Genomic DNA, 56,297 nt, shown 5'->3' with positions numbered 1-56,297 from the left:
GCAAGTATCTCTGCTCACTACCAGGATGGTCGAAAATTGAGCAGCGCTGAACTGAAGCCTGTGCTGGACAATCTGCAAGCCGACAATGCCCGTGCCAGCGCAACGCTCCTGGGCCGGGCGTTTCTCGATCTGGGCTTGCACCGGTCGGCCACCAACGGAGTGGACCTTTCCCGTCTCGTGACAGACAGCCATCAGCGCAGCGGACTATGGCCGTTGAAGGGTTTCGAGAAACCGCTACACGGATTTACTCATCTGGTGACGGGTTACGATGCCGGCTTTTTCGGTTACCTCTGGGCGGATGTCCATGCGTGGGATCTGTTCAGTCGGTTCGAAGCTGGAGGCTTGCTGGATCAAGCTATCGGTCGAGCATTACTGGATGAGGTTCTCGCACCGTCCGCATCTCGACCGTTCATGCAAAATATCGAATCGTTCCTGGGCCGGCCGACGGATATGACACGATTTCTGAAATGGACGGGCCTGGCCTGATGGCGTTGCGGTGACCGGCGGCGCTGGTGCGCGTCGCAAGAAAACATTACTGTATATAAATACAGTCTAGATGGCGTCCATGATGATTCCTGCGTCGCAGAAAGGGCGTGGCACGGTCCTGCAACCCCACAACCGTTTTGGTTCGACCCGCACAGTGGTCGAGGACGATGGCTGGTATCAGGAAGTGCCACTCACCCAGGGCACCGAGGTGCGTGTAGAGCGGGCCAAGTCCGTCATCAGTCGCAATACTTCACCCGATCTGCCCTTTGACCGCTCGATCAATCCTTATCGTGGCTGCGAGCATGGCTGCATCTACTGCTATGCTCGCCCCTCCCATGCATACTGGGACCTTTCCCCAGGGCTGGATTTCGAGACCAAGCTGATTGCCAAGACCAATGCTGCCGAAGTGCTTGCGCAGCAGTTGAGCAAGCCGGGTTATGTCTGCGCACCGATCAACCTGGGCTCCAACACCGATCCTTACCAGCCAATCGAGCGCGAGCAGCAGCTGACTCGACGATTGCTGGAAGTCCTTTTGCGCTTTCGCCATCCGGTGACCATCGTCACCAAGGGCGCGCTGGTGTTGCGCGACCTCGACCTGCTGGCCGAGATGGCTAGCCAGCGTCTGGCGCGGGTGATGATCAGCCTCACAACCTTGGACAACGACCTCAAGCGGGTGCTCGAGCCTCGCGCGGCTTCACCCACTGCCAGGTTGCGGGCCATTCGTGTCTTGCGCGAAGCCGGGGTACCGGTGGGCGTGTTGTGTTCGCCGATGATTCCGATGATCAACGACAGTGAGCTGGAACACCTGCTGGAGGCTGCCAAGGAAGCGGGTGCTCAGAGTGCTGCCTACATGATGCTGCGCCTGCCGTTGGAGGTGGCGCCGTTGTTCGAGCAATGGTTGCAGGAACATTACCCGCAGCGGGCGACCCATGTGCTCAGCCTGATTCGCCAGAGCCGTGGCGGCGAACTTTACGACAGCCGCTTCGGTGCGCGGATGCGTGGTGAGGGGGTGTTTGCCGAGCTTCTGGCGCAGCGCTTTGCCAAGGCGATGAAGCGGCTAAACTTTGAGGGGCGAGAAGCGCAGGCATTGGATTGCTCGGCCTTTTGCCCGCCAGGTGGTCAGATGGCGTTGTTCTGACAGCAAGTGGCGCCTGCAGACATCCCTAGTACCACTCATTCAAGCAAATAATCTTAGTAATGGCGCTTGGCAGTTGATGCTTTTTTGCTATTATTCGGTTCCTGCCTTTTATATCTGGAACACCTGTTCTAGAGCCTCCGAATTAAGTTTCAGTTAAGTTTTCCCCGCTAGCGTAGGAATCCAGTCAGCCAAGACTGTGATTTATCGCCCGTGCGCGTCATCTAAATCTGCGCATAGCCAGAATCTTTCACCGGTAAAATGGATTTACCTACACACCGTCAAGAGGATGAAACATGCCCGTCAAGGACCCATCCAAGGTCGTTCCGCAAGCTCCCGCGGAGAGCGCCGATGCCGCCCTGAAGCACATCGTCGACGGCTTCCTGCGCTTTCACCATGACGTCTTCCCCGAGCAGCAAGAGCTGTTCAAGAAGCTCGCCACCGCGCAAACCCCGCGCGCCATGTTCATCACCTGTGCCGACTCGCGCATCGTTCCCGAGCTGATCACCCAGAGCTCGCCGGGCGACCTGTTCGTGACCCGTAACGTCGGTAACGTGGTACCGCCGTATGGCCAGATGAACGGTGGTGTTTCCAGCGCTATCGAATACGCCGTGCTGGCGCTGAAGGTGCACCACATCATCATCTGTGGTCACTCCGACTGTGGCGCCATGCGCGCTGTGCTGAACCCGCACTCGCTGGACAAGATGCCGACCGTCGGTGCCTGGCTGCGCCACGCCGAAGTGGCCCGCACCGTGGTCGAGAACAACTGCTCGTGCGGCAGCGAACACGAAAGCATGCAGGTTCTGACCAAGGAAAACGTCATCGCTCAGCTGCACCACTTGCGCACCCACCCTTCGGTGGCCTCGCGCCTGGCCGCTGGCCAGTTGTACATCCATGGCTGGGTCTACGACATCGAGACCAGCAAGATCGAAGCCTACGACGCCGCAAGCGACAGCTTCCTGCCCCTGGCCGCTGGCCAGCCGGTGCCTAGTGCCACTCCGAGAGGCCGCTACTAAGCGACCCGTCCACAGCTGAACCTTGAATAGCCGGCTGCACCCCATGGGGTGTGGCGCGGCCTTCGGCTGCCTTGAAAAAGCCCTGACTGCACTGCCGGCGATCGCGCTGGCGGCCCGCGCCTGCGCGTTCGTCAGGGGCCAAACGTGCTCACGGCCAGGGGAATGGCCGTGCGACAGAGAAAGGAGAACGATGGTGAACATGACACAGTTGAAAGCGGCCCTGCCGCGTGAGTTGTTGGCGTCGGTGGTAGTCTTCCTGGTCGCCCTGCCGTTGTGCATGGGGATTGCGATCGCCTCGGGCATGCCGCCGGCCAAGGGGCTGATCACCGGCATCATTGGCGGCATTGTGGTCGGCTTCCTGGCGGGTTCGCCGTTGCAGGTCAGCGGTCCGGCGGCTGGCCTGGCGGTGCTGGTTTTCGAGCTGGTCCGCCAACATGGCATGGCGATGCTCGGGCCTATCCTGCTGCTGGCGGGGATTCTGCAATTGCTGGCCGGGCGCTTGCGCCTGGGGTGCTGGTTCCGTGTCACGGCGCCAGCGGTGGTGTACGGTATGCTCGCCGGCATCGGGGTACTGATCGTGTTGTCGCAGGTGCATGTGATGTTCGACACGGCGCCGCAGCCGTCGGGTATGCAGAACCTGCTGGAGTTTCCCGCTACCGTGAGTGCTGCCCTGCCGCTGGAAAATGCAGGTTCCGGCTGGATCGCCGGTGCGCTAGGTCTAGGTACCATTGCCATCATGTGGGCCTGGGAGCGGTTGCGGCCGCAGCGGCTGAGGTTTGTTCCAGGTGCCTTGCTGGGCGTGGCGGCGATGACCGCTATCGCCATGTGGCTGGCGCTGCCGGTGAATCGTGTGGAGGTGCCAGCGGACTTGACCGAAGCCATCGACTGGATACGCCCCGATGACCTCATGAAACTGGCTGACCCGACATTGCTGGTTGCCGCCTTTGCACTGGCGTTTATCGCCAGTGCCGAAACCTTGTTGTCAGCCGCTGCGGTCGATCGCATGCACAGTGGCCAGCGCTCGGATTTTGACCGTGAGCTTTCGGCCCAGGGGGTCGGCAATATGCTCTGCGGACTGCTGGGAGCCTTGCCGATGACCGGCGTGATCGTTCGCAGTTCGGCCAACGTCCAGGCCGGGGCACAAACCCGGGCCTCGGCGATCCTGCATGGTTTGTGGTTACTGGCGTTCGTGGTGGTGCTGAGCACTGTACTGCAGCAGATTCCGGTGGCGAGCCTGGCAGGCGTGCTGGTCTACACCGGTATCAAACTGGTCGATTTCAAAGCGCTGCGAGGTTTGGGCCGCTACGGTCGGATGCCGATGTTCACCTATGTGGCGACAGCCATGGCGATTATCTTCACTGACCTTTTGACTGGCGTACTTCTGGGTTTCGCGCTGACATTGCTGAAGTTGGCATTCAAGGCGGCGCGCCTGAAGATCAGCCTTGTCCAGCTGGAGCCCCGTGGCCATATGGAGCTGCGCCTGAGCGGGGCGGCGACGTTCCTCAAGGTGCCAGCGTTGACCCAGGTGCTCGAAACCGTACCTGCCGGCACCACCTTGCATGTGCCGCTGGCCAACTTGACCTACATCGACCATTCATGCCTGGAACTGCTGGAGGATTGGAGCAAGACCAGCGGCTCCAGCCTGCGTATCGAACAGCGAGGGCTCAAGCGCAGGGTGGAAGGCCGTTTGCGTAGCGTTGCTGGCGCCTGAGGTCAGCGCTTGAGCTCGGTCAGCTTCGGTGCACCCGGCCATGTACCTGTCAGGTTCACGGTGCGGGTGCCGCCCAGCCACTCGCTGGCGGGCGTGTTCCACTTCAACATCAAGGGGGTATTCTCGCCGATGTTGATGAACTCCGCCGTTAGTACCATCTCGGTGGCGGTCAGGGGAATCCGGCCGAAGCTGGTCGAGCTCCCGCCAATCACGGTCCTGGATTCCTCGAACGGCCCTTCGGGGGTCTTGTACGACAATTTGACCTTGGTGGTGTAAGTGGTTAGGGACGTAGCCTTGCTATCAACCAGAAGGTTCAACACGCCCATTTTTCCGACCCATTTTGGGATCAGCACCCGGTTGCCAGCGTACGACGCAAAGTTAAAGGCGATAGGCAATGGGTCCGTTGCCAATTCACCGCTTTTGGCCGGAAGGGTATGCATCTCTACTTCACTGGAGTTGCTGGTGAATACGTAGCTTGCTTTGCCTTTGCCACTGATGCCTTCTTCTTTGAATAGGCGATTGAGACCGCTGGCGCTACCGGCTACGGTGAAGCTGGCTTTGCTTTTCTTGGCCGCCGCATTCAAGCCACTGCTTGCGTAGATTACCGATGTCACGACGCCAAAACCTTCGGTTATCCCGACGCTGGTTGCCATGTTCAATTTGCGTGCCTGGGCAAGCAGCCAATCGTACTGATCGTGCAGTACGGTGAGGTTGCTGATGGTGTGCTCACCAGCGATTGCGAACTCCGAGGTAATGGAGTTTTCCTTGTCGAAGGTCCATTCCAGGGCGGCATCAGGCCTGACCTCGGCTCCCGTGCTCGGATCAAAGATCACCCCTTCGACGCTCGCACTGACCTCATTGCGCGAGACACCCTCGGATTTGAATTCCCATTTGTGACTTTGCTGACTCTTGCTTATCTCAACGCCCGGCAGGCAATCGGCGACAAGCGTGAAGTCGCCGGTGTCGGGATCGACGATGCCCACTGCGCCCGGCTTGATGGAGGAATTAAGGCCCCAGTTGCCCCATATTGCGGGATAGTCTACTCGCAGCAGGTCCGTATAGATCCGGTTAATTCTGATCGTCATTGTCGTCACCTTGGAATGAAAAAGGCCGCCTTCAGGCGGCCGGATGACAGTAATGATCCAAGGTGGAGGGCAACAGCGGGACCGCTTTCCTTGGGCGGTTCGTCGACTCAGGCGCTGGCCTGGCCAAACTCTACGTTCAACTGGCGTGACAGGCACGGCCAGCGCTTCCAGGCTTCACCCGTCTGTGGGCTGCGGAGGGTTTCGCGATAGGCTTCCACCGATTCAGCGGCAAAGCTGTCGTCATCGAGCATCTCGTCCACCGAGTGATGCACCACTTCATCCAGCTGGTTGGCGAAGGTTTCGCCGATCAACTGGTGGGCAATCAGGTTGGCCACCGTGGTGTCGACCGGAATCAGTGGTTGCTGAAAGTGGCGGATGTACAGGTCGTTGACCTCCTCCACCAGGCGGTGCGCCAAGTAGGCTTCATCCAGCAGGCAATCGAGCCCTACATGCCCCTGCATCACGCTCGGCGGCTGCAGGAAATAGGCCTCGGCAATCTTCAGGACAGGTTTGATCTGGGATTCGATCCCCGCTTCGCGGGCTACGTCGTGGGCGGCTTCCAGCAGCTCCGGGACCTGATCGATGTAAGCGCTGACGAAGCGCGCCAAAGTACCCTGGGCGTCCTGCTCAGGCAGTTGGATCGAGGGGTGCAGGTGAGGCAGTTGTGCCTCTAGACGCTTTTTCAGTTGGCCGGTTTGGCTTTCATGAGTATGGGCTTGGCTAATCTGCTCGCGTACAGCAGCGATGTTCATGACAACTCCAGGGACAAGACGTTTCAAACGGAAGACACTAAATTAGCTCGGTATACAGAATACCTAAGACGCATTTGTTATAAACCCCGCAAACGTGTGCGCAGTTCGGCATATCGCATTGCCAGTATTTTGCCATAACCCCTCAAGCTCGGGCTTTTGCACGGCCTCTCGCATTTCTTGAAGTTCATTTCACTAGCGTCGTTGCGTGCCGTTGGTCGCTGTCTATACTCCCGTTGAACGTGATTCGTTGATGAGGCCCGACTGCTTTTGCAGGGGCTCGGTCGTCGAAGCCAGGCAGTCTTGACCGCCGTTCCCTCTTGCCGCAGGCCACGCCTCCGGGACTACAAGAACGAGAAGGGGAACCCGCAATGATGCGACATCCACATGTCTGGATGGGCCTCCTGTTGTGGTCGGTTTTTGGTCAGGCCAACGCTGCCTGGACAGTGAACATGCACCCGGGGGCGACGGAAGTCTCCAACGCTGTGTTCGACCTGCACATGACGATCTTCTGGATCTGCGTGATCATCGGCATCGTGGTTTTCGGTGCGATGTTCTGGTCCATGGTCATCCACCGCCGTTCCACCGGCCAGCAGCCAGCGCATTTCCACGAGCACACCTGGGTGGAAATCCTCTGGACCATCGTGCCCTTCCTGATTCTGGTGGCCATGGCCATTCCGGCCACCAAGACCCTGATCGACATCTACGACGCCAGCGAATCGGACATCGATATCCAGGTCACCGGTTACCAGTGGAAATGGCACTACAAATACCTGGGCCAGGACGTGGAGTTCTTCAGCAATCTGGCCACCCCCGCCGATCAGATCCACAACAAGGCGCCCAAGGACGAGCACTACCTGCTTGAAGTCGACCAGCCGCTAGTGCTGCCGGTCGGTGCAAAGGTGCGCTTCCTGGTGACCGCCGCCGACGTCATCCACTCCTGGTGGGTGCCGGCCTTCGCGGTCAAGCGCGACGCCATCCCCGGCTTCGTCAACGAAGCCTGGACCCGTATCGAGAAGCCCGGCATCTACCGCGGCCAGTGCACCGAGCTGTGCGGCAAGGACCACGGCTTCATGCCGGTGGTGGTCGAGGTGAAGTCCAAGGCCGACTACGACACCTGGCTCGGCGAACGCAAGGCCGAGGCGGCCAAGCTCAAGGAACTGACCAGCAAGGACTGGACGCTCGAAGAACTGGTCGAGCGTGGCGACAAGGTCTACCACACTACCTGTGTGGCCTGTCACCAGGCCGAGGGCCAGGGCCTGCCACCGATGTTCCCGGCGCTCAAGGGTTCGAAAGTGGCCACCGGGCCGAAGGAAGAGCACCTGAGCACGGTTTACCACGGCCGCCCGGGCACGGCGATGGCCGCGTTCGGCAAGCAGCTCTCGGAAGTCGACATCGCCGCCGTGGTCACCTACGAGCGCAACGCCTGGGGCAACAACAAGGGCGACATGGTCACGCCGAAGGACGTGCTGGCGCTCAAGCAGGCAGAAGCCAAGTGAACCGGGTTTTGCGCGGCAATCAGCGGATTGCAGGAGACAGGACATGAGTGCAGTGATCGACGACCACGCCCACGGCCATGACCACGCCCACGGCCCGGCCAAGGGCCTGATGCGCTGGGTGCTGACCACCAACCACAAGGACATCGGCACGATGTACCTGTGGTTCGCCTTCATGATGTTCCTGCTTGGCGGCTCGTTCGCCATGGTGATCCGCGCCGAGCTGTTCCAGCCCGGGCTGCAGATCGTCGAGCCGGCGTTCTTCAACCAGATGACCACGATGCATGGCCTGATCATGGTGTTCGGCGCGGTGATGCCGGCCTTCGTCGGCCTGGCCAACTGGATGATCCCGCTGATGATCGGCGCACCGGACATGGCCCTGCCGCGGATGAACAATTTCAGCTTCTGGCTGCTGCCCGCGGCCTTCCTGCTGCTGGTCTCGACCCTGTTCAGCCCCGGCGGCGGGCCGAATTTTGGATGGACTTTCTACGCCCCGTTGTCAACCACCTATGCGCCAGCCAGCGTGACCTTCTTCATTTTCGCCATCCACCTGATGGGCATCAGCTCGATCATGGGCGCGATCAACGTGATCGCCACCATCCTCAATCTGCGTGCCCCGGGCATGACCCTGATGAAGATGCCGCTGTTCGTCTGGACCTGGCTGATTACCGCGTTCCTGCTGATCGCGGTGATGCCGGTGCTGGCCGGCGTAGTGACCATGATGCTGATGGATATCCACTTCGGCACCAGCTTTTTCAGTGCCGCCGGTGGCGGTGACCCAGTGCTGTTCCAGCATGTGTTCTGGTTCTTCGGCCACCCCGAGGTATACATCATGATCCTGCCGGCCTTCGGCGCGGTCAGCTCGATCATCCCGGCGTTCTCGCGCAAGCCGCTGTTCGGCTACACCTCGATGGTCTACGCCACCGGCGCGATTGCCTTCCTGTCGTTCATCGTCTGGGCCCACCACATGTTCGTGGTCGGCATCCCGGTAGTCGGCGAGCTGTTCTTCATGTACGCCACCATGCTCATTGCCGTACCCACCGGGGTGAAGGTATTCAACTGGGTCAGCACCATGTGGGAAGGCTCGCTCAGCTTCGAGACGCCGATGCTGTTCGCCATCGCCTTCGTCATCCTGTTCACCATCGGTGGTTTCTCTGGGCTGATGCTGGCCATCGCCCCGGCGGACTTCCAGTACCACGACACCTACTTCGTGGTGGCGCACTTCCACTATGTGCTGGTGCCCGGGGCGATCTTCGGCATCTTTGCCTCGGCCTACTACTGGCTGCCGAAGTGGACCGGCCACATGTATGACGAAACCCTCGGCAAGCTGCACTTCTGGCTGTCGTTCGTCGGCATGAACATGGCTTTCTTCCCCATGCACTTCGTGGGCCTGGCCGGGATGCCACGGCGTATTCCCGACTACAACTTGCAGTTCGCCGACTTCAACATGGTGTCGTCGATTGGTGCCTTCCTGTTCGGCACCACACAGCTGTTCTTCCTGTTCATCGTCATCAAGTGCATCCGTGGCGGCGCACCGGCACCGGCCAAGCCTTGGGATGGTGCCGAGGGCCTCGAATGGTCGATCCCCTCGCCAGCGCCGTATCACACCTTCCAGACTCCGCCGGAAGTGAAGTAGGAGCGTCGCCATGAAAGGCTCGTCGCTCAAGCGCCTGGTCACCCGCCTGCTGCTGCTGACGGTAGTGATGTTCGGCTTCGGCTTTGCCCTGGTGCCGATGTATGACGTGATGTGCAAGGCCTTCGGCATCAACGGCAAGACCGGCGGGCAGTACGAGGGCAGCCAGGTCAGTGACCCGACGCGTTCGGTGCGGGTGCAGTTCATGTCGACCAACGCCGCCGACATGGTCTGGGACTTCTATTCCAAGGGTGACGAGCTCGAGGTCAACCCGGGGGCAGTGAACCAGATGATCTTCGTTGCGCACAACCCGACCAACCGGCCGATGAGTGCGCAGGCGATACCCAGCATCACCCCGGCCGAGGCCGCGGCGTATTTCCACAAGACCGAGTGCTTCTGCTTTACCCAGCAGGTGCTGCAGCCCGGCGAACGCATCGAGATGCCGGTGCGCTTCATCGTCGACCGCGACCTGCCGGAAAGCGTGAAGCACCTGACACTGGCCTACACCTTGTTCGACATCACTGCACGTCATCCGCCGGTCGCCCATGCCGCGGTACAGGACGTCCAGGGCGCCCGTTGAGGGAAGGAGAACAGCAATGGCAAGTCATGAGCACTACTACGTTCCGGCGCAGAGCAAGTGGCCGATCATCGCCACCATCGGCATGTTCATCACGGTGTTCGGCCTGGGTACCTGGTTCAACGACATGAAGGCCGGCCACCCGTCATCACACGGGCCGCTGATCTTCTTCGTCGGCGCGCTGTTCCTGGCCTACATGCTGTTCGGCTGGTTCGGCTCGGTGGTCCGCGAGAGCCGCGCCGGGCTGTACAGCCCGCAGCTGGACCGCTCGTTCCGCTGGGGCATGAGCTGGTTCATCTTCTCGGAAGTGATGTTCTTCATGGCCTTCTTCGGCGCGCTGTTCTACGTGCGTGTGCTGGCAGGGCCCTGGCTGGGCGGTGAAGGGGCCAAAGGTGTGGCGCACATGCTCTGGCCGACGTTCGAATTCACCTGGCCGCTGTTGCACACGCCTGACCCGAAGCTGTTCCCGCCGCCCAAGGAAGTGATCGACCCGTGGCACCTGCCGCTGATCAACACCATCCTGCTGGTCAGCTCCAGCGTGACCATCACCATCGCGCACCACGCCCTGCGCCGTGACCATCGTGGCCCGCTGAAATTATGGATGGCGCTGACCATCCTCTTGGGTATCAGCTTCATCACGCTGCAGGCCTACGAGTACCACGAGGCCTACACCAAGCTGGGCCTGACCCTGGGCTCGGGTATCTATGGCGCGACGTTCTTCATGCTCACGGGTTTCCACGGGGCCCACGTGACCTTGGGCACGATCATCCTGATCGTGATGTTCGTGCGCATCCTGCGCGGGCACTTCAACCCGGAAAAACACTTCGGTTTCGAGGCGGCCAGCTGGTACTGGCACTTCGTCGATGTGGTGTGGGTGGGGCTGTTCATCTTCGTCTACGTGCTGTGAAAAAGAACGCTGTGGGAGCGGGCGTGCCCGCGAATGCGTCGGCACATTCAACATCGCATTCGCGGGCACGCCCGCTCCCACAGGGTCAGGTGAAAACTTCAGAAGGGGGCGTGGGACACCAGCTGGCCACTGATGAAGCCCCAGGCAACCAGGCCAACGGTCAGGGCCGCCAGGGTCACCCGCACGGTCAGGGCCTTGAGCAGGCGGGTCGAGTTTTCATCGTCCTTGACCAGAAACACCAGGCCACTGAACAGGCTGGCAACCGTGGCCAACAGCATCAGGACAATCGCGGCCTTGAGCATGGCGCTTCTCCGGGGGGATGCAGGGATGTGGATAAGTATAGCGTTTGACCTGGCGAGGCCCCGATGAGGCCGTTTCGCCCAGGCTGGATACCGACCCTTGTGGTGCTTGCGCTGCTGCCGGGGCTGATCGCGCTTGGCTGCTGGCAGCTTGGCCGTGCCGATGAAAAGCGCGCCTTGCTGGACACTTACGCCGAACGCGAGGTCGCACCTGCGCTGCCTACCAGCCAACTGCAGCAGACGCAGGACGCGGCCTACCGCCGGGTGCGCCTCTACGGCCTTTTCGACGCCGAACACAGCCTGCTGTTGGACAACAGCATGCGCGACGGCCAAGCCGGCGTCGAACTGCTGCAACCGTTTCATGACCAGCCCAGCGGCCTGTGGCTGCTGGTCAACCGCGGTTGGCTACCGTGGCCCGATCGCCGCGTGCCGGTGCAGTTCACAACCCCCGAGCAGCCAATGGCACTGGATGCCACGGTGTATGTGGCACCCGGCAAGACCTTCCAGCTGCACCCTGACCCGCTTGGCGGCCAGTGGCCGCACCTGCTCACCGCTGTCGACGCTGTGCAACTGTGGCAGCAGCTCGACCGCGAAGGTTTCGCCCATGAACTGCGCCTGGAAACCGGCCCGGCCGCCTATCGGCTGGGTTGGCCGATCGTTGCCCTCGGCCCGGAAAAACACCTCGGCTATGCCGTGCAGTGGTTCGCCCTGGCCACTGCACTGGTGCTGCTTTACCTCTATTTCGGCTGGCATCACAAGAAGGAGAAACCCCATGGCCACCGCCACTCCACTGGACCTGCCTGAACGTAGCAAGCCCAGAGCCCGTGGGCGTTTGCAGCTGGTTCTGATCCTGCTGGTGGTACTCGGGCCGATGATTCTGGCGACCTGCATGTACAAGCTCCAATTCTGGGTGCCGGAGGGTCGCAGCTACCACGGCGCGATGATCGGCAATGGCGAGAGCCGTGCGGACATCGGCATAGCCGGTAGGGACGAGCGCTGGCAGTTGTTGGTCAGCGCCCCGCAAGCCTGTGCCGAGGACTGTCAGCGGCTGGTCTACCTGGTGCGGCAGATCCAGGTCGGCCTGGGCCGTGATGCCAGCCGTGCCAGCCATGCCTTGGCGGCAGCTCAGCCGCTGAGCGCCGATTTCCAGGCGTTGCTCGGCCGGGAATACCCCCAATTGCAGCGCTACCCGCTGGACGCCCAGCGCTACGCCCAGAAAGTCACCGAACCCGGCCCGCAACTGTGGATTGTCGACCCGCACGGCAACCTGGTGTTGCGCTACGACGGCAAGGTCAACGGCAAGCACGTGCTCGACGACCTGCGTCACCTGCTCAAGCTGTCCAATATCGGCTAGGAGCCTGACATGGCCAGACCCGGATTCCGCATCGCTGTGTTCGCAACCCTGCTGGCACTGCTGGTCGTCCTGCTCGGTGCCTACACCCGGCTGACCCACGCCGGGCTCGGCTGCCCCGATTGGCCAGGCTGCTATGGCTTCATCAGCGTGCCCAAGAGTGAAGCGCAGCTGGCCCATGCCGAAATGCACTTCCCTGACCACCCGGTGGAAGAGGCCAAGGGCTGGGCCGAGATGGTCCACCGCTACTTCGCCGGCACCCTCGCCGTGGTGATCGCCCTGCTCGCCTTTCAGGCGCTGCGCCGGCATACCCGCGATGGCCAGCCCTATCGCCTGCCCCTGTTGTTGCTGGGTGTGGTGCTGGCGCAGGCAGCGTTTGGCATGTGGACCGTGACCCTCAAGCTGTGGCCGCAAGTGGTCACCGCGCACCTGCTGGGCGGCTTCACCACCCTGAGCCTGCTGTTCCTGCTTTCCCTGCGTCTATCCCGGGCCTTTGCACCCTTGCCAAAACTGCCGCTCAGCCTACGGCGGATAGCTGCGCTGGCCTTGCTGGTGGTGATCGGCCAGATCGCTCTGGGTGGCTGGGTCAGTGCCAACTATGCGGCGGTCGCCTGCATAGACCTGCCTACCTGCCATGGCCAGTGGTGGCCGGCGGCCGACTTCAGCAACGGCTTCCACCTAAGCCAGCACGTAGGCCCCAATTACCTGGGTGGGCAACTCGATAGCGATGCGCGCACGGCCATCCACATCAGCCACCGCCTGGGCGCGCTGTTGGTGACCTGTGTGCTGCTGATGCTCAGCTGGAAGCTGCACCGCTGTGGCCTCGCTGGCCTGTCGCGGCTGGTGCTGCTGGCGTTGGCCGTGCAAGTCGGCCTGGGGATCAGCAATGTGCTGTTCCACCTGCCGCTGGCCGTGGCCGTCGCGCATAACGCTGGCGGTGCGTTGCTGTTGCTGAGCATGGTGCTGGTGAACTACCGCATTCGCGTGGTCGACAAGGTCCGCGTTGGTGTCGGACAGGGCTGGCGCCTGCGGCCTGTGGCAGGGGTAAGCATCACCCATTCGATGAGGAACGATTCGTGGCGACGCTTCTGAGCTTACGTCGTGCCGGCTGGCGCGATTACCTGGAGCTGACCAAGCCCAAGGTGGTGGTGCTGATGCTGATCACCTCGCTGGCGGGTATGTTTCTGGCATCTCGCGCTGGGGTCAGCTGGAGTGTGCTGTTGTTTGGCAATCTGGGTATCGCTTTGTGCGCGGGTGGCGCGGCAGTGGTCAACCACGTGGTGGACAGGCGCATCGACGCGCTGATGGCGCGTACTCACAAGCGCCCATTGGCCCAGGGCCGAGTCGAGCCGTTGCCGGCGTTGCTGTTCGCCCTGGCCCTGGCGCTGCTTGGCATGGCCCTGCTGCTGGTGTTCACCAATGCCCTCACCGCCTGGCTGACCCTGGCTTCATTGCTCGGCTACGCGGTGCTCTACACCGGCTTTCTCAAGCGTGCCACGCCGCAGAACATCGTCATTGGCGGCCTGGCCGGCGCCGCGCCGCCGCTGCTTGGCTGGGTTGCAGTAAGCGGCCATGTCAGCGCCGAGCCCTTGCTGCTGGTGCTTATCATCTTCGCCTGGACGCCACCGCACTTCTGGGCGCTGGCCATCCACCGCAAGGAAGAGTACGCCAAGGCCGATATCCCGATGCTGCCGGTCACCCACGGCGAGCGTTACACCAAGCTGCATATCCTGTTGTACAGCCTGATATTGCTGGCAGTGAGCCTGCTGCCGTTTGCCATCCACATGAGCGGCCTGTTGTACCTGGCCTGCGCCCTGGTACTGGGTCTGCGCTTCCTGCAATGGGCCTGGGTGTTGTACCGTGGCAGCCGGCCGCACGCGGCGATCGGCACTTTCAAGTACTCCATCGGCTACCTGTTCGCGCTGTTCATCGCGTTGCTCGTTGACCACTACCTGTTGCTGAATCTATGACTCGAACCCAGAAAACCGTGTTCATCCTCGTCGCCCTGGTCGCGCTGATCCTGGGCCTTGCCGTCAACAAGGTGCTCAGTGAACGGGGCCAGCTGAACCCGACCGAACTGATCGATGCCGGCATCATTCTGTTGCCGCAGAGCCGCGCGGTGGCCGACGTGACCATGACCAACCAGGATGGCCAGCCGGTGCAGCTGGACGACCTGAAGGGCAAATGGTCGCTGCTGTTCTTCGGCTACACCTACTGCCCGGACATCTGCCCGACCACCCTGGCCCAGTTGCGCCAGGTGAAGAGCGAGCTGCCCAAAGAGGCCGTGGACCGGCTGCAGGTGGTGTTGGTGAGCGTGGACCCGAACCGCGATACGCCGAACCAGCTGAAGCAGTACCTGGGCTATTTCGACAAGGATTTCGTCGGGGTGGCGGGGTCGATCGAAGATACCCAGAAGCTGGCCAATGCCTTGAGCATTCCGTTCATCCCGGCTGATACCAGCAAGCCGGGGTATACCGTGGATCATAGCGGTAACCTGGCGGTCGTCGGGCCGGATGGGCGTCAGCGCGGGTTCATTCGTGCGCCGTTCAACAACCAGAAGCTGGTGGCGCAACTGCCTGGGCTGGTGAAGCGGGATTGAGATTGCTGGGCCTGCTGCGCAGGCCTATCGCGACACAAGGCCGCTCCCACATGGATCGGCGTACGCTGTACATTGTGGGAGCGGCCTTGTGTCGCGAAAGGGCCGCATAGCGGCCCCAAGGATGCGAGATCAGAACGCCGGCACCACAGCGCCCTTGTACTTCTCGTTGATGAACTGCTTGACCTCAGGCGAGTGCAGTGCAGCAGCCAGCTTCTTCATCGCGTCCGAGTCCTTGTTGTCCGGGCGGGCAACCAGGATGTTCACGTAAGGCGAGTCTTTGCCTTCGATGGCCAGGGCGTCTTTCTCCGGGTTCAGCTTGGCTTCCAGCGCGTAGTTGGTGTTGATCAGCGCGATATCGACCTGGGTCAGCACGCGCGGGATGGTGGCTGCCTCCAGCTCACGGAACTTCACGCTTTTCGGGTTTTCGGCAACGTCCTTCACGGTCGACAGGATGTTGGTGTTGTCCTTCAGCTTGATCACGCCGGCCTTGTCCAGCAGCAGCAGGGCGCGGCCGCCGTTGGTGGCGTCGTTGGGGATGACCACGGTGGCGCCGGAGGACAGCTCGTCGAGCTTCTTGATCTTGGTCGAGTACACGCCCAGCGGCTCGATGTGCACGCCGGCAACGCTGACCAGGTTGGTGCCCTTGGCCTTGTTGAACTCATCCAGATACGGCTGGTGCTGGAAGAAGTTGGCGTCCAGGCGCTTCTCGGCCACCTGCACGTTCGGCTGGATGTAGTCGGTGAATTCCTTGACTTTCAGGTCTACGCCTTCTTTCGCCAGCTGAGGTTTGACGAAGTTGAGGATCTCGGCGTGCGGCACCGGGGTGGCGGCGACGGTAAGGGTTTCGGCAGCGTTGGCCGAGAAGGCCGCGACAGCGGCGACAACAGCAAGCAGCTTCTTCATGAATCACTCCTTGTGAGGGCCGCGACGGCCCCCGAACGGGTCGGCCGGGCCGACCCCATTGGGGTTACTTACGGGAAAAATGCACGACCAGTTTGTCGCCCACGCTCTGCAGGACTTGAACCAGCACCAGCAACAGCACCACGGTCACGACCATCACGTCGGTCTGGAAACGCTGGTAACCGAAGCGGATGGCCAGGTCGCCCAGGCCGCCAGCGCCGACCACGCCGGCCATGGCGGTGTACGACACCAGGGTGATGGCGGTGACGGTGATCGCCGCGAAGATGCCCGGACGGGCCTCTGGCAGCAGCGCGCTGGTGATGATCTGGCGGGTAGTGGCACCCATCGACTGGGTGGCCTCGATGATGCCGCGGTCCACTTCACGCAGGGCGGTTTCCACCAGGCGCGCGAAGAACGGCGTGGCACCCACCACCAGCGGCGGGATGGCACCGGCGACACCCAGCGAGGTACCGGTGATCAGCACGGTGAACGGAATCATCACGATCAGCAGGATGATGAACGGCAGCGAGCGCAGGATGTTGACGATCAGCGACAGCAGCGCATACACGCCCTTCTGCTCGAACAGCTGCTTCGGCCCGCAGAGGAACAGCAGCACGCCCAGTGGCAGGCCCAGCAGCACGGTGAAGAACAGCGAGCCGAACAGCATGATCATGGTATCGACGGTGGCCAGCCAGATTTCGGCCCAGTCGACGTTGGCAAAGAAATTCAGGGCGTCCATCAACGCAGTACCTCCATATGTACGTCAGCTGCCTTGAAGCGGGCAAACGCCGCTTCCATGTCCCCGCCGATCAGGGCGAGGGTGAGCTGGCCATAGGGGACATCCTTGATGCGGTCGATACGCCCGGCGAGGATGCTGTAGTCCACACCGGTTTCTCGCGCCACGGTGCCCAGCAGCGGGGCGTAAGTGGCATCGCCCTGGAAGGTCAGGCGCACGATACGGCCTGGCACGTGGGCGAAGTCGTCGCGCTGTTCGCCTTCGTCGACTTGTTCATCTTCCTGGACGAAACGCTTGGTAGTCGGGTGCTGCGGGTGCAGGAACACGTCGGCCACCGAGCCTTGCTCGACGATCTGGCCGTCATCCATTACCGCCACACGGTCGCAGACTCGGCGGATCACATCCATTTCATGGGTGATCAGCACGATGGTCAGCTTCAGCTCACGGTTGATCTCGGCCAGCAGCTGCAGCACCGAAGCGGTGGTCTGCGGGTCGAGGGCACTGGTGGCTTCGTCGCACAGCAGGATCTTCGGGTTGGTCGACAGGGCGCGGGCGATGCCGACACGCTGCTTCTGGCCACCGGAAAGCTGCGCGGGGTACTTCCTGGCGTGGTCCTGCAGGCCGACACGGGCCAGCAGCTCGCTGACACGCTTGTCGATCTCGCTGCGCGACAGCTCGCCGGCCAGGGTCAGCGGCAGGGCGACGTTGTCGGCGACAGTTTTGGAGGCCAGCAGGTTGAAGTGCTGGAAGATCATCCCGACCTGCTGGCGGAAGCCGCGCAGCTGGCTGGCGTTGAACGCGGTGACGTCTTCGCCGTCGACGATGATCGTGCCGCCGGAAGGCTCTTCGAGGCGGTTGATCAGGCGCAGCATGGTGCTCTTGCCGGCGCCGGAATGGCCGATCAGGCCGAACACCTGGCCATCTTCGATGGTCAGGCTGGTCGGATTCAGTGCGGGGATTTCCCTACCGGCAACGCGGTAGGTTTTATGTACCTGTTGGAACTCGATCACGTAGCGAACCTTGTGGGGCGCATGGAATTTGGGGCAGCGGTTAGCTGGGGTCGCGCATTTTAGCCTTTTCCCATAGCTGTTCTTAGCATTTATTTCGTAATGCACCAATCCTTCGGGCATATGGCGACAACCGGTAATCCTGATTGAACGCTCGACAAAGCTCTCCAGTCACTACTTGCACAAGCCCGTTAAGGGCACGCCTGAAGACTGATAAGGAGAGCCGTGATGCCTAGCAAGAAACCGGATTCGCCGAAACAGAGCCAGCTCGCCGGTACCGACACCCCCGATCGGGCCAACACCAACCGTAAGTTACAGGGCTTGGAAGAGAATCGCAGCGATTCGACCGGCCAGGCACTGCGGACCAATCAGGGTGTGCGCATTGCCGATAACCAGAACACGCTCAAGGCCGGGCCTCGTGGCCCCTCGCTGCTTGAAGACTTCATCATGCGCGAGAAGATCACTCATTTCGACCACGAGCGCATCCCTGAACGTATCGTGCACGCCCGGGGCACCGGCGCCCATGGCTACTTCCAGAGTTATGGCAACCACGCCGAACTGACCAAAGCGGGCTTCCTGCAGGACCCTGAGAAAGTCACCCCGGTATTCGTGCGGTTCTCCACTGTGCAAGGCCCACGCGGGTCCGGCGACACGGTGCGTGACGTGCGCGGTTTCGCCGTGAAGTTCTATACGGATGAAGGCAATTTCGACCTGGTGGGTAACAACATGCCGGTCTTCTTCATTCAGGACGCCATCAAGTTCCCGGATTTCGTGCACGCGGTCAAACCGGAGCCGCACAACGAAATCCCCACCGGTGGTTCGGCCCATGACACCTTTTGGGACTTTGTCTCACTGGTGCCCGAATCCGCCCACATGGTCATCTGGGCCATGTCCGACCGTGCCATTCCGCGCAGCCTGCGGATGATGGAAGGTTTTGGCGTGCACACCTTCCGGCTAATCAACGCCGAGGGCGTGGCGAGCTTCGTCAAGTTCCACTGGAAGCCGCGCCAGGGCGTGCACTCTCTTCTGTGGGACGAGGCCCAGAAACTTGCAGGCAAGGACACCGACTTCCAGCGCCGGGACCTGTGGGAGGCTATCGAGACAGGCGATTATCCGGAATGGGAGCTGGGCGTGCAGATCGTGCCGGAGGCGGATGAGCACAAGTTCGACTTCGACCTGCTCGACCCTACCAAGATCATTCCCGAAGAGCTGGTGCCGGTTACGCCGCTGGGCAAGATGGTGCTCAACCGCAATCCTGACAACTTCTTTGCTGAGGTGGAGCAGGTCGCTTTCTGCCCCGGCCATATCGTGCCTGGGATCGATTTCAGCAACGACCCATTGCTGCAGGGCCGGCTGTTTTCCTACACCGACACTCAGATCAGCCGTCTTGGCGGACCGAATTTTCACCAGATCCCGATCAACCAGCCCGTGGCGCCGAACCACAACAATCAGCGCGATGCGCTGCACCAGCACGTGCTGCACAAAGGGCGTGCATCCTATGAACCTAATTCGATAGACGGCGGCTGGCCGAAAGAAACCCCTCCGGCTGCTCAGGATGGAGGCTTCGAAAGTTATCAGGAGCGTATCGATGCGAACAAGATTCGCCAGCGCAGCGAGTCGTTCGGCGACCACTTCTCCCAGGCGCGGCTGTTCTTCCAGAGCATGAGCCCCACTGAGCAACAGCACATCATCAAGGCCTACAGCTTCGAGTTGGGCAAAGTGGAGCGTGAGCACATTCGCGCGCGACAGGTGAATGAGATTCTTGCCAACATCGACCTCAAGCTGGCCGCCGCCGTTGCTGCCAATCTTGGCTTGCCGGCACCCAAGGCCGGTACGGTGCAGGTCAAGGGCAGTCAGTTGGCGAAGTCGCCGGCCTTGAGCCAGATGAACCATCCAGGCGTAGTCGGTATCAAGGGACGCAAGATCGCGGTGCTGGTGGCCGATGGTGTGGACGGTGGCAGCGTCGACAAGTTGGTCAAGGCGCTGGAGGCCGAAAGCGCCAGGCCCATGCTCCTGGGGCCGACTTCGGCGCCGGTGAAAACGGCGGACGGCAAGCAGTTGCCGGTCGATGCGTCGATGGAGGGGATGCCGTCCATCATGTTCGACGGGATCGTCGTGCCCAAGGGGGTGGACAAGCCGTTGGCTGCCAGCGGGTTGGCGAAGCACTTCCTGCTCGAGGGCTACAAGCATCTCAAGGCGATGGTGTTGACCAAAGACCTGTTGAATAGCCTGGGGCTCAAGGAAGACAAGGGATTGCTGCTTGGGGATGAGCAGAAGGCCGTGGATGCCTTTGTCAAAGCGGTTGAAGGGCATCGGGTGTGGGAGCGGGAGGCGGCAGCAGAATCGGTGCCGGCCTGATAGGGCCTCTTCGCGGGCAAGCCCGTTCCCACAGGTTCTATGCAAGCCTCGAGGCTGGCGCTGTACCTGTGGGAGCGGGCTTGGCCGCGAAGCATTCAACGCTGATGCGGGATCAGTACCACCTGCGCCGGCATCGACCGCTGAATCTCATGCTTCTGCTTCAGCTGGAACCCGCTGTCGAGCTTATGCACGCGCTTCTCCAGCAGATTCTTCAGCCAAGGTGCATCCTGAGTACGCGGCACCTGGAACACCACGTCACACTGGTAATTGACCACGTCCTTGGCAATCTCATCGAGCTGGCGACGCATCGCCCGGATGTCGGTGGTCTTCAGCGCAATCACCGTGCTCGGCGCCGTCGGGTCGATCACCCGCGCCTGGGGCTTGGCCTCAGCTGCCTTCAAGGCCGCTTCGGCCTTCTCCAGCTCGGCTTTGCGTGCCTGGGTCACGGCATCGCCGCCAGTTACGGCCGGTGCCTGCGGCATCAGCGCCCGGGCCCGGGCCAGCGCGGTGGCAGCAGCATTGACGTCGCCTTTCTGCAGCACGACCTGGCTGCGCTTCAAGTAGGCCTCGGCCAGCTGGCGCTGGTTTTGCTCCAGACGCGCGTCATCTGGCGACTGCGCCTGCAGGGCAGCCAGCTGGTCTTCGGCGGTGGCCAGCTCGTTGCTGGCGATACTCTGTTGCAGCTGCTGCCAGGCATCGGCTTGGGCAGGTGCATCGGCCTGCTCGACCGGCGCGCTGGAGCACGCAGCCAGGAACAGGGAAAACGCGGCAACAAGCAGATAACGGGATGCGAACGGCTTCATTCCTGCGACTCTCTATTTGCGCAAAAAGCGAGCAAGTCTACACCCAGGTGCGCACGCTCGAAAATAAGTCTTACAGACCCTTTACCGGTGAAAAGGTTGCAGGGTGCAACTCTGTGCACCCCGGTTTTCAGCGTTTTGGTAGGGCCAGGCTCAGCAAGAATAGCACCGCCGCGCAGACCACGATCGATGGCCCGGCCGGGGTGTCCTTGAACCAGGACATGGCCAGGCCGCCGCATACGGCGGTAATGCCGAGCAGGCTGGCGCCCAGTGCCATCTGCTCTGGCGAGCGGGCGTGGCGCTGTGCCGCAGCGGCGGGAATGATCAGCAGCGAGGTTATCAGTAGCACGCCGACGATCTTCATGGCCACGGCAATGACCACGGCAATCAGCAGCATCAGCGCCATGCGCAGGCCCGCTACCGGCAGGCCTTCGACCATGGCCAGTTCTTCGTGCACGGTGATGGCCAGCAATGGCCGCCACAGCGCGGCGAGCAGCAGCAGGACCAACGCGCTGCCGCCCAGGATCCACGCCAGGTCGGTGGTGCTGATGGCCAGCAGGTCGCCGAACAGGTAGGCCATCAGGTCGATGCGCACATCATGCATGAAGCTCAGTACCACCAGGCCCAGCGACAGGGTGCTGGGGGCGAGGATGCCGAGCAGGGTATCGGAGGCCAGTGGTTGGCGTTGCTGCAAGGTCACCAGCAGAATTGCCAGCAGCAGGCAGCCCACGGTCACTGCCAGGGCTGGGCTGACATCGAGCACGAAGCCCATCGCCACGCCGAGCAGCGCGGCGTGGGACAAGGTATCGCCGAAATACGCCATGCGCCGCCACACCACGAACGAGCCGAGCGGACCCGCTACCACTGCCAGGGAAAGTCCCGCAAGCAAGGCGTAAAGAAGAAAATCAGCCATGCTTGCAGTGCTCTCCGTGAACATGGGCGCCAGGGGCGACGACCGAGCCGTGCAGGTCGTGGCTGTGGTCGTGATGGTGGTGATATACAGCCAGGCTCGGGGCGTTCTGGCCAAACAGCTCGACAAAGGCCGGGTCGTTGCTGACTTGCTCGGGGTGGCCCGAGCAGCACACGTGGCGGTTCAGGCAGACCACCTGGTCGGTGGCGCTCATCACCAGGTGCAGGTCGTGGGAGACCATCAGCACGCCGCACCCGTGGCGGTCGCGCAGGCGGGTGATCAGGTTGTACAGCTCGGTCTGGCCGACCACGTCGACACCTTGAACCGGCTCGTCGAGCACCAGCAGCTGCGGCTCGCGCAGCAGCGCACGGGCCAGCAGCACGCGCTGCATCTCGCCACCGGAAATGGTCTGGATCGGGCTGTCGATGACTTGTTCGGCACCCACTTCCTGCAGTGCCGACAAGGCAGCTGCGCGATCTACCCCGGGCACCAAACGCAAGAAGCGCAGTACGGACAGCGGCAGCGTGGCGTCCACCTGAATCTTTTGCGGCATGTAGCCGATACGCAGCTTCGGCTTGCGCCAGACCTTGCCACGGTGTGGCTTGAGCAGCCCGAGCACGGCGCGCACCAGGGTGGTCTTGCCGGCACCGTTGGGGCCGATCAGGGTGACGATCTGGCCGGGTGCCACCGACAAGTCGATGCTGTCGAGCACCGCTTCGCCACCAAAGCTGACACCGACCTGCTCGAGGCGGATCAGGGCGTCGCTCATGCTGCGCTCCGGCAGTTGGCGCACAGGCCGACGATTTCCACCGTCTGGGTTTCGACGCTGAAGCCCACGCCCTTGGCGCTGTTGATGATGGCATCGCTGATGCTGTCCTGCTCCAGCTCGATGGCCACGTGGCATACGCGGCAGATCAGGAACTGGCCCTGGTGCGCGTGCTCCGGGTGGCTGCAGCCGATGAAGGCGTTGAGCGAGGCAATGCGGTGTACCAGGCCGTTTTCCAGCAGGAAGTCCAAGGCGCGGTACACGGTGGGTGGTGCTGCGCGGCGGCCGTCCTGTTCGCTGAGCACGGCAAGGATGTCGTAGGCGCCCAGCGGCTTGTGACTCTGCCACACCAGCTCCAGCACACGCCGGCGCAGTGCGGTCAGGCGCAGGCCCTGGCGCGTGCACAAGGCATCGGCTTCGGACAAGGCGCTGTGCACGCAATGGGAATGATCGTGGGGACGGTGAGCCAGCGGCGTGATGGACATGGGCAGCGACGGTTCTGGATGGAGACGTTATTATGTTACCTGTTTCTGACGAGTCGAGTATTCATCGTGTCCCGATTCCTTGTGCTATTTGTCGCTTTCATCGCCTGTTCGGCGCAGGCCGACGTGCGTGTGCTGACCAGTATCAAACCCCTGCAGCAGATTGCCGCCGCCGTGCAGGATGGCGTGGGCAAACCGGACGTGCTGCTGCCGCCGGGCGCTTCGCCGCACCACTACGCCCTGCGCCCGTCCGACGTGCGCAAGGTCGGCGACGCCGACCTGCTGTACTGGATCGGCCCGGACATGGAGAACTTCCTGCCGCGGGTGCTCGCCAGCCGCAGCAAACCGACGGTGGCCGTACAGTCGCTTTCAGGCATGAAATTGCGCCACTTTGGTGAGGACAGCCATTCCCATGAAGAGGCGGACCACGACGACCATGACCACGATCACCGCCCGGGCAGCCTGGATGCGCACCTGTGGCTGTCGTCAGTCAATGCCCGGGTGATCGCGGCGAAGATGGCGGCTGACCTGGCAACGGCCGACCCGGCCAATGCGCCGCGCTACCAGAGCAACCTGAAAGCCTTCAGCGAGCGTCTGGATGGTATGGATGCGCGGATCAAGGCGCGAGTTGCCGGGATCGCCGGTAAGCCCTACTTCGTGTTCCACGAGGCGTTCGACTACTTCGAGTCGGCCTACGGCCTGCAGCACACTGGCGTGTTCAGTGTGGCGTCCGAGGTGCAGCCGGGGGCGCAGCATGTGGCCGCGATGCGCAAGCGCTTGCAGGAAGTGGGCAAGACCTGTGTGTTCAGCGAGCCACCGCTGCGCCCGCGCCTGGCCGAGACACTGACGGCCGGGCTGCCGGTGCGCTTGGCGGAGCTGGATGCCCTGGGTGGTACTGACCCGGTGGATGCCAAGGGCTACGAGCGTTTGCTCGAGAAGCTCGGTGGTGACCTCGCAGGCTGCCTGGAGCAACTCTAAGGCGAGGCACGGCCCTTGTAGGAGCGGCCTTGTGTCGCGAAAGGGCCGCGTAGCGGCCCCAGGTTTCGAGCGTCAAGGCATAGATTGCTGGGGCTGCTTTGCAGCCCCTTCCCGACACAAGGCCGCTCCTACAAAAGCGACCGCAGCTGGGTTCAGAGAGCGAACGGCAGGTGCAAGGCCACCTGCTGGCGCTGCGCCAGGCGCACCTCGAACTCGCTCGGGTCATGGATCATCACATCCATCCCGGCAAATGATTCTGCGGCAATCAGGCGCGACAGCCAGAAGCGCACGCAGCCTACCCGCAACATCTCCGGCCACAGCTCGGCTTCGGCAGCGGTAAACGGCCGCAGAGCCGCATAGGCCCCCAGCAGTGCCTGTGCGCGCGGCACATCGATCGCACCGTGGTCATCCAGGCACCAGTCGTTCACGGTGATGGCGATGTCATACAGCATCGGCCCGGAACAAGCGTTGTAGAAGTCGATGACACCGGTCAGGTGGGTGCCTTCGAACATCACGTTGTCGCGGAACAGGTCGGCGTGCAGGTTGGCACGCGGCAAGGCCAGGATCTGCGCCTTGTGCGCGGTGATTTCGTCCAGCGCCGGTTGCAGCAGCCCAGCCTGCTCAGGGCTCAGGCGCGGCAGCATTTCGGCACCCGATGCCAGCATCCAGTCCAGGCCACGGTCGGTGCGGCGCTCGATGATGCGTTCGCGGGTGGCCAGGTGAATGTACGCCAGCAGCTCGCCCACCTGGGCGCAGTGCTGGGGGTTCGGCGCCTTGATGTGCTTGCCCGACAGCCTCGGCTGCAGCAAGGCCGGCTTGCCGCACAGCTCGCGCAGGGCATTGCCGTCACGATCACGCAGGGCGTAGGGCACCGGCATGTTGGCGTCGTGCAGCACGTCAAGCAGGTCGATGAAGAACGGCATGTCCTCGACCGGCCCGCGCTCGACCAGCGTCAAGACGAACTCACCCTGTTCGAGGCTGACGAAGAAGTTGCTGTTTTCGGTACCGGCGGCAATGCCCTGGAAGTCGAGCAGACGGCCCAGCTCGTACGGCGCCAGAAAGGTTTCCAGCTCAGGCCGGGTCACGGGGGTGAAGACTGACATGATGAAAAAATGCCCATACGGGCACTTCCGCCGGGAAGTGCCGGGTTGATGTGAACGGTGCGCGCGTCAGATTACCACTCGAAGATCTTCCAGGACGGTATCAACATGTCCGGCTGGTCGGATCGAATGAAATTGCCATCTGAGCCATCGGCGCGGACCAGGAAATACGGCTTGCCGTTTTTCGGCGTGATCTTGATCGCATACAGGAAGCCGTTTTGCCGGTATTCCTGGATGGTTTTATCGCCTTCCGTGCGAATGGTGACATCGGGATCTGCCGATGGCGCCTCGTCCGCCGCGAGGGTGACGACCGGCATGGTTGCCAGCAGGCCCAGCAGTAACAAGCGATTGAGTGTACGCATGATAACCTAGTCCCTTTGTCGTCATTGATCCGGCTATTCTAGCTCCGGACCCGCCGAAAAGGTTGATTCTGCTCATGAGCCAAGCGCCTCTCGTCCTGGTGGACGGTTCCTCCTACCTCTACCGCGCCTTCCATGCGCTGCCGCCGCTGACCACGTCCAAGGGCATGCCGACCGGCGCGGTCAAGGGTGTGCTGAACATGCTCAAGAGCCTGCGCAAGCAATACCCCGACAGCCTGTTCGCGGTGGTCTTCGACGCCAAGGGCGGGACCTTCCGCGACGCGATGTTCGCCGAATACAAGGCCAACCGCCCGAGCATGCCCGATGACCTGCGCGTGCAGGTCGAGCCGCTGCACGCCAGCGTCCGGGCGCTGGGCTACCCCTTGCTGTGCGTTGAAGGCGTCGAGGCCGATGACGTGATCGGCACCCTCGCCCGCAGCAGCGCGACCCAGGGCCGGCCGGTGATCATCTCGACCGGCGACAAGGACATGGCGCAGCTGGTGGACGGCCACGTGACCTTGGTCAACACCATGACCGGCAGTGTGCTGGACGTGGCCGGCGTGCACGAAAAATTCGGCGTTGGCCCTGAACACATCATCGACTTCCTCGCCCTGATGGGTGACAAGGTCGACAATATCCCGGGCGTGCCTGGCGTTGGCGAGAAAACCGCAGTTGGCCTGCTGACCGGAATCGGCGGCGGCCTCAGCGACCTGTACGCCAACCTCGACAAGGTGCCGACCCTGGCCATCCGCGGGGCCAAGACCCTGCCGGCGAAGCTCGAAGAGCACCGCGACGCGGCGTTCCTGTCTTACGAACTGGCCACCATCAAGTGCGACGTGCCGCTGGATGTCGAGGTCGAGGCGCTGGTTTGCGGCGAGCCAGACCGCGAGGCGCTGCTGGCGCTGTACACCGAAATGGAATTCAAGAGCTGGATTGCCGATGTGCAGCGCGATGCCACTAGGGCCGGCGATGTCGCCCCCGTGGTCGAAGCGCCGGCCGCCAAGGTCGAGCCCAAGTACGAGACCATCCTTGACCAGGCGCGCTTCGACGCCTGGCTGGAGAAGCTGCGCCAGGCGCCGCTGTTCGCCTTCGACACCGAGACCACCAGCCTGGACGCCCAACAGGCACAGCTGGTGGGCCTGTCGTTCGCCGTCGAGCCCCATGAAGCGGCCTATGTGCCCCTGGCCCACGACTACGAGGGCGCCCCGGCCCAGCTGGACCGCGAGGCTGTGCTGCTGGCGCTGAAGCCGCTGCTGGAAGACCCGGCCAAGGCCAAGGTCGGGCAGAACGCCAAGTACGACATCAACATCCTCGCCAACAACTCGCCCGCCATCGAGATGCGGGGCGTGGCCTACGACACCATGCTCGAGTCGTACGTGCTCAATTCCACCGCCACCCGTCATGACATGGACAGCCTGGCGCTGAAGTACCTCGACCACACCACCATTGCGTTCGAGGACATCGCCGGCAAGGGTGCCAAGCAGCTGACCTTCAACCAGATCGACCTGGACAAGGCCGGCCCTTATGCCGCCGAGGACGCCGACATCACCCTGCGCCTGCACCACGCGCTGCAGGCGCGTCTGGCGCAGACACCGAGCGTGCAGCCAGTACTGATGGGCATCGAGATGCCGCTGGTGCCGGTGCTGGCCAAGATCGAGCGCCAGGGTGCGCTGGTCGATGCCGCGTTGCTGCAGGTGCAAAGTGGTGAGCTGGGCGTGAAGATGGCCGAACTGGAGCAGCGTGCCTACGCGCTGGCCGGTGAAGAGTTCAACCTCGGTTCGCCCAAGCAACTGGGGGCGATCCTCTATGACAAGCTGGGCATGCCGGTACTGAGCAAGACCGCCAAGGGCCAGCCCTCCACCGCCGAAGCGGTGCTCGACGAACTTGCCGAGCAGGGTTACCCGCTGCCCGAGGTGCTGATGCAGTACCGCAGCCTGAGCAAGCTCAAGAGCACCTACACCGACAAGCTGCCAGGGCAGATCAACCCGCGTACCGGGCGGATCCACACGTCCTACCAGCAGGCCGTGGCCGCCACCGGGCGCCTGTCGTCCAGCGACCCGAACTTGCAGAACATCCCGATTCGCACCGCCGAGGGTCGGCGCATTCGCCAGGCCTTCATTGCCAGCCCCGGCTACAAGCTGCTGGCGGCGGACTATTCGCAGATCGAACTGCGCATCATGGCCCATTTGGCCAAGGACGAAGGCCTGCTGCATGCCTTCCGCAACAACCTGGACGTGCACCGCGCGACGGCAGCGGAAGTGTTCAGCGTGGCGCTGGAAGACGTCACCACCGACCAGCGCCGCAGCGCCAAGGCAATCAACTTCGGCCTGATCTACGGCATGAGTGCGTTCGGCCTGGCCAAGCAGATTGGCGTCGACCGCAAGCAGTCGCAGGATTACATCGACCGTTACTTCGCCCGTTACCCGGGCGTGCTGGCCTACATGGAACGCACCCGCGCCCAGGCAGCCGAGCAAGGCTTCGTTGAAACCCTGTTCGGCCGCCGCCTCTACCTGCCAGACATCAACGCCAAGAACCCGGCACTACGCAAGGGCGCCGAGCGCACGGCGATCAACGCGCCGATGCAGGGCACCGCCGCCGACATCATCAAGCGCGCCATGGTCAACGTCGACAACTGGCTGAGCGAGAGCGGCCTGGATGCACGGGTGATCCTGCAGGTGCACGACGAACTGGTGCTGGAAGTACGTGAAGACCTGGTGGACCATGTGAAAGATGAAATCCGCACCCAGATGAGCCGCGCCGCGCAACTGGATGTTCCGCTGGTGGTCGAAGCAGGTGTTGGTTCGAATTGGGACGAAGCTCACTGATTGAGCTGGGAAAGGTGTGTAGGATCTGCGGCGTAGTCACGCGGATCCTGGCATGGCTCGATGCCATTAGTTCGGGAGTTTCATGAAACTATCGCAAATAGTTTTGAGGGCTCCGGAACTAAACCGGTGAAGCGGGACTCAGAGTAACTGAATGGCTGGTGAAGCCTTTCGATGCTCCTATGTTGTGTTAAGTGTTGGCAGATACCTGGACCCCGCCCTAGCGGTCCAGACTTGAACCCCGAACTTCCCCCTCCCCATACGAAGTCCGGGGTTTTTTTTGCCCGCAATTCAGGTATCGGCCCCTGTGGACAGCCCACAGGGACCGGATTACGGGTCAAGCTACCGGCTTGTCTTCCAGCTCCATCCAGCCCGCCAGCACCCGGTAGGCCTCTTCCAGGCCCAGACGCTTGGGCGCCGAGAACAGCTGGATGGTCGCCGCGTCACCCCACCCCTTGCGAATCTCCGACTGCACCTTGAGCAAGGTGTTCTTGCCCGCACCGTGGGTCAGCTTGTCGGCCTTGGTCAGCAGGATATGCATCGGCATGCCGCTGGCCTTGGCCCAGTCGAGCATCATCTTGTCGAAGTCGGTCATCGGGTGACGCACATCCATCATCAAAATGATGCCTTTCAGGCAATCACGGCTGCCCAGGTAGGCCTCCAGGTGCTTCTGCCAGTGTTGCTTGAGCGGAATCGGGACTTTTGCATATCCGTAGCCCGGCAGGTCGACCAAACGCCGTTCATCGTCCAGACTGAAGAAATTCAACAGTTGGGTGCGCCCTGGGGTTTTCGAGGTACGCGCCAGGCTGGCATGAGTCAGGGTATTGAGGGCGCTGGATTTGCCGGCGTTGGAACGGCCGGCGAAAGCCACCTCGTAACCCTGGTCGTCCGGGCATTGTTCGACCTTGGCAGCGCTGAGGGCGAATTTGGCTCTCTGGCAGAGGCCGAGGATGGGGTTATTGACTTGCATGGGATTTCCGATGTGGGTGTTGCCAAAGCCTAGGCCGGCAAGCGGTGTCGTTTCCGTTTGGATGGCGGAAGTATATAATGCCCCAGTTTTTGTGTGCTCATTCTCCCAGCGAAGGGGAATGTGCATGGGGTGTCGAACAATAGCTCGCGCATCAGAACGCAGCGCGTCCCCCAACCCTGTCAGGTCGTTTCGCATGGCGAAATGGTTGCTAGCTGTCGGTATGTTCCTGCCGTTTTACAGCGCACAGGCTACACAGGATCCCGAGGCGTTGTACAACCGCACGTGTGCGGCCTGTCACGCCGGGCAGTTGCCACAGGCACCCAAGAAGGGTGACCCGGCAGCTTGGGAGCCAAGGCTGGCGCAAGGCATGGAGCAACTGGTGGTGCATGTTACCCAGGGTTTCAAGGCTATGCCGCCGCGTGGATTGTGCATGGACTGCAGTGCCGAGGACTACCGTTTGGTCATCCTTTGGATGAGCGGCAGTCCCGATACATAACATTTCACCCTTAGCCGTGTTGGATTAGCTGATGAACAAACTAGTCGTGAGTCTGCTGTTGACCCTGGGTGTCGCAGGTGCGGCCACTGCTGCGGAACCCATCAAAGGCGATGCCGCCGCCGGCCAGGCCAAGACAGCCGTCTGTGGTGCCTGCCACAACCCCGACGGCAACAGCCTGGCGCCGAACTTCCCGAAACTGGCCGGCCAGGGCCAGAGATATCTGGAAAAACAATTGCACGACATCAAGTCGGGCAAACGCACCGTGCTGGAAATGACCGGCATGCTGGCCAACTTCAGTGACCAGGACCTGGCCGATATCGCCGCCTGGTTCTCCAGCCAGAAAGGCAGCGTTGGTGCCGCCGATCCCAAGCTGGTCGAGCGCGGCCGCGCGCTGTTCAATGGCGGCAATCTTGAGAAAGGCATGCCTGCCTGTACCGGTTGCCACTCGCCCAACGGCGCAGGTATCGCCCTCGCCGGCTTCCCGCACCTGGGCGGCCAGCATTCGCAGTACGTGACCAAGCAGCTCACCGACTTCCGCGAAGGCAACCGCACCAACGACGGCGATGCGATGACCATGCGCACCATCGCCGGCAAGCTGAGCAACCATGAGATCGAAGCGCTGGCCAGCTACATCCAGGGCCTGCATTAACATTCGGTTAATGCTGAAACGCTAAAGATGAAAGGGCGGCGCGGACCGCCCTTTTTTCTGTCCGCAGCCGGTACACTACAGAACTCGGGCCCTTCGCCACCGGTCTCAATACTGGTCGCGTCGAGGCGACCAATGAATGCTCAGGAGTAAAGCATGCGTAAACTGATTCTCAGCGCCGCGCTGGTCGCTGCCAGCGTCTTCGGTATGACTGCCGTCCAGGCCGCAGAGCCTGCCACTGCCGGCAAGGAATACATCGAGCTGAGCAACCCTGTTCCGGTATCCCAGCCAGGCAAGATCGAAGTGGTCGAGCTGTTCTGGTACGGCTGCCCTCACTGCTATCACTTCGAGCCAACCATCAACCCATGGGTGGATAAACTGCCCAAGGACGTCAACTTCAAGCGCGTACCGGCCATGTTCGGTGGCCCATGGGACGCCCACGGCCAGATGTTCCTGACCCTCGAAGCCATGGGTGTCGAGCACAAGGTTCACGCCGCGGTGTTCGACGCCATCCAGAACCAGCGCAAGCGCCTGACCGACCCGAAAGACATGGCCGACTTCCTTGCTACCCAGGGTGTCGACAAGGACAAGTTCCTCGCCACCTTCAACTCGTTCGCCATCAAGGGTCAGGTCAACCAGGCCAAGGAACTGGCTAAGAAGTACGAAATTACCGGCGTACCGAGCATGGTGGTCAACGGCAAGTACCGCTTCGACCTGGGCACCGCCGGCGGGCCGGAAGGGGTACTGAACGTTGCTGACCAACTGATCGCCAAGGAGCGCGCCGCTAAGTAAGCGGCGTACCCCATGCGCCGCTTCAGAACCGCGCGTGGCATTGGCCTGCATCAGCCGCAGGTCAACGAGCATCACCTGCAGGCCCCTGGCCTGCCCGAGGATGGTCGTCTGCGGCTGCTCAGCTTCAACATCCAGGTGGGTATCAGCACGGAGCGCTACCGGCATTACCTGACCCGCAGCTGGCAGCACCTGCTGCCGCACACCGGGCGGGCCGGCAACCTGCAGAAAATCGGCCAGCTGCTCAATGATTTCGACCTGGTGGCCCTGCAGGAGGCCGATGGCGGCAGCCTGCGTTCAGGCTACGTCAACCAAGTGGAGCACCTGGCCCAGCTGGGCTCCTTCCCTTACTGGTACCAGCAGCTCAATCGCAACCTCGGGCGGTTTGCCCAGCACAGCAATGGCGTGCTTAGCCGCATCAAGCCACAACTGCTCGAAGATCACCCGCTGCCCGGCCCGGCCGGCCGTGGTGCGATCCTGGTGCGTTTTGGCGAGGGTGAGGATGCGCTGATCGTGGTCATGATGCACCTGGCCCTGGGTGCCAAGACTCGCGCCCTTCAACTGGGCTACATTCGCGAATTGATCGGCGGCTACCGTCACCAGGTGCTCATGGGCGATATGAACACCCACGCCACCGATCTGCTCGAGCATTCGCCCCTTCGCGATCTGGGCCTGATCGCACCGCAGGTCGAAGCCACCTTCCCCAGCTGGCGCCCGCAGCGCTGCCTGGACCACATCCTGCTCAGCCCAAGCCTGACCCTGGAGCGGGTCGAGGTGCTGGCGCAGCCGATTTCCGACCATCTTCCCGTTGCGGTAGAGATCCGATTGCCTGATGCACTGACTGTGGATACGCTGCCGGTCTTGAGCTAGATCAGCCAAAGCGCGGCAAGCCCTCAAGTGTTCGAGATGCGCGCCGACAGCGTGTAATTACACAGCCCACAGATGCATTACCCGATGCGGATCCAGGCATGACCGAAGAAGCCGAGCGCTGGAAAGAAAAATACTTAAAAAGCATCGAACAGCAGGAAAAGCTCGAACGCCGCTGGAACGCGCGCCTCGACCTGCTGCGCCGTGGCCTGGTGCGCAGCACCTTGGCGGCCGAAGGTAGCGACAAGGTTGTCGACCAGTACATGAAGGAAATGCGCGAGGTCATCCGCAGCGACAACATGGACGCCGGCCTGGCCGGGTTGATCCCGCGCCTGGAAAAGGCGGTGCTGGACTCCGAGCAGCGCCGGGAAACCCGCATGAATCAGGTCAGCGATGCCCTGAATGCACTGGTTACCCAGCTTCAAGGCTTGCCGCTGCCCGGTGAAGTTGCCCGGCCGCTGAAAAAGCTGGCGAAAAAGCTCGATGGTGGGGTCGCCCAGTCACGTGAGTTACCGCCGCTGCTGGGTGAGCTCAGTGGCCTGCAAGGTCGCGCCCTTTCATCGCTGAGCAAGTCGGATGACGAGGCCCGGCCGGGCTTACTGCAGCGCTTGTTCGGTAACCGTGACAACGAGCTTCAGCCAGAGGCCGCTCAGTCTGCGCAACCCGCACCTGAAGCTGCGCCGTCTGAAGCTCAGCCGCAGCCGGATGGGCCTGTGCTGGTGGACTTGCCGCTGCGTGATGCGGATGAGCTGCAACCTCTGGCTGGCGCCGAGTCTGCCCCGGAGGCAGAGGAAGTTGCTCATGCTGCCCAGCCGGAGTTGATTGCAGAGCCACACACCGTTGAACAACCGGGAGTAGCCCAGCCGGAAGATGAGCTGCAGGCAGATGAGGCGCCCGTCCTGCAGATGGAGCCAGAGCAGCCGACGGCCCCGGTTCCGGCCACACTCGAAGAGGTATTCGGTGAGGACGGCCCCTACTCCCTTCCCGATGCGGTGGAGCCGCCGTACAGCCAGGTCGCAGCTCACATCGAGCAGACCCTGATCGGTCTGCTTGACGACCTCAGCCTGCCGGAACGGCACAAGGCCCAGGCCCTGGAAATGCGCGAGAGGGTGGCGCGGGGGCTGAACTGGTACGAACTGATCCCGGTCCTCGATGACCTGGCCGTGCTCATGCTGGCGATTACCGATAGCGGGCAGCACGAGTTCGAGACTTACCTGCAGCAGCTCAACGAACGCCTCGACAGCTTCCAGAGCCACCTGCACGAAGCCAGCGCCGGCCATGCCGACAACAGTTCCGCCGCGCGTGAGCTGGACAGCCAGCTGCGCGAACAGGTCGATGGTCTGCAAAGCAGCGTGCAGGGCGCCGTGGATGTGGACAGCCTCAAGCACATCCTGGAAAACCGCCTCGAAACACTGCTTGGCACCATGGACGAGCACCAGCATGAGCGTGACCGCCGCGAGCAGGAGCTGGCCGGGCGCCTGCAGGGCCTGGCCGAGCGGGTCGCCAGCATGGAGCAGGAAGCGCTTGGCTATCGTGAACATCTGGAGGAACAGCGGCAGAAGGCGCTGATTGACCCGCTGACGGGCTTGCCCAATCGCGCTGCCTGGACCGAGCAAGTTGAGCGGGAAATGCTCGACTGGCAGGAAAGCGGCGGTCACCTGGCCATGGCAATCCTCGACCTGGACCACTTCAAGCGCATCAATGACAGTTACGGCCACCTGGCCGGTGACAAGGTGCTGAAGATCGTTGCCGACCAGCTGCGCAAGCGCCTGCGCGCACGTGATTTCATCGCCCGGTTCGGCGGCGAAGAGTTCGTGCTGTTGCTGCCGCAGACGTCCCCTGCAGCCGCTGCCCAGGTCGCCGAGGCGCTACGCGCGGCAATCGAGGCCTGCCCGTTCCACTTCAAGGGCGAACGCGTGGTGATCACCACCTCTATCGGATTGAGTGCCTTCCGCTCAGGCGAGCGTGGCGACCAAGTGCTGAAACGGGCTGACGCTGCACTCTATCGGGCCAAGGACTCAGGAAGAAACCGGGTGGAGCAAGGATAAGTCTGATACGTCAGTATCCGTTATCCTATTGCATTACCAACATTGCCTTGGCTTTTCCCATGAAAGCGTTGCTATCCGCATTGCTGCTTTTGACGTTGGCCGGTTGCTCGACCGGCCTGCGCATCGACCGCAACCACCCTTCGGCCAACCAGGACAACCGTATCCAGTTCGTCGTCCTGCACTACACCAACGCCTCTCTGGAGCGCTCACTCGCGTTGCTGACCCATGGTGAAGTCAGCGCCCATTACCTGATCGGCGACGGCCCAGGCACGATCTACCAGCTGGTCGACGAGAACCGTCGCGCCTGGCATGCCGGTGAGAGCCAGTGGCAGGGGCGCACCTGGCTGAATTCCAGCTCCATCGGCATCGAAATCGTCAACCCGGGGTTCGACGATACTGCTAATGGACGCGTCTGGTACCCCTACAGCGAGGCGCAGATCCAGTCGTTGATCGCTTTGCTCAAGGACATCGTCAAGCGCAATAACATCGAGCCGCGGCACATCATCGGGCACAGCGACATCGCCCCCGCGCGCAAGCTCGACCCAGGCCCGTTGTTCCCCTGGAAGCGTCTGGCGGATGCAGGCCTCGGCGTCTGGCCTGAAGCCAATGCCGTAGCGCGCCAGCTGGCCTATTTCAACGTCAACCCACCGACCATCGGCTGGTACCAGCAGGAATTGGCGCGCTTTGGTTATGCCATCGAGCAGACCGGGCAGCTGGATGTGGCCACGCGCAACGTCATCGCCGCCTTCCAGATGCACTTCCGCCCACAGCGTTTCGACGGCATGCCGGACGCGCAGACCGCAGCCATGCTATCGGTGCTCAATCGCATGCGATAGCGCGAATCGCATTCGGGCGCCAAACGGCAGAGCCGATTCTCATTCCAGTTGCTATACCTTGTTAATCAACTGGATGCTGCCCATGTCTGCCCTGATTTCTGCGTTGCGCCAATTTTTTTACCGCCCCTGGATGCTGGCCTCTCTGGCAGCGTTGGCCAGCGCAGCGGTATTGCTGACCGCCAGCATCGGCATTGCACTGCAGCAGATGAAGGAAAGTGAGAGCGCGCAGATGAACGCCCAGGGCGAACGCTTTCTCGACCGCCTGGAGCAGGTGTTCGGCCAGTTGCGCGAGGGCGTCGACGAACTGCAGGCGCAGTCGCTGCGCGGCTGCAGCCCAGCGATGATTTCGGTGTTGCAGCAGGTTGGCCTGGGTTCGCGCTTCATCTATGAAGCCGCCTATGTGGATGCCAATGTCGCCTGCTCCAACCGGGGTGGAGCCAGGGCTTTCGTGCCAACGCGTGCGCCGGATATCCAGGGCCCGACCTATAGCTACTGGCTTAATACCACCACTGAACCCAACGAAAACCTCGCTGCCTTGATGCTGGCGCGGGGTAACTTCCTGGTTTCCACCTCACGTGGGCACCTGACCGACGTGGTCGACCTGCCACCGGGCGGCAGTCTGTTGGTGGTGCTGGATAACGGCACCCGTGCAATCCCTGTGCTGGGCCCGCCCCAGGCCTGGCCACCGACCAGTGGCTGGCCACCGCCCAGCCAGAAGGCCTTGTTCGAGCTGCGCGATCGGCTGGTCTATCGCATGCCGACCAAGTCGCCGGACTACCAACTGGTGCTGATTGCACCGCGGGCCAGCCTGCCCTTGCGCATGAACGGCATGCTTTGGCTGCTGTTCCCAGGCAGTGTGCTGGCGGCCTGCTGCATCGGTTGGCTGGTGCTGCAGCTGATCCTGCAGCGGCGTTCGATGAGTTCTGAACTGCAGAATGCCCTGCGCCGGGGCGAGTTGCAGGTGCTGTATCAACCGATCATCGAGCTCGACAGCCGTCGCTGTGTAGGTGCCGAGGCCCTGGTGCGCTGGCGCCGCCCGGATGGCTCGCTGACCAGCCCGGACCTGTTCATTCCACTGGCGGAAAACACCGGGCAGATCCGCCAGATCACCGATTTCGTGCTGCAGCGCGTGCTTGAGCAGCTTGGCCAGCTGCTGCGCTCACATCGCAATCTTTATATCTCGGTGAACCTGGCGGCCTGCGATGTGATGGTGCCGCGCATTGGCCGGGTGGCAGCGCGGCTTCTGGCGCTTCACCGCGTCGCTGCCAGCCAGATTGCCTTTGAAGTCACCGAACGCGGGCTGATCGACGTGGTGGTGGCGCGGGATAACCTGCAAGCCCTGCGTGCGGTCGGGCACCAGGTGCTGATCGACGATTTCGGCACGGGCTATTGCAGCCTGGCCTACCTGCAGACCTTGCCGGTGGACTGCCTGAAGATCGACAAGGCGTTCATCGACGCTCTGGGGCACGACGCCGCCAGCAGCGGAGTGGCGCCGCACATCATTCGCATGGCCCATGACCTGCACCTGCGGGTGATTGCCGAAGGCATCGAGTGCGAGGCGCAGGCGGTGCTGCTCAACAGCGAGGGCGTGAATTATGGGCAGGGCTGGCTATTTGCCCATCCGCTCAATGCCCGGCAGTTCGCCGAGCTGGTAACCCGTGGCCGGCAACCACGGAGGGCGCGGATCGATGATGAGCCGTGAGCACGGGTAAAGTCAGGCTGGCAGGGCCATGTAGAACTGTGTGCCCTGCCCTGGCCGGGAAAACACGCCCATGCGCCCGCCATGCAACTGTACGATCTCCTTGCACAGTGCCAGCCCCAACCCGGCGCCACCTTTCTTGCGCCCCACCTGTACGAACGGTTCGAAGATCCGCCCCTGCTGCCCGTAGGCAATGCCTTCACCATTGTCCTCGATACTGATGATCACCCGCTCTGCGTGCCGCCGCGCTTGCAGGCGGATGCGTCCGCCACTGGCGGTATGGCGGATGGCGTTGTGCAGCAGGTTGTCCAGCACCCGATCGAGTTGCGACACGTCGGCCTGGATACGCGGCAGCGGTGGCTCCAGGGCTTTGATCAGTTCGATCTGCTTGTTGGCGGCCTGTTCGCTGAAGCGTGCCTGCGCCCTGTCGAGCAGTTCGTCGATGCTGCATGGGGCAAGTTCGAGCTTCTGTAGGCCGCTCTGGTAGCGTGAGAAGTTGAGCAGGTCGTTGATCAGTTGGGTCAGGCGCTGCATTTCTTCGCCGATGGTCTCCAGCAGATCGCTTTCGCGAGCCTCGGACGGGAACTTCAACCGCTCGCGTAGAAGGCCGAATGCCATGTGCATGCCTGTGACCGGTGTGCGTAATTCATGGGAAGCACGCAACACGAACTCACTGCGCACCCGTTCGAAGGCGCGCTGTTCGGTGACATCGTGCAAGACCATCACCGCGCCCAAAATCGGCCCTTGCGGATGACTGACAGGGGTCAGGCTGTAGGTCAGCAGGCGAGATTCTTCATCGACCTCGATGCTCAGGTCTTCCGGTGGCCGATCCAGGCTGCCGCCGCGCAGCACCTGGCGCAGCTGTTGCTCCAGCTCCGGGCGCTGCAGGGCCTCGGCCAGGCCTCTGCCGACCCGGCTGTCGTTCCAGCCCAACTGCCGCTGGGCGACCGGGTTGAGGTGCTCGAGGTGGCCTTGGCGGTCGATGATCAGCAAACCATCGTCGATGCTGTCGAGCACAGCCTGCAGACGCTGCTGGCCAGCCAGCAATTCATCGACATTGGTTGCCTGGTGCTTGCGCAGGGCGTCGGCCATCAGTCCGAAGCGGCGGGTCAGCTGGTTCAGCTCGATGGCCTGGGTGACCGGCAAGGTGATTTCGAAATCACCTTGGCCGAGCTGGTCGGCGGCCTTGGCCAGCGCTTCGATCGGCTGGCCGAAGCGGCGGGCGATGTTGTGCGCGGTGACGAAACCGAGCACCAGCACCACCAGCCCCATCAGGCCGAGTACGCCGCTGACCAGCAAGGCGCGGTCACGGGTGCGCTCTTCGCTGCGGGTCATGAAATCAAGGGCTTGCTTGTGTGAATCGATCAGGTCGGTACGCACCTGGTTGAATGCCGCGCCCAGTGGTTGGTCCACGCCCATGCTGCGGGCCGGCGCCGGGCTGTCGCGGTAGGCCTGGATGAAGGCCTGGTAGTTGCTGCTGGCCTTGCTGAAGCCGGTGCGTTCACCGCCTTGCGCCAGCCCCTGGTTGAGCAGTTCCTGGAAATTTTCCTGCAGAGGGCGCAGGTTGTCCCGAGCGGTATCTTCGTCCAGTAGCAGGGTCAGTTGTTCGCCGAGGTTCTGCCGCAGCTTCAGGCCCACTTCCAGCGCGTTGGTGGTTTCGCGCACTGACTGCTGCTGCACCGTGGCCATCTGCAGCACGCTCACCAACCCCAGCAACAAGCCCAGCAGAGCCACCGTCACCAGGGCCGAGATACTGAGGAACAGCCGCGTGCGCAGCTTCATTGGCAGCCTCACAGGTTGTACTGCTTGCGCTTGCGGTAGAGCGTGGAGGCGTCGATGCCGAGGGTCTTGGCAGCCTGATCGAGGGTGTCGCTGGTAGCCAGCACCGCGCCGATGTGCGCGCGTTCCAGCTCGTCCAGGCTCAAGGCTGCGCCCACCCGAGGCGCATTGCCTGCCGGTTGTTCACCCATTCCCAGGTGGCTGATTTCCACGCGTTCCTGTGGGCAGATGATGCTTGCGCGTTCGATCACGTTGCGCAGTTCGCGGATGTTGCCCGGCCAACGGTAGTTGAGCAGCGCGCTGCGCGCCTCGTCGCTGAAACCGCGGGCCGGGCGGGAGTATTCCTTGACGAAGCGGGCCAGGAAGCGGTCGGCCAGGGTCAGGATGTCCTCACTGCGCTCGCGCAGCGGCGGCAGGTGCAGGGTGATGACGTTGAGGCGGTACAGCAGGTCTTCACGGAAGCGGTTCTCGCGCACCATGTCGTCAAGGTTGAGGTTGGTCGCGGCGAGAATACGAACGTCGGCGCGGCGGGTAACTGGGTCGCCTACCCGCTCGTATTCCTTGTCCTGGATGAAGCGCAGCAGCTTGGGCTGCAAGGTCAGGGGGAAATCGCCGATTTCATCGAGGAATAGCGTGCCGCCGTCCGCTTGGTTGACGCGGCCCAACGTGCTTTCGCTGGCACCGGTAAATGCCCCGCGGGTATGGCCGAACAATTCACTCTCCATCAGTTCGGCATTGAGCGACGGGCAGTTGATGGTCACGCAGGCCTTGCGTGCCCGCTTGCTCCAGCCGTGGATGGCACGGGCCAGTTCGCCCTTGCCGGTCCCCGACTCGCCCAGAATGAGGATGTTGGCATCGGTGGTAGCTACCTGGCGGGCGGTTTCCAGCACGGCCATCATCGCCGGGCTGTGCGAGTCGAGGCCGTCCTTGGGTTTGCGCACTTCGCCTTCAAGGGCCTCAAGACGCGCCGAGAGCTGACGGACTTCCAGCTGCTTGGCGGTGGCCAGGCGCAGCTGGTCGGGGCTGCAGGGTTTGACCAGGTAATCGGCGGCACCGGCCTGGATGGCATCGACGGCAGTGTCGATCGCCGAATGCGCGGTGACGATCACCACCCGCATCCAGGGTGCCTGAATGCGCATCTGCGCCAGCACATCGAGACCGTTGTCCTCTCCCAGTCGCAGGTCGAGGAAGCACAGGTCGAACACCTGACGCTGCAGCAAGGCGTCGGCCTGCGCAGCACTGTTGGCCGTGGCCACGCTGTAGCCTTCGTCTTCAAGGCAATAGCGGAAGGTGCGCAGGATCGCGGACTCGTCATCCACCAGCAGAATGCGGCCTTGGTTGTCCTGGGCTGATTCCATTTGCTGCGCTCCTTCGGATAGTTCATCAATTAGTGTGGGAAAAATCGGGCAAGTTGCACGGTCAATTGTGAAGGAATCTGTCCTTTGCATGCTAGCCAATGGCCAAGCCGTACCGTGAAGCCGGATATCTCGATGATTTTCTTAGAGCTGCGCGCTGGCACATTGGTTGCGACGTTTTTTTGCTTTTGCCAACTAAAAGGAGGTGAACCCGTGTCCCCTACCATCCGAATGGCCGTGTTGGCGGCCACCCTGCTGTCCGTTTGCACACCTGCGTCAGCCGATCCTGTTCTGGACGCTCGCCTGGAGGGCTCGCTGCAAACCGCGTTGGCTCTCAACCAGATGCTCAACCCGTTTCGCATCAAGGTGAAGGTCGATGGCCAGCGGGCTCGCCTTTCCGGGGAAGTCGAGAACGGCGTCGAGCGCGAGTTGGCCGAGCAGGTGGCCCTGGCCACACGGGGTATTGAGCAGGTCGACAACCAGTTGCGGGTCAACGCCGAACTGGTCGAACGCCCGCTGGAACTGCGCGCATACGCCCAGCGGCTGGAGGACGCGACCTTGGCGGCGGTGATCCGCGCCCGATTGCTGTGGAGCAAGGCCACGGAGAAATCACCTATCGAGGTGCAAAGCGAAGACGGCGTGGTGACCTTACGTGGAAAAGTCGACGGTGCCGAGGCCAAGGAGCTGGCAGGCGTGGTGGCGCGCACCACCGACGGTGTGCATCTGGTCAACAACCTTGTCAGCATGGATACCGCAGCCATGGCGAAGGCAAGGGAAACCCCGATAGAGGCTTCAAGCGGGCCGCAGCCGAGCGACGGCTGGGTGGTCGACAAGATTCAGACTAGCTTGCGCTTCAGCCGCAATCTGGACGGCCTGAACATCAAGGTGGCCAGCGAACAAGGCATGGTCCGACTGACCGGTGAGGTGGTCAGCAACGAGCAGAAGTCCATCGCCGTGGATATTGCCCGTCAGATCATCGGCGTGCGGGGCGTCGATGCCGATCTGCTTAAAGTAGCGACCAAGGTCGAGGGCTGAATCGTGCAATTCGCACGACGCTATCAGGGGCATCGTGCAGGATACGTCCTCAACGGTATTTTGCTATGCGGTTAAGTAATTGATTTATAAGCATTTTATTGGATTTGTCGGGCTGGCATGCAGGCTGCAATTACTTGTTCAGGTTTGAACAGAAAAATTACAGCAGGAGAAGCCGGCATGAACCGCCCATCCGTCAACCGCTCGCTGAATGCCGCACTGCCTGTGCGCCAGTTTTTGATCCTTGGCATGGCGTTGCTGCTGACCTTGGCCGCTGGCCTCTTCTATTACAGCTGGCAGACCGCGCGCCTGGCCGATCAGGTGGCAGCGCAAACCGCGCTGCTGACGCAGATTCAGGCAAGCCGCGCCAACACTCTGGTAAAAGCCGCCGAACCTGTCGGGCAGCGGCCTGCCGCCAATACCTCTCCGGCCACTGTGGATAACATCGCGCCCCAGCAGCGCTGGGTGTTCTGAGACGCTGGCCGGACCAATTTCAAAAAAGAAAGGAGAAGCATCATGCTTAGCTGGGCTGTCACTTTCCTCATCATCGCCATTGTCGCCGCTGTGCTCGGCTTCGGTGGTATCGCTGGCGCCGCTACGGGTATCGCGAAGATCCTGTTCATTGTCTTCCTGGTCCTGTTCGTAGCTTCCTTCTTCTTTGGACGTGGTCGAGGTTGAAGATGAGCAGGAAGCTATACGCAGCTCTGGCTGCCGCTGCCTTGATGTCAGGCGGTAGTGCAGCGGTGCTGGCGGCCAACGATGGCCAGGTCCGGGTCGAGCAGTTGCTCGGCTCGGACCCCGAATACCGGGAAACCTGGCAAGACACGATCAAGGGCGAGGAACGCTTGCCTGACTGGGTGATCAACCTGAGCGGCAGCGGGCAGGAGCAGATGTCTGCAGTGACCGAAGACGGCGACAAGTATTTGGTCGGCCCGCTGTGTGAGTCACCGCAGAACTGTACCTACAAGCGCTTGATCGTGGCATTCAGCTGGGACAAGGACGACGCCTACGGGATGCTGGTCGAAGTGCCCGAGGGCTTGCCAAGTGACAAATCGCCAACGCGCCATGCGCAGTACCGTTGGCTGGGTAAGCCGGACGACGGGATGAAGGCGATGTTGCAGGAGCAACTCAAGCGTGACCCGAATTGGTACTGACCAGCGGTCGCGCGCTGTCATGTAATGGAAGCGGAACCTTTTTATCGTTCTCGCTTCTATGATGCGCCGCCCCGAGGAGGGGCAGCGCATGACCAGGGGGCCGGGCTGTTCTGATTGTTGCAGGATCGGAGTGGCCTAGGGGTACAGGGAGTACCTCCAAGCATTGGGCCGGGTCAGGAAAAGGCAGAATCGGAAGTTTCAGGTCGGGGGTGTCTGAAAAACACCGCAACCGGGCCTGGCTTCCGAGGCGCCATATCCCACTTTGCTGATTCCTTTCAGGTCCTGACCCTCAAGACACATTTTGTCTTGACCGTACATCAATTTTTTTTCGGCCAATGCGCCTGCTGAACAAGTGGCATTTCGGCCATTCGGATTGTCGAACAAGCCGTTTTAATCCCCGTCTACATACCGCCAAAACTGCCGAAATATGGCGGTTTGGTCTTGTTCGGATTTCCGAACGTTATAAATCAATGACTTACGTGCGTCGTATTTTGACCTGAACGCTTATGCCGTATCGGCATGGGGTATGCGCTTCCGGCATTAGATTTCAGCCTTCCCCATCGCAATAGTTGCCGCCTTTTTCGCTGGCCCGAGCGCCCTGTCGCTCGCTCGCGGTGTCCTTACACGAGGTCCCCGGACGGAAGCCAAAAGCTCCCCGTGACGTTGCCAACGGCTCTGTTACGCGCTTTTCCGGTCGGTGCCCGTGACCACTAGAACAAAGGGTAAAGACATGAAGAAGGCAAAACTGAGCCTCGCCTGGCAGATCGTCATCGGTCTGGTCCTGGGCGTTGCAGTCGGCGCGCTGCTGAACCACTTCAGCGCGGAAAAGGCCTGGTGGATCAGCAACGTCCTCCAGCCCGCCGGTGACATCTTCATTCGCCTGATCAAGATGATCGTCGTCCCGATCGTGATTTCGTCGCTGATCGTGGGTATCGCCGGGGTTGGCGATGCGAAGAAACTGGGCAGCATCGGCCTGAAGACCATTCTCTACTTCGAGGTGGTAACCACCATCGCCATCGTTGTCGGCCTGGTGTTGGCCAACCTGTTCCACCCGGGCGCCGGCATCGACATGAGCACCCTGGGTACCGTCGACATCTCCAAGTACCAGGCCACCGCGGCCGAGGTGCAGCATGAGCACGCGTTCATCGAGACCCTGCTCAACCTGATCCCGTCGAACATCTTCGCAGCGCTGATGCGTGGCGAAATGCTGCCGATCATCTTCTTCTCGGTGATGTTCGGCCTTGGCCTGTCGAGCCTGCAGGCCGACCTGCGCGAGCCGCTGGTGCGTACCTTCCAGGCTGTGTCGGAAACCATGTTCAAGGTCACTCACATGATCATGAACTACGCCCCGATCGGCGTGTTCGCCCTGATCGCCGTGACCGTTGCCAACTTCGGCTTCAGCTCGCTGCTGCCGCTGGCCAAGCTGGTGCTGCTGGTGTACTTCGCCATCGCCTTCTTCGCCTTCATGGTGCTGGGCCTGGTGGCGCGCTTGTTCGGCTTCTCGGTGATCAAGATCATGCGCATCATGAAAGATGAGCTGATCCTCGCCTACTCCACCTCCAGCTCCGAGACCGTGCTGCCACGCGTGATCGAGAAAATGGAGAAGTACGGTGCTCCGAAGTCGATCTGCTCGTTCGTGGTACCGACCGGCTACTCGTTCAACCTCGACGGTTCGACCCTGTACCAGAGCATCGCGGCCATCTTCATCGCCCAGCTGTACGGCATCGACCTGTCCTGGAGCCAGCAGCTGCTGCTGGTGCTGACCCTGATGGTCACCTCCAAAGGCATCGCCGGCGTACCGGGCGTTTCCTTCGTGGTGCTGCTGGCGACCCTGGGCAGCGTGGGCATTCCGCTGGAAGGCCTGGCCTTCATCGCCGGTGTCGACCGCATCATGGACATGGCGCGTACTGCCCTGAACGTGATCGGCAACGCCTTGGCAGCCCTGGTGATTGCGCGTTGGGAAGGCATGTACGACGCGGCCAAGGGCGAGCAGTACTACGCCTCGCTGATGGTAGACAAGCAGGAAGCTGCCTTGGTAGGCGAAGCCGCCAAGCGCTGAGCCTGAACGGTTGAATCAGAAAGCCCCGACTTGTCGGGGCTTTTTCTTGTCTGTCGATTTACTGCTCGCCCTGTGGGAGCGGCTTTAGCCGCGAAGCGGGCAACGCAGTGCATGGCACCGGCTTCGCCGGTGTGCGCGGCTAAAGCCGCTCCTACAGGGATCTCGGTCGCCAGTGATGGGCCCCGATACGCTATCATTCGGGCAATTTTCAGGGGGAACACACGGATGCTCAACGGCCTTTGGCTTGGCTTTTTCCTGGTGGCGGCGGTCTCCGCCCTGGCCCAATGGCTGGTCGGTGGCAATGCCGGCATCTTCGCCGCGATGGTTGAGAGCATCTTCGCCATGGCCAAGCTGTCGGTGGAAGTCATGGTCCTGCTGTTTGGCACCCTGACCCTGTGGCTGGGCTTTCTCAAGATCGCCGAAAAGGCCGGCATCGTCGAATGGCTGGCCAAGGTGCTCGGGCCACTGTTCGCCCGCCTGATGCCGGAAGTACCGCCCGGCCACCCGGCCCTGGGCCTGATCACCATGAACTTCGCGGCCAATGGCCTGGGCCTGGACAACGCCGCCACGCCGATCGGCCTCAAGGCCATGCGCGCGCTGCAGGAGCTCAACCCCAGCAGTACGACCGCCAGCAACGCGCAAATCCTGTTCCTGGTGCTCAACGCCTCGTCGCTGACGCTGTTGCCGGTGACCATCTTCATGTACCGCGCCCAACAAGGCGCCACTGACCCCACCCTGGTGTTCCTGCCAATCCTGCTGGCGACCAGTGCCTCGACCTTGGTCGGCCTGCTGTCGGTGGCGGTGATGCAGCGCCTGCGCCTGTGGGACCCGGTCGTACTCGCCTACCTGATCCCCGGTGCACTGCTGCTGGGCGGCTTCATGGCTTTTCTGGGCACCTTGTCGGCCACAGCGCTGGCCAGCCTGTCGTCGATCCTCGGCAACCTGACGCTGTTCGGGGTGATCATCCTGTTTCTGGTGATTGGCGCGCTGAAGCGGGTGCAGGTCTATGAAGCCTTTGTCGAAGGCGCCAAGGAAGGCTTCGACGTGGCCAAGAGCTTGCTGCCGTATCTGGTGGCGATGCTGGTTGCCGTGGGTGTGCTGCGCGCTTCAGGTGCGCTGGAGCTGGCACTGGATGGCATTCGTCATGTGGTCAACTGGATGGGCCTGGACACCCGCTTCGTCGAGGGCCTGCCTACTGCGCTGGTGAAGCCGTTCTCGGGCAGTGCGGCGCGAGCCATGTTGATCGAGACCATGCAGACCCACGGTGTCGACAGCTTCCCGGCCCTGGTGGCGGCAACCATCCAGGGCAGCACCGAAACCACCTTCTACGTGCTGGCGGTGTATTTCGGCGCCGTTGGCATCCAGCGGGTGCGCCACGCCGTCGGCTGCGCCTTGCTGGCCGAGCTATCCGGTGTGATCGCGGCCATCTGCGTCTGCTATTGGTTCTTTGCTTGAGCCTGGGCGCTCTGCGCCACGGTCCAGTTCACCACCTGCCCTGCCAGCTGATCGCTGGCCGCGCCAAAGCCGGCGACCACGGCTGACACCCGGGTATCTGCCAGTGGCTGGCGCACTTCGAAGCGCTTGCTGCTGAGGATGCGCTGGCTGCGGCCTTGCACCAGGCGTGCGTCGTAGCGGATCACCACTTCCACCTTGCCCCCCGGCTGATATTCGCTCTGGAACGCCTGCAGTTCGCCGCTCAGCTCGTAGTCGGCCTGCAGGTTGCTGTCGTCAGCGCTCAGCCGCTGCACCCGGCCGTCACGCTGGAAACCATCGAGCAGGCGGTTGCGCACCAGCAACGGCACCGGGTCGCTCCAGCGGGCGCCCTTGTAGCTGCTGATCACATTGCCTTGGGGAATCACTGCGATACGAGGCCCGGCCAGCACTTCGCTGGCCAGCGGTTTGTTCAGGCGCAACGACCAGTCCACCGGGTTGGCGCTATGGCTGGCCTGGTTGACGGGCAGGCGGTAGGTATCCACTGGCTCGCTCTTGGGCAGGATCGAGCAGGCGCTGGCCAGGCTCAGGGTGGCTGCCAGGGCCAGCAGGCGCAGCGATGGGGTCATGGCTGGAACTCCTTGTTGTTGTCACGGCCCAGCAGGTAGCCGCTCGGGTCGGCCTCCAGGCGCCGGGAAATGCCCTTGAGCGAGTTCAGGGTTTCGCGCAGCTCGCGGATGGCCGGGGTCAGCTGGTTGAGCCCCTGGGCGCCATCGTCGATGGACTGGCGATTGTCCTGCAGCAGGCTGTTGAGGGTCGCGGCGCTCTCAGCCAGCGACTGCATGGCCTGCTCGGCGCTGCCGATGGCCTGTTTGCCCTGAGTACCGAGCAGGCCGTTGGCGTTGCGCATCAGTGCCTGGGTTTCGGCCAGGGTGGCGTTGGCCTGCTTGCCGACCTGGGCCAGCTGGGCGATCGCCTCGCTGACACCGCCGTTCTGGTTGGCGAATGCGCTTGTGGTCTGGTCGAGGTTGGCCAGGGTGTTGCTCAAGTGCTCGATGTTGCTGTCCGAGAACATCTGCGTAGCGTTGTGCAGCAGCAGGTTGATGTTGGTCACCAAGTCGCTGCTGTCGTTGAGCAGACGCGAGATTGGCGACGGCGAGGCGACAATCACTGGCAGCTTGCCGTCCTTGCCCTTGAGCTCCGGGCTCTGCGGCGTGCCGCCAGTGAGCTGGATGAACGAGTTGCCAGTGACCCCGGCCAGGGTCAGCTTGGCCTGGGTGTCTTCCTTGACCGGGGTGTCACCGCTCAGGCGCACACGGGCCAGCACCCGGCGCGGGTCTTTCGGGTCCAGGCGCAGGCTGGTGACATCGCCGACCTTGATGCCGTTGTATTGCACCGGGCTGCCCCGGGACAGGCCCGAGACCGCTTCGTTGAAGATCACTTCGTAATCCTTGAAGGCGTCGTCGACGCTGGACTTGGTCAGCCACAGGCCGAACAGCATGGCGCCGGCCACCACCAGGACGGTGACCAGGCCAATCAGGACGTGATGAGCTCGGGTTTCCATCGTTCAGCGCTCCTGCCCGGCGCTGGCGGCGGCGTGTTCGGCTGCGCGCCCGCGTGGGCCGTGAAAGTATTCGTGGATCCAGGGGTCGTTGGTCTGCTCGACCTCGGCCAGGGGGCCGGCGACCAGTACCTTCTTCTGTGACAACACGGCGACGCGATCGGTGATGGTGTAGAGGGTGTCGAGATCGTGGGTGATCAGGAACACGCTCAGGCCCAGGGCATCGCGCAGGGTCAGGATCAGCTGGTCGAAGGCGGCGGCGCCGATCGGGTCGAGGCCGGCAGTGGGTTCGTCGAGGAACAGGATGTCCGGGTCCAGCGCCAGGGCACGGGCCAGGGCTGCGCGCTTGATCATGCCGCCGGAGAGCGAGGCTGGGTACTTGTCGGCGGCGGAAATGGGCAGGCCGGCCAAGGCCAGCTTGACCCCGGCCAGGTGCTCGGCATCGGCGCGCGACAGGCCGGCATGCTCGATCAGCGGCAGGGCGACGTTTTCAGTGACGGTCAACGACGAGAACAGCGCGCCTTTCTGGAACAGTACGCCAAAGCGGCGCTCGACCAGCGAACGTTGTTCCTCGCGCATCCCGGCCAGATCTTCGCCGAATACCTTGACCTGCCCTTCGTTGGGGCGGCGCAGGCCGATGATGCTGCGCAGCAGCACCGACTTGCCGCTCCCCGACCCGCCGACCACCGCGAGGATTTCGCCGCGGTACAAGTCCAGGTCGAGGTCCTGGTGTACCACCTGGCTGCCGAAGCGATTGCAGATGCCCCGTGCCTCGATCACTGCTTCCCGGCCACTCACCAGCCCATCTCCATGCAGAACAGCGCCGCCACCGCATCCAGCACGATGACCACGAAAATCGATTGCACCACGCTGGAGGTGGTGTGGGCGCCGACCGATTCGGCGCTGCCGCTGACCTTGAAGCCTTCGAGGCAGGCGATGGCAGCGATCAGGAAGGCGAAGATCGGCGCCTTGGCCAGGCCGACCAGGAAGTGCTGCACGCCGATGTCGCTTTGCAGCAGCGACAGGAACATGGCTGGCGAGATGCCCAGTGACAGGGCGCAGACCACCGCCCCCCCGACGATGCCGCAGATCATCGCGACGAAGGTCAGCAACGGCAGCGAAATCAGCAGCGCCAGTACCCTCGGCACCACCAGCAGTTCGATCGGGTTGAGGCCCAGAGTGCGGATGGCGTCGATCTCTTCATTGGCCTTCATCGAGCCGATCTGTGCGGTGAAGGCACTGGCGGTGCGCCCGGCCATGAGGATGGCGGTCAGCAGCACGGCGAATTCGCGCAGGAACGAGAAGGCCACCAGGTCGACGGTGAACACCGTTGCACCAAAATTGGCCAGCACCGTGGCACCGAGGAAGGCCACCACGGCGCCCACCAGGAAGGTCAGCAAGGCGATGATGGGGGCGGCGTCCAGCCCGGTCTGCTCGATGTGCGCGATCACTGGGGTGACGCGCCAGCGGTGTGGCTGCAGCAGGCGGCGCAGCAGGGTCTCGATGATCAGGCCGAGGAAGCCGAGTAGCTGCATGGTGTCCTGCCACAGCGTCCCGACCGCGCAACCGATGCGCTCCAGCAGCACCAGCAGCACGTTGCGCTCGGGCTCCTTGATCGGGATGCAGTAGTCCTGCACCGAGCAGTAGACATTCTTGAGCAGGGCGCGGCTGGCGTCAGGCAGGTCGTTGGTGCAGTGCGAGAGGCGCTCGGAGCCGAGCAGCTCGGCCAGCAGTGAGGCACCGGCGGTGTCCAGGCGGCCCAGTTGGCTGAGGTCGACGGCGGTATCGGTGCCGTACTGGGTGCGCAAGCGTTCGCTGTCGCGCCTGAGGCTGGCGTAGTGGGCCAGGGTCCAGTCACCGGCAATCCGCAGGCAGGCCGGCTGGCAGCTGGTGTCCAGGGTGGCGCTGGGTGTGGTCATAGGCTCCATGCATCCGGCTGGGCTAGAGGCTGATCATAGCGCAGCGGGCATGGAGCGGTTTGTTGAATATGTGCTGTCCTTCGCCACTGTCACGGCGCGGGCGCGTCGTCCACCACCTTGAAGCGCAGCACACCGATCACCTGGCCATCCTCGGTCAGCACCCGGACTTGCCACTTGCCCACCGGGTTGGGCGGGAAGTTCTGCTTGTGGGTCCAGGCACGGTAGCCTTCCTTGCGCCCGCCATGGATGTCCAGGGCAATGCGATCGACCTCCTGGCCGTCCTTCTGCCACACATGGTAAATGCGCTCGTCCAAGCCTCGGGGGGCGTTGATCGCGGTGTAGGCGTACAAGCCATTGCTGCGAATGCGGCTGGCGGCAATCTCCTCCAGCGATTCGCCGGGCTGGCGATTGAGTACTTCGGTGCTCACCGCCACGTCTGTCATCCACAGCGTCGCGGGTGGCACCCACGAACGCAGCAACCAGCCACTACCGCCCACCGCCAGGGTCATCAGCACCAGTGCCACGCCGCGGCGCCAGGTGGTGATCGGGAAGCTGCTGAGCAGGCTCGGGAACGACAGCACCATGGCTGCAATCAATGCCAGCTTGAAGCTCTGTGCGGTGGTCAGGTGCAGGATGATCGGCAGCGCAGTGAGCAGCGCAGCGAACAGCGTCAGGGTGTGCATCGCGAGGAACAGCCAGCGCCGTGGCGCCAACCACTTGTAGTACAGCGGGTCGATGATCGAGATGAGCCCGGCGGCGCCAAGCAGGCCGGTGAACACCAGCTGACCGCTGTTCCAGGTGGTGGTGATGAAGAAGAACGGCAAGACGAAGAACAGGCTTTCCTGGTGGATCATCTGCGTCGCGTAGCGCAGTAGCGGCTGCGGGATCTCACGTTTGAAGGTGCGCGTGAACAGGCCGGTCAGGGTGTTTTCCAGCATCAGCCAGACCCAGCTGACCAGCATGATGATGGCGATCCAGCTGGCCAGGCTGGCCTGGCGGTCGACCAGGATGAAGCTGCCGATTCCGGAGAGGAAACCTCCGAGCGCGATGACGCCGGGGTAGCGTTTGAGCAGCTCGATGACGCGCTGGACGAAGTGGGGTATTGGGGGCATGGGTCTACAACGGAAGTATTGGGTGGCTGTGCCGGCCCTTTCGCGGGCAAGCCCGCTCCCACAGGTATCGCACAGGATCTAAAACCAGTGCAGTACCTGTGGGAGCGGGCTTGCCCGCGAAAGGGCCGGTACTGGCAAAAGGATACCGCCGATTCACTACTGCCGTGTAGCACCACTCGGTCGGTCCGGTTTGTGCCGTCGCCAGCGCAGCAGCCCCAGCGCCAGTATCAGTCCCAGCAACAAGGCAACCAGGCCATAAAGCTCGTCATACCCCAGGAACGGCTTTTCGATGCGCAGGTAACCCTGATCCTTGAGCAATTCTTTCAGGGCCGCGTTGGCCTCTTCCAGCGTCACCTTGCGCAACTTGCGCGCCGGGTCGGCAAAGCGGCCGTGGGTGTAGTCGTTCAGCGCCCCCCAGTAATAATCGGCCAGCGCACTGTTGCCCTGGGTGCTCCAGCTTTCCTTGGCCACGGCGGCATCCTTGATGCGGGCAAAGGTATCCGGGTCGAGGCCGTCCTTGCGCAAATGATCGAACAGCTGCTGCATCACCTTCACGGCTGGGTCGATGTCATCGCGCTCAAGGTCGGCATTGAGGCTGAGCATGCCGCTGTCGCCAAAGCTTTCGCGTTGTACCGATGGCCCATACGACAGGCCGTTGCGCAGGCGCAGCTGGTCGTATACGGCCCAGTCGAGGTAGCGCGACAGCAGGTCAAGGGTCTGCTGATGGTCACTGTCCAGGACCGGCTCTATGAACAGCCAGTGCAACTTGACGCTGTCGCCCAGCAGGCCGCGGGTCAGGTCGCGGCGCTGCTCGGCCTGTTGGCTGATGCTTTCGAGGGTACGTCGCTCTTCCGGCTCGGTAGCAGGCAATTCGCCGAAGGTGCGCTCCAGGTAGGCCGGCAGCAGGCGATCCAGGCCGCCGACAACGATCAGGGTCATGTTGTTGGCGGCGTACCAGTGATCCCGCAGGGTTGTGACCTGCTCCAAGGTCATGTCCGCGACATTGGAACGCTCAGGGCATTTCAGGCCCAGCTCGGTGGCCAGCTGGTCGCTGGCCGGATGGCCGATGTCCTGGCGGTCGAGCCAGCGCTGCAGGTGACCATAGTGGCCGCCATCCTCGCGCTCGATGATGCGCTTGGCCGTGGCCAAGGCCTTGGCGTCGATGCGCGTGTCGCGGACGACTGCCAGCATCAGGTCGAGTACCTTGCGCTGGTTGCGTGCCGGCGCCTCGATGACGAATGTGGTGTCAGCGCTGCTGGTGAAGGCGTTCCACTCGCCTCCCAGGCTCTGCAGGCGTTCTTCCAGCCCGCCTTCGCCGGTCTCGTCGATCCCGGTGAACAGCAGGTGTTCAAGCAGGTGCGGCAACTCTTTCTGCTCGCAGTTGAAGTCATCCAGGCCAACGCCCACCACCAGGCGGATCGCCACATGGTCGCGCTCATAACCGGACTTCAGGATCACCTGCAGCCCGTTGGGCAACAGGTAACCCTCGACCCGCGAGCGATCGAGGGCAAATGAGGGCAGGCTGCAGATCAGAAGGCAAACGAACATCAGGCAACGCATGGGCGAGCGACGGTCTCCAGGTGTGCGAGATCAGGACAGGTGGGCATCTTCCGGGACGCTGTCGAGCAGCAGCCCGCCAGTGTCCGAGCCACCCAGTACCACATAGGCACTGCTGCAGAACAAAGAGTTCAACCGCTTCATGTCGGCGATCAGCTCCAAGTGTAGCGAACTCGTCTCGATACTTTGCACCACCTTACGCTGCAAACGGCTGACATGGGCATGGGCCAGGCGCCGCTCCTGGGCGCGGAAGCGACGCTTTTCGCGCAGCAGCAGGCGTGCGCTTTCCGGATCGGCGCTGAGGAATACCGACAGCCCCAGGCGCAGGTTGGCCAGCAGCTGCTCCTGCAGCCCGGTGAGTTCTTCCAGGCCGACTTGGGAAAACTCCCGGCGCTGGCTGGTTTTCTGCTGCTGCACCTTGCGCAGCATGCGTTCGATCAGGTCGCAGGCCAGTTTCAGGTTGATCGCCAGTTCGATGATTTCGGCCCAGCGCCGGTTGTCCTGGTCGCTGAGGTCTTCCCGTGGCATTTGCGCCAGGTAAAGTTTGATCGCGCTGTACAGCGCTTCGGCATCCTCGCTCAAGGCCCGCACCTGCTGGGGCATGGCGGCCTGGGTGCCGCGCAGGGCGCCGAGCATGGCTTCCAGCAGGCTGTCGACGATGTCGCCCAGGCGCAGGGTTTCGCGGGCGGCATTGGCCAGGGCCAGGCTGGGCGTGGTCAGCGCCGAGGCATCGAGATGGCGCGGGCGTATCTGGCCATTGCCGGTTTCGCGTTCGGGCAGCAGCGTGTTGCACAGGCGGCCCATGGGCTTGACCGTCGGCAGCATGATCAGGCAGCGCAGGGTGTTGTAGAGCAGGTGGAAGCCGATCACCAGCTCCTGCGGGCTGAAGCTCAGGCTGTCCATCCACTCAACCAGTGGGTGCAGCACAGGGATGATCAGCACCAGGCCGATCAGCTTGTACAGCAGGCTGCCCAACGCCACGCGGCGGCCAGCGGCGTTCTGCATGCTGGTGCTGATGAACGCCAGCAGGCCGCTGCCGATGTTGGCACCGACTACCAGGCCGATGGCTACCGGCAGGCTGATCACCTCTGCGCCAGCCAGGGTAGCGGTGAGCAATACGGCAGCCAGGCTCGAATACGAAACCATGGCGAACAGCGCGCCCACCAAGGCGTCGAGGAGGATATCGCCGGTCAATGAGGCGAACAGTACTTTCACCCCTTGCGCGTGCGTGATAGGCGTCGCTGCCTGGACGATCAGCTCCAGCGCCAGGATGATGAGGCCCAAGCCGATTGCCACGCGGCCCAGTTGCCCTGCGCGGGTTTGTTTGCGCGAGAGGAAGAAGATCACCCCGAGAAACACGAGCAGCGGCGACAGCCACGACAGGTCGAGGGTCAGCACCCGGGCCATCAGCGCGGTACCGACGTCGGCGCCAAGCATGATCGCCAATGCTGGCGTCATGGCCATCAAACCCTGGCCGACGAAGGAAGTGACCAGCATCGCGGTAGCGTTGCTGCTTTGCACCACGGCGGTGACCACGATGCCGGCAATGAACGCCAAGGGCCGGCTGTTCATGTTCTGGCTGAGCACGCGGCGCAGGTTGGAGCCGAACACCCTGAGGATGCCGGTACGAACGATGTGTGTGCCCCACACCAGCAGGGTCACGGCGGAAAGCAGGTTGAGCAGGGTCAGCATGGTCGAGCCCCCCTTTGTTCTGAGGCTCCAGCAGCGGAGCCAAATTGTGTGAAGCCGTAAGCCTGGCCCGGGGGTGGGTGTTTCGATCCAGTGCTTACTCAAGCTTTAGTTGTTTTGCGGACCTTGCGCCAGCTTCGCATGCTCTGAAAGCATTTGAAATGTTTCTGTCATGAAAGCCTGTACATGAAAAAGGGCCCCGGAGGGCCCTCGATAATGCACGCGTCCTGATCTTATTGACCCGGAATGTCCTTGCGCAGTTTCACCGGGTCGTGCTCCTTGCCCTTCTTGCGCGCCATGGCGGTGCGCATACGTATGTTGATTGCCTCCACTGCCAGGGAGAAGGCCATGGCGAAGTAGACATAGCCCTTCGGCACGTGCACGTCGAAAGATTCGGCGATCAACACAGTACCTACGACGATCAGGAAGGAAAGTGCAAGCATCTTCAGCGATGGGTGCTTGTCGATGAAGTCGCTGATGGCTCCGGCGCAGGCCATCATCACCAGCACGGCGACGACGATGGCGGCAATCATCACCGGCACGTGCGAGACCATGCCGACGGCAGTGATCACCGAGTCCAGCGAGAACACGATGTCGATGATGGCGATCTGGATGATGGTGTAGAAGAACTTGCCGCCAGCGCCCTTGGGTTCGTCTGCGCTTTCATCTTCGCCTTCCAGACCGTGGTAGATCTCTTGCGAGCTTTTCCACAGCAGGAACAGGCCGCCGCAGAACAGGATCAGGTCACGCCCGGAGATACCCTGGCCGAACACCACGAACAGGTCGGCGGTCAGGCGCATGACCCAGGTAATCGACAGCAGCAGCATGATGCGGGTGACCATGGCCAGGGCCAGGCCGAAGATCCGGGTGCGTGGCTGCATGTGCTTGGGCATGCGGCTGACCAGAATCGAGATCATGATGATGTTGTCGATCCCGAGGACGATCTCAAGCGCTGTCAGGGTAAAAAAGGCAACCCAGATTTCCGGGTTGGTCAGCCATTCCATGTGTATTCCTTCAAACGATAAAGGTGATGCACCCCGTCAGGGGCGCATCGCGTTGGGTGATGCGTGTTAATTAAAGACTACTGAACAGCGGGAAAATGCCCATCAGTAGCGCGGCGAACATTATGCATAGGCATACCAGCACTGCCCACTTGAGCGTGAAACGCTGGTGATCGCCGAACTCGATACCAGCCAGGGCCACCAGCAGGTAGGTCGAAGGTACCAGTGGGCTGAGCAGGTGTACCGGCTGCCCGACGATCGAGGCACGGGCCATTTCCACCGGGCTGATGCCGTAATGGCTGGCCGCTTCCGACAGCACCGGCAGCACCCCGTAGTAGAAGGCGTCGTTGGACATGAAAAAGGTGAACGGCATGCTCACGATTGCAGTGATCACCGCCAGGTACGGGCCCAATGCTTCAGGGATGACCGCCAGCAAACTCTTGGACATGGCCTCGACCATGCCGGTACCGGACAGGATGCCGGTGAAGATGCCCGCGGCGAAGATCAGCCCGGTCACGGCCAGCACGCTGCCGGCGTGGGCGGCGATGCGGTCTTTCTGCTGCTGCAGGCAGGGGTAGTTGACGATCATCGCGATGCTGAAGGCAATCATGAACAGTACCGGCAGCGGCAGCACGCCGGCGATCAGCGCGACCATCAGGCCGGCGGTCAGGGCACCGTTGAAGTAGATCAGCTTGGGGCGGCGTGCTTCCGGGAACTGCGACACGCTGATTTCGCTGTGGTCGATGTCATCGGTCGGCAGGTGCAGTTCACCCAGGCGGGCACGTTCGCGCTTGCCGTACATGTAGGCAATGGCCAGGATCGCCAGCACACCGAAGGCCATGGCCGGGATCATTGGCACGAAGATGTCGGACGGGTCTACGTGTAGGGCACTGGCGGCGCGGGCGGTCGGGCCACCCCAAGGGGTCATGTTCATCACACCGCCGGCGAGGATGATCAGGCCGGCCATGATCCGCGGGCTCATGCCCAGGCGGCTGTACAGCGGCAGCATGGCGGCGCAGCAGATCATGTAGGTGGTGGCGCCGTCACCGTCGAGGGAGACCACCAGGGCCAGCACTGCGGTACCGACCGAGACTTTCAGCGGGTCGCCCTTGACCAGCTTGAGGATCTTGCGCACGGCCGGGTCGAACAGGCCGGAGTCGATCATCAGGGCGAAGTAGAGAATGGCGAACATCAGCATCACGCCAGTGGGCGCGAGCTTGCTGATGCCCTCGAGCATCATCGGGCCGATCTTGGCGGAAAAACCGCCAAACAGCGCGAACAGGATCGGTACCAGGATCAGCGCGATCAAGGCCGACAGGCGCTTGGTCATGATCAGGTACATGAAGGTGATGACCATGGCAAAGCCGAGGAAGGTCAGCATGGCAATACTCCAGGCGTGGCGCAGCGAAAGGAATGGCTATTCGGGCGGATCAGCGCGTGTGGCGCTGCACGGGGAGCATCGATCGGGGGGCTACATGAAGGCGGGCGCAGGAATACATCAGAATCACCATTGTTGTTGTTGATGGGCCGGGCGCGGAGATTTCCGGGCGCCCTGGCTGACCGGTCTTGTGCCGGTAGTGGCGGCTATCCTAGGGGGGCAAGCTTTCAGCCAGCTTTCGCCGGGAAAACGGCGACGGGAGGTAGGTAATGCAGGATGTAACCGAGGGTGGCTGCCATTGCGGCGCCTTGCGCTATCGGCTGCAGGGTGACCTGACGGATGTCGCCCATTGCCATTGTTCGATCTGCCGGCGGGTCAGCGGCGGGCTGGTGGTGACCTGGGTCACCCTGCCCCGCACCGGCTTCCGCTGGATGGCAGGGCGGCCTCAGTGCTATGTGGCACCGGCCAGCTGCAAGCGGTATTTCTGTGGGGAGTGTGGGGCGCATGTGGCACTGGTGACCGAACATAGCCCGGGAACCATTGATGTGACGGTGGCGACGCTGGACCACCCGGAGCGAGTGCCGGCCAGGCGGCACATCTGGGTAGGCAGCAGGTTGCCTTGGCTGCACCTGGATGAGGGGTTGCCAGAGGAGTCTG

General features: G+C 62.4%; 53 protein-coding genes and 1 pseudogene (1 of these 54 running past the window's edge). 30 read left to right on the top strand and 24 right to left on the bottom strand.

All coding sequences use genetic code 11. The features are described from left to right. The 4 genes from ACLEJU_RS23360 to ACLEJU_RS23345 form a co-directional block, all read left to right on the top strand. Positions 1–486 carry the 3' end of a M3 family metallopeptidase gene (locus ACLEJU_RS23360; protein ID WP_435425139.1) on the top strand. 1,524 nt of this gene lie to the left of the window's left edge, so only the last 486 of its 2,010 coding nucleotides appear in the window; the start codon falls outside the window, past its left edge; it ends in the stop codon at positions 484–486. A gap of 79 nt (positions 487–565) precedes the next feature. Next, entirely contained in the window at positions 566–1,624 is a 1,059-nt protein-coding gene (locus ACLEJU_RS23355) for a PA0069 family radical SAM protein (RefSeq protein ID WP_435425140.1), read from the top strand. A 293-nt stretch (positions 1,625–1,917) separates the two neighbouring features. Beyond that, the gene (locus ACLEJU_RS23350) at positions 1,918–2,637 is read left to right on the top strand and encodes a carbonic anhydrase (RefSeq protein ID WP_110639496.1); all 720 of its coding nucleotides are present in this window, start codon (positions 1,918–1,920) and stop codon (positions 2,635–2,637) included. Between the two features lie 190 nt (positions 2,638–2,827). Then, the gene (locus ACLEJU_RS23345; protein WP_435425141.1) at positions 2,828–4,348 is read left to right on the top strand and encodes a SulP family inorganic anion transporter; all 1,521 of its coding nucleotides are present in this window, start codon (positions 2,828–2,830) and stop codon (positions 4,346–4,348) included. Positions 4,349–4,350: 2 nt separating this feature from the next. Here the strand turns inward: ACLEJU_RS23345 and ACLEJU_RS23340 are convergent, their stop codons facing one another. After that, the gene (locus tag ACLEJU_RS23340) at positions 4,351–5,433 is read right to left on the bottom strand and encodes a hypothetical protein (protein WP_435425142.1); all 1,083 of its coding nucleotides are present in this window, start codon (positions 5,431–5,433) and stop codon (positions 4,351–4,353) included. Positions 5,434–5,540: 107 nt separating this feature from the next. Then, a complete protein-coding gene (locus ACLEJU_RS23335; protein ID WP_435425143.1) occupies positions 5,541–6,185 on the bottom strand; it encodes a hypothetical protein in 645 nt (214 codons plus the stop codon). 368 nt (positions 6,186–6,553) lie between these two features. Here ACLEJU_RS23335 and coxB point away from each other — a divergent pair, with 368 nt between their 5' ends. Genes coxB through ACLEJU_RS23315 form a run of 4 tightly spaced genes read left to right on the top strand, consistent with a single transcriptional unit; the run spans position 6,554 to position 10,795 of the window. After that, entirely contained in the window at positions 6,554–7,681 is a 1,128-nt protein-coding gene (gene coxB, locus ACLEJU_RS23330; RefSeq protein ID WP_294325986.1) for a cytochrome c oxidase subunit II, read from the top strand. Between the two features lie 43 nt (positions 7,682–7,724). Beyond that, on the top strand, positions 7,725–9,314 hold the full coding sequence (gene ctaD / locus ACLEJU_RS23325) for a cytochrome c oxidase subunit I (RefSeq protein ID WP_027917168.1): 1,590 nt from the start codon (positions 7,725–7,727) through the stop codon (positions 9,312–9,314). 10 nt (positions 9,315–9,324) lie between these two features. Continuing rightward, positions 9,325–9,891 carry a cytochrome c oxidase assembly protein gene (locus ACLEJU_RS23320; RefSeq protein ID WP_110639501.1) on the top strand — a complete coding sequence of 189 codons (567 nt, stop codon included), beginning with the start codon at positions 9,325–9,327 and terminating at the stop codon, positions 9,889–9,891. Positions 9,892–9,907: 16 nt separating this feature from the next. Continuing rightward, the gene (locus ACLEJU_RS23315; RefSeq protein WP_435425144.1) at positions 9,908–10,795 is read left to right on the top strand and encodes a cytochrome c oxidase subunit 3; all 888 of its coding nucleotides are present in this window, start codon (positions 9,908–9,910) and stop codon (positions 10,793–10,795) included. A 98-nt stretch (positions 10,796–10,893) separates the two neighbouring features. On the opposite strand, the gene ACLEJU_RS23310 is transcribed toward ACLEJU_RS23315, so the two are convergent. After that, a complete protein-coding gene (locus ACLEJU_RS23310; protein WP_054884381.1) occupies positions 10,894–11,097 on the bottom strand; it encodes a twin transmembrane helix small protein in 204 nt (67 codons plus the stop codon). A 63-nt stretch (positions 11,098–11,160) separates the two neighbouring features. Between ACLEJU_RS23310 and ACLEJU_RS23305 the strand changes: the two genes are divergently transcribed. Genes ACLEJU_RS23305 through ACLEJU_RS23285 form a run of 5 tightly spaced genes read left to right on the top strand, consistent with a single transcriptional unit; the run spans position 11,161 to position 15,044 of the window. Further along, positions 11,161–11,898 (top strand): SURF1 family protein, encoded by a 738-nt coding sequence (locus tag ACLEJU_RS23305; protein WP_435425408.1) that lies wholly within the window; start codon positions 11,161–11,163, stop codon positions 11,896–11,898. Continuing rightward, positions 11,867–12,448: a hypothetical protein gene (locus ACLEJU_RS23300; RefSeq protein WP_435425409.1), complete on the top strand. Its 582-nt coding sequence runs from the start codon at positions 11,867–11,869 to the stop codon at positions 12,446–12,448. Before ACLEJU_RS23305 ends, ACLEJU_RS23300 begins: the two co-directional genes overlap by 32 nt. 9 nt (positions 12,449–12,457) lie before the next feature. Further along, positions 12,458–13,537, top strand: a complete 1,080-nt coding sequence (locus ACLEJU_RS23295; RefSeq protein ID WP_435425410.1) for a COX15/CtaA family protein — start codon at positions 12,458–12,460, stop codon at positions 13,535–13,537. Further along, positions 13,522–14,415, top strand: coding sequence for a heme o synthase (gene cyoE / locus ACLEJU_RS23290; RefSeq protein WP_435425411.1), 894 nt, complete (start codon positions 13,522–13,524; stop codon positions 14,413–14,415). Before ACLEJU_RS23295 ends, cyoE begins: the two co-directional genes overlap by 16 nt. Beyond that, a complete protein-coding gene (locus ACLEJU_RS23285; RefSeq protein WP_435425412.1) occupies positions 14,412–15,044 on the top strand; it encodes an SCO family protein in 633 nt (210 codons plus the stop codon). The genes cyoE and ACLEJU_RS23285 overlap by 4 nt, the downstream gene beginning before the upstream one ends. Before the next feature lie 129 nt (positions 15,045–15,173). Here ACLEJU_RS23285 and ACLEJU_RS23280 read toward each other — a convergent pair whose 3' ends face one another. The 3 genes from ACLEJU_RS23280 to ACLEJU_RS23270 all read right to left on the bottom strand — a co-directional run bounded on the left by ACLEJU_RS23280 (position 15,174) and on the right by ACLEJU_RS23270 (position 17,690). Next, positions 15,174–15,947 (bottom strand): MetQ/NlpA family ABC transporter substrate-binding protein, encoded by a 774-nt coding sequence (locus ACLEJU_RS23280; protein ID WP_294326005.1) that lies wholly within the window; start codon positions 15,945–15,947, stop codon positions 15,174–15,176. A gap of 64 nt (positions 15,948–16,011) precedes the next feature. Then, positions 16,012–16,683: a methionine ABC transporter permease gene (locus ACLEJU_RS23275; protein WP_435425413.1), complete on the bottom strand. Its 672-nt coding sequence runs from the start codon at positions 16,681–16,683 to the stop codon at positions 16,012–16,014. Next, positions 16,683–17,690: a methionine ABC transporter ATP-binding protein gene (locus tag ACLEJU_RS23270; protein WP_435425414.1), complete on the bottom strand. Its 1,008-nt coding sequence runs from the start codon at positions 17,688–17,690 to the stop codon at positions 16,683–16,685. Before ACLEJU_RS23270 ends, ACLEJU_RS23275 begins: the two co-directional genes overlap by 1 nt. A 225-nt stretch (positions 17,691–17,915) precedes the next feature. Here ACLEJU_RS23270 and katE point away from each other — a divergent pair, with 225 nt between their 5' ends. Further along, entirely contained in the window at positions 17,916–20,045 is a 2,130-nt protein-coding gene (gene katE / locus ACLEJU_RS23265) for a catalase HPII (RefSeq protein ID WP_435425415.1), read from the top strand. Positions 20,046–20,140: 95 nt separating this feature from the next. On the opposite strand, the gene ACLEJU_RS23260 is transcribed toward katE, so the two are convergent. From ACLEJU_RS23260 to zur, 4 genes are all read right to left on the bottom strand, one after another. Next, entirely contained in the window at positions 20,141–20,848 is a 708-nt protein-coding gene (locus tag ACLEJU_RS23260; protein ID WP_435425416.1) for a PA5502 family lipoprotein, read from the bottom strand. A gap of 127 nt (positions 20,849–20,975) precedes the next feature. Further along, the gene (gene znuB / locus ACLEJU_RS23255) at positions 20,976–21,758 is read right to left on the bottom strand and encodes a zinc ABC transporter permease subunit ZnuB (protein WP_110639511.1); all 783 of its coding nucleotides are present in this window, start codon (positions 21,756–21,758) and stop codon (positions 20,976–20,978) included. Further along, the gene (znuC, locus tag ACLEJU_RS23250) at positions 21,751–22,524 is read right to left on the bottom strand and encodes a zinc ABC transporter ATP-binding protein ZnuC (protein ID WP_060483860.1); all 774 of its coding nucleotides are present in this window, start codon (positions 22,522–22,524) and stop codon (positions 21,751–21,753) included. The genes znuB and znuC overlap by 8 nt, the downstream gene beginning before the upstream one ends. After that, entirely contained in the window at positions 22,521–23,006 is a 486-nt protein-coding gene (gene zur, locus ACLEJU_RS23245; RefSeq protein ID WP_027917183.1) for a zinc uptake transcriptional repressor Zur, read from the bottom strand. The genes znuC and zur overlap by 4 nt, the downstream gene beginning before the upstream one ends. A gap of 18 nt (positions 23,007–23,024) precedes the next feature. Between zur and ACLEJU_RS23240 the strand changes: the two genes are divergently transcribed. Next, positions 23,025–23,981 carry a zinc ABC transporter substrate-binding protein gene (locus tag ACLEJU_RS23240; RefSeq protein WP_435425417.1) on the top strand — a complete coding sequence of 319 codons (957 nt, stop codon included), beginning with the start codon at positions 23,025–23,027 and terminating at the stop codon, positions 23,979–23,981. Between the two features lie 152 nt (positions 23,982–24,133). Here ACLEJU_RS23240 and ACLEJU_RS23235 read toward each other — a convergent pair whose 3' ends face one another. Together ACLEJU_RS23235 and ACLEJU_RS23230 are read right to left on the bottom strand one after the other, a co-directional pair. Then, positions 24,134–25,084, bottom strand: a complete 951-nt coding sequence (locus tag ACLEJU_RS23235) for a homoserine kinase (protein WP_435424057.1) — start codon at positions 25,082–25,084, stop codon at positions 24,134–24,136. A 71-nt stretch (positions 25,085–25,155) separates the two neighbouring features. Then, positions 25,156–25,443 carry a DUF2782 domain-containing protein gene (locus ACLEJU_RS23230; protein ID WP_435424056.1) on the bottom strand — a complete coding sequence of 96 codons (288 nt, stop codon included), beginning with the start codon at positions 25,441–25,443 and terminating at the stop codon, positions 25,156–25,158. Positions 25,444–25,517: 74 nt separating this feature from the next. Here ACLEJU_RS23230 and polA point away from each other — a divergent pair, with 74 nt between their 5' ends. Next, positions 25,518–28,265, top strand: coding sequence for a DNA polymerase I (gene polA, locus ACLEJU_RS23225; RefSeq protein ID WP_435424055.1), 2,748 nt, complete (start codon positions 25,518–25,520; stop codon positions 28,263–28,265). A 334-nt stretch (positions 28,266–28,599) separates the two neighbouring features. On the opposite strand, the gene yihA is transcribed toward polA, so the two are convergent. Then, entirely contained in the window at positions 28,600–29,232 is a 633-nt protein-coding gene (yihA, locus tag ACLEJU_RS23220) for a ribosome biogenesis GTP-binding protein YihA/YsxC (protein WP_435424054.1), read from the bottom strand. Positions 29,233–29,425: 193 nt separating this feature from the next. Between yihA and ACLEJU_RS23215 the strand changes: the two genes are divergently transcribed. The 7 genes and pseudogenes from ACLEJU_RS23215 to ACLEJU_RS23185 all read left to right on the top strand — a co-directional run bounded on the left by ACLEJU_RS23215 (position 29,426) and on the right by ACLEJU_RS23185 (position 36,616). After that, on the top strand, positions 29,426–29,728 hold the full coding sequence (locus ACLEJU_RS23215; protein WP_110639517.1) for a c-type cytochrome: 303 nt from the start codon (positions 29,426–29,428) through the stop codon (positions 29,726–29,728). A 31-nt stretch (positions 29,729–29,759) separates the two neighbouring features. After that, the gene (locus ACLEJU_RS23210) at positions 29,760–30,377 is read left to right on the top strand and encodes a c-type cytochrome (RefSeq protein ID WP_079230207.1); all 618 of its coding nucleotides are present in this window, start codon (positions 29,760–29,762) and stop codon (positions 30,375–30,377) included. Positions 30,378–30,530: 153 nt separating this feature from the next. Then, positions 30,531–31,166 carry a thiol:disulfide interchange protein DsbA gene (gene dsbA / locus ACLEJU_RS23205; protein WP_283723539.1) on the top strand — a complete coding sequence of 212 codons (636 nt, stop codon included), beginning with the start codon at positions 30,531–30,533 and terminating at the stop codon, positions 31,164–31,166. Positions 31,167–31,200: 34 nt separating this feature from the next. Then, positions 31,201–32,033 (top strand): annotated as a pseudogene (locus ACLEJU_RS23200) (endonuclease/exonuclease/phosphatase family protein). 98 nt (positions 32,034–32,131) lie between these two features. Beyond that, positions 32,132–34,078, top strand: coding sequence for a diguanylate cyclase (locus ACLEJU_RS23195; protein WP_435424053.1), 1,947 nt, complete (start codon positions 32,132–32,134; stop codon positions 34,076–34,078). A 59-nt stretch (positions 34,079–34,137) separates the two neighbouring features. Continuing rightward, positions 34,138–34,914, top strand: coding sequence for an N-acetylmuramoyl-L-alanine amidase (locus tag ACLEJU_RS23190; protein ID WP_435424052.1), 777 nt, complete (start codon positions 34,138–34,140; stop codon positions 34,912–34,914). Between the two features lie 82 nt (positions 34,915–34,996). Then, entirely contained in the window at positions 34,997–36,616 is a 1,620-nt protein-coding gene (locus ACLEJU_RS23185; RefSeq protein WP_159412628.1) for an EAL domain-containing protein, read from the top strand. Between the two features lie 12 nt (positions 36,617–36,628). On the opposite strand, the gene ACLEJU_RS23180 is transcribed toward ACLEJU_RS23185, so the two are convergent. Together ACLEJU_RS23180 and algB are read right to left on the bottom strand one after the other, a co-directional pair. Continuing rightward, positions 36,629–38,395, bottom strand: a complete 1,767-nt coding sequence (locus ACLEJU_RS23180) for a KinB sensor domain-containing domain (protein WP_435424051.1) — start codon at positions 38,393–38,395, stop codon at positions 36,629–36,631. A gap of 8 nt (positions 38,396–38,403) precedes the next feature. Beyond that, the gene (gene algB, locus ACLEJU_RS23175; RefSeq protein WP_435424050.1) at positions 38,404–39,750 is read right to left on the bottom strand and encodes a sigma-54-dependent response regulator transcription factor AlgB; all 1,347 of its coding nucleotides are present in this window, start codon (positions 39,748–39,750) and stop codon (positions 38,404–38,406) included. Positions 39,751–39,978: 228 nt separating this feature from the next. Here algB and ACLEJU_RS23170 point away from each other — a divergent pair, with 228 nt between their 5' ends. The 6 genes from ACLEJU_RS23170 to ACLEJU_RS23145 all read left to right on the top strand — a co-directional run bounded on the left by ACLEJU_RS23170 (position 39,979) and on the right by ACLEJU_RS23145 (position 45,447). Continuing rightward, positions 39,979–40,782: a BON domain-containing protein gene (locus ACLEJU_RS23170; protein ID WP_435424058.1), complete on the top strand. Its 804-nt coding sequence runs from the start codon at positions 39,979–39,981 to the stop codon at positions 40,780–40,782. 177 nt (positions 40,783–40,959) lie between these two features. Further along, positions 40,960–41,253, top strand: coding sequence for a hypothetical protein (locus ACLEJU_RS23165; RefSeq protein ID WP_435424049.1), 294 nt, complete (start codon positions 40,960–40,962; stop codon positions 41,251–41,253). A 42-nt stretch (positions 41,254–41,295) separates the two neighbouring features. Further along, positions 41,296–41,457: a DUF1328 domain-containing protein gene (locus tag ACLEJU_RS23160; RefSeq protein ID WP_103448315.1), complete on the top strand. Its 162-nt coding sequence runs from the start codon at positions 41,296–41,298 to the stop codon at positions 41,455–41,457. Between the two features lie 2 nt (positions 41,458–41,459). Continuing rightward, complete coding sequence (locus ACLEJU_RS23155) at positions 41,460–41,933, top strand: inhibitor of vertebrate lysozyme family protein (RefSeq protein ID WP_435424048.1); 474 nt, start codon at positions 41,460–41,462, stop codon at positions 41,931–41,933. Between the two features lie 730 nt (positions 41,934–42,663). After that, positions 42,664–43,992, top strand: a complete 1,329-nt coding sequence (gene gltP / locus ACLEJU_RS23150) for a glutamate/aspartate:proton symporter GltP (RefSeq protein ID WP_435424047.1) — start codon at positions 42,664–42,666, stop codon at positions 43,990–43,992. A gap of 225 nt (positions 43,993–44,217) precedes the next feature. Further along, the gene (locus ACLEJU_RS23145; RefSeq protein WP_435424046.1) at positions 44,218–45,447 is read left to right on the top strand and encodes a nucleoside recognition domain-containing protein; all 1,230 of its coding nucleotides are present in this window, start codon (positions 44,218–44,220) and stop codon (positions 45,445–45,447) included. Here ACLEJU_RS23145 and ACLEJU_RS23140 read toward each other — a convergent pair. From ACLEJU_RS23140 to ACLEJU_RS23100, 9 genes are all read right to left on the bottom strand, one after another. After that, on the bottom strand, positions 45,429–46,052 hold the full coding sequence (locus ACLEJU_RS23140) for an ABC-type transport auxiliary lipoprotein family protein (RefSeq protein WP_435424045.1): 624 nt from the start codon (positions 46,050–46,052) through the stop codon (positions 45,429–45,431). The genes ACLEJU_RS23145 and ACLEJU_RS23140 overlap by 19 nt on opposite strands. After that, positions 46,049–46,987 (bottom strand): MlaD family protein, encoded by a 939-nt coding sequence (locus ACLEJU_RS23135; RefSeq protein ID WP_435424044.1) that lies wholly within the window; start codon positions 46,985–46,987, stop codon positions 46,049–46,051. Before ACLEJU_RS23135 ends, ACLEJU_RS23140 begins: the two co-directional genes overlap by 4 nt. Before the next feature lie 3 nt (positions 46,988–46,990). Further along, positions 46,991–47,782, bottom strand: coding sequence for an ABC transporter ATP-binding protein (locus tag ACLEJU_RS23130; RefSeq protein ID WP_435424043.1), 792 nt, complete (start codon positions 47,780–47,782; stop codon positions 46,991–46,993). Further along, a complete protein-coding gene (locus ACLEJU_RS23125; RefSeq protein ID WP_435424042.1) occupies positions 47,779–48,912 on the bottom strand; it encodes an ABC transporter permease in 1,134 nt (377 codons plus the stop codon). The genes ACLEJU_RS23130 and ACLEJU_RS23125 overlap by 4 nt, the downstream gene beginning before the upstream one ends. An 80-nt stretch (positions 48,913–48,992) precedes the next feature. Next, complete coding sequence (locus tag ACLEJU_RS23120) at positions 48,993–50,015, bottom strand: DUF5924 family protein (RefSeq protein WP_435424041.1); 1,023 nt, start codon at positions 50,013–50,015, stop codon at positions 48,993–48,995. 156 nt (positions 50,016–50,171) lie between these two features. Then, the gene (locus tag ACLEJU_RS23115) at positions 50,172–51,575 is read right to left on the bottom strand and encodes a M16 family metallopeptidase (protein ID WP_435424040.1); all 1,404 of its coding nucleotides are present in this window, start codon (positions 51,573–51,575) and stop codon (positions 50,172–50,174) included. 30 nt (positions 51,576–51,605) lie between these two features. Further along, the gene (locus ACLEJU_RS23110) at positions 51,606–53,264 is read right to left on the bottom strand and encodes a Na/Pi cotransporter family protein (RefSeq protein WP_435424039.1); all 1,659 of its coding nucleotides are present in this window, start codon (positions 53,262–53,264) and stop codon (positions 51,606–51,608) included. Positions 53,265–53,494: 230 nt separating this feature from the next. Continuing rightward, on the bottom strand, positions 53,495–54,265 hold the full coding sequence (locus ACLEJU_RS23105) for a TerC family protein (protein WP_435424038.1): 771 nt from the start codon (positions 54,263–54,265) through the stop codon (positions 53,495–53,497). Between the two features lie 70 nt (positions 54,266–54,335). Further along, positions 54,336–55,643, bottom strand: coding sequence for a CitMHS family transporter (locus tag ACLEJU_RS23100; RefSeq protein WP_294326110.1), 1,308 nt, complete (start codon positions 55,641–55,643; stop codon positions 54,336–54,338). A 266-nt stretch (positions 55,644–55,909) separates the two neighbouring features. On the opposite strand from ACLEJU_RS23100, the gene ACLEJU_RS23095 reads away from it, so the two are divergent. Beyond that, positions 55,910–56,297, top strand: a 388-nt coding sequence (locus ACLEJU_RS23095; RefSeq protein WP_440776751.1) for a GFA family protein, incomplete at its 3' end; no start/stop codon positions are given.

It is taken from the genome of Pseudomonas sp. SMN11 (genome assembly GCF_052041945.1).
Classification (GTDB): Bacteria; Pseudomonadota; Gammaproteobacteria; order Pseudomonadales; family Pseudomonadaceae; genus Aquipseudomonas.
Note: the sequence above shows the minus strand (reverse complement) of the source record. Positions and strands in the feature narration are given on the sequence as shown.

Coding starts and splice junctions, on each gene's coding strand:
- ACLEJU_RS23315 (WP_435425144.1), top strand. CDS start 9,908: ATGGCAAGTCATGAGCACTACTACGTTCCGGCGCAGAGCAAGTGGCCG.
- ACLEJU_RS23180 (WP_435424051.1), bottom strand. CDS start 38,395: ATGAAGCTGCGCACGCGGCTGTTCCTCAGTATCTCGGCCCTGGTGACG.
- zur (WP_027917183.1), bottom strand. CDS start 23,006: ATGTCCATCACGCCGCTGGCTCACCGTCCCCACGATCATTCCCATTGC.
- ACLEJU_RS23120 (WP_435424041.1), bottom strand. CDS start 50,015: ATGCCCCCAATACCCCACTTCGTCCAGCGCGTCATCGAGCTGCTCAAA.
- ACLEJU_RS23320 (WP_110639501.1), top strand. CDS start 9,325: ATGAAAGGCTCGTCGCTCAAGCGCCTGGTCACCCGCCTGCTGCTGCTG.
- ACLEJU_RS23115 (WP_435424040.1), bottom strand. CDS start 51,575: ATGCGTTGCCTGATGTTCGTTTGCCTTCTGATCTGCAGCCTGCCCTCA.
- ACLEJU_RS23350 (WP_110639496.1), top strand. CDS start 1,918: ATGCCCGTCAAGGACCCATCCAAGGTCGTTCCGCAAGCTCCCGCGGAG.
- ACLEJU_RS23105 (WP_435424038.1), bottom strand. CDS start 54,265: ATGGAATGGCTGACCAACCCGGAAATCTGGGTTGCCTTTTTTACCCTG.
- ACLEJU_RS23240 (WP_435425417.1), top strand. CDS start 23,025: ATGGAGACGTTATTATGTTACCTGTTTCTGACGAGTCGAGTATTCATC.
- ACLEJU_RS23195 (WP_435424053.1), top strand. CDS start 32,132: ATGACCGAAGAAGCCGAGCGCTGGAAAGAAAAATACTTAAAAAGCATC.
- ACLEJU_RS23100 (WP_294326110.1), bottom strand. CDS start 55,643: ATGCTGACCTTCCTCGGCTTTGCCATGGTCATCACCTTCATGTACCTG.
- ACLEJU_RS23215 (WP_110639517.1), top strand. CDS start 29,426: ATGGCGAAATGGTTGCTAGCTGTCGGTATGTTCCTGCCGTTTTACAGC.
- ACLEJU_RS23210 (WP_079230207.1), top strand. CDS start 29,760: ATGAACAAACTAGTCGTGAGTCTGCTGTTGACCCTGGGTGTCGCAGGT.
- ACLEJU_RS23145 (WP_435424046.1), top strand. CDS start 44,218: ATGCTCAACGGCCTTTGGCTTGGCTTTTTCCTGGTGGCGGCGGTCTCC.
- ACLEJU_RS23295 (WP_435425410.1), top strand. CDS start 12,458: ATGGCCAGACCCGGATTCCGCATCGCTGTGTTCGCAACCCTGCTGGCA.
- ACLEJU_RS23355 (WP_435425140.1), top strand. CDS start 566: ATGATGATTCCTGCGTCGCAGAAAGGGCGTGGCACGGTCCTGCAACCC.
- ACLEJU_RS23170 (WP_435424058.1), top strand. CDS start 39,979: ATGGCCGTGTTGGCGGCCACCCTGCTGTCCGTTTGCACACCTGCGTCA.
- coxB (WP_294325986.1), top strand. CDS start 6,554: ATGATGCGACATCCACATGTCTGGATGGGCCTCCTGTTGTGGTCGGTT.
- ACLEJU_RS23135 (WP_435424044.1), bottom strand. CDS start 46,987: ATGGAAACCCGAGCTCATCACGTCCTGATTGGCCTGGTCACCGTCCTG.
- ACLEJU_RS23305 (WP_435425408.1), top strand. CDS start 11,161: ATGAGGCCGTTTCGCCCAGGCTGGATACCGACCCTTGTGGTGCTTGCG.
- ACLEJU_RS23275 (WP_435425413.1), bottom strand. CDS start 16,683: ATGGACGCCCTGAATTTCTTTGCCAACGTCGACTGGGCCGAAATCTGG.
- dsbA (WP_283723539.1), top strand. CDS start 30,531: ATGCGTAAACTGATTCTCAGCGCCGCGCTGGTCGCTGCCAGCGTCTTC.
- ACLEJU_RS23260 (WP_435425416.1), bottom strand. CDS start 20,848: ATGAAGCCGTTCGCATCCCGTTATCTGCTTGTTGCCGCGTTTTCCCTG.
- ACLEJU_RS23285 (WP_435425412.1), top strand. CDS start 14,412: ATGACTCGAACCCAGAAAACCGTGTTCATCCTCGTCGCCCTGGTCGCG.
- znuC (WP_060483860.1), bottom strand. CDS start 22,524: ATGAGCGACGCCCTGATCCGCCTCGAGCAGGTCGGTGTCAGCTTTGGT.
- ACLEJU_RS23165 (WP_435424049.1), top strand. CDS start 40,960: ATGAACCGCCCATCCGTCAACCGCTCGCTGAATGCCGCACTGCCTGTG.
- ACLEJU_RS23340 (WP_435425142.1), bottom strand. CDS start 5,433: ATGACGATCAGAATTAACCGGATCTATACGGACCTGCTGCGAGTAGAC.
- ACLEJU_RS23300 (WP_435425409.1), top strand. CDS start 11,867: ATGGCCACCGCCACTCCACTGGACCTGCCTGAACGTAGCAAGCCCAGA.
- katE (WP_435425415.1), top strand. CDS start 17,916: ATGCCTAGCAAGAAACCGGATTCGCCGAAACAGAGCCAGCTCGCCGGT.
- ACLEJU_RS23345 (WP_435425141.1), top strand. CDS start 2,828: ATGGTGAACATGACACAGTTGAAAGCGGCCCTGCCGCGTGAGTTGTTG.
- polA (WP_435424055.1), top strand. CDS start 25,518: ATGAGCCAAGCGCCTCTCGTCCTGGTGGACGGTTCCTCCTACCTCTAC.
- ACLEJU_RS23140 (WP_435424045.1), bottom strand. CDS start 46,052: ATGACCCCATCGCTGCGCCTGCTGGCCCTGGCAGCCACCCTGAGCCTG.
- ACLEJU_RS23190 (WP_435424052.1), top strand. CDS start 34,138: ATGAAAGCGTTGCTATCCGCATTGCTGCTTTTGACGTTGGCCGGTTGC.
- ACLEJU_RS23155 (WP_435424048.1), top strand. CDS start 41,460: ATGAGCAGGAAGCTATACGCAGCTCTGGCTGCCGCTGCCTTGATGTCA.
- ctaD (WP_027917168.1), top strand. CDS start 7,725: ATGAGTGCAGTGATCGACGACCACGCCCACGGCCATGACCACGCCCAC.
- ACLEJU_RS23235 (WP_435424057.1), bottom strand. CDS start 25,084: ATGTCAGTCTTCACCCCCGTGACCCGGCCTGAGCTGGAAACCTTTCTG.
- yihA (WP_435424054.1), bottom strand. CDS start 29,232: ATGCAAGTCAATAACCCCATCCTCGGCCTCTGCCAGAGAGCCAAATTC.
- ACLEJU_RS23125 (WP_435424042.1), bottom strand. CDS start 48,912: ATGGAGCCTATGACCACACCCAGCGCCACCCTGGACACCAGCTGCCAG.
- ACLEJU_RS23310 (WP_054884381.1), bottom strand. CDS start 11,097: ATGCTCAAGGCCGCGATTGTCCTGATGCTGTTGGCCACGGTTGCCAGC.
- znuB (WP_110639511.1), bottom strand. CDS start 21,758: ATGGCTGATTTTCTTCTTTACGCCTTGCTTGCGGGACTTTCCCTGGCA.
- ACLEJU_RS23335 (WP_435425143.1), bottom strand. CDS start 6,185: ATGAACATCGCTGCTGTACGCGAGCAGATTAGCCAAGCCCATACTCAT.
- gltP (WP_435424047.1), top strand. CDS start 42,664: ATGAAGAAGGCAAAACTGAGCCTCGCCTGGCAGATCGTCATCGGTCTG.
- ACLEJU_RS23110 (WP_435424039.1), bottom strand. CDS start 53,264: ATGCTGACCCTGCTCAACCTGCTTTCCGCCGTGACCCTGCTGGTGTGG.
- ACLEJU_RS23160 (WP_103448315.1), top strand. CDS start 41,296: ATGCTTAGCTGGGCTGTCACTTTCCTCATCATCGCCATTGTCGCCGCT.
- ACLEJU_RS23280 (WP_294326005.1), bottom strand. CDS start 15,947: ATGAAGAAGCTGCTTGCTGTTGTCGCCGCTGTCGCGGCCTTCTCGGCC.
- ACLEJU_RS23230 (WP_435424056.1), bottom strand. CDS start 25,443: ATGCGTACACTCAATCGCTTGTTACTGCTGGGCCTGCTGGCAACCATG.
- algB (WP_435424050.1), bottom strand. CDS start 39,750: ATGGAATCAGCCCAGGACAACCAAGGCCGCATTCTGCTGGTGGATGAC.
- ACLEJU_RS23185 (WP_159412628.1), top strand. CDS start 34,997: ATGTCTGCCCTGATTTCTGCGTTGCGCCAATTTTTTTACCGCCCCTGG.